The organism is Bacillus sp. FJAT-27001, from assembly GCF_019039175.1.
GTDB classification, from domain to species: Bacteria; Bacillota; Bacilli; order Bacillales; family Bacillaceae; genus Bacillus; species Bacillus velezensis.
The window spans coordinates 780,552-838,222 of the sequence record NZ_JAHOAA010000002.1; the positions used below are offsets into that span (position 1 = coordinate 780,552).

At 36.6% G+C, this 57,671-nt stretch carries 50 protein-coding genes and 3 pseudogenes (1 of these 53 only partly in view); 10 read left to right on the forward strand and 43 right to left on the reverse strand.

Annotated elements, in window-relative coordinates:
- The first annotated feature begins 291 nt into the window (after nt 1-291).
- A complete protein-coding gene (locus BGM27_RS08585; protein WP_020954199.1) occupies nt 292-624 on the forward strand; it encodes a YolD-like family protein in 333 nt (110 codons plus the stop codon).
- Nucleotides 617-1,867: a Y-family DNA polymerase gene (locus tag BGM27_RS08590; protein WP_020954198.1), complete on the forward strand. Its 1,251-nt coding sequence runs from the start codon at nt 617-619 to the stop codon at nt 1,865-1,867. Before BGM27_RS08585 ends, BGM27_RS08590 begins: the two co-directional genes overlap by 8 nt.
- 163 nt (nt 1,868-2,030) lie before the next feature.
- Here the strand turns inward: BGM27_RS08590 and BGM27_RS08595 are convergent, their stop codons facing one another.
- The 43 genes and pseudogenes from BGM27_RS08595 to BGM27_RS08805 form a co-directional block, all read right to left on the reverse strand.
- On the reverse strand, nt 2,031-3,191 hold the full coding sequence (locus tag BGM27_RS08595; protein WP_020954197.1) for a response regulator aspartate phosphatase: 1,161 nt from the start codon (nt 3,189-3,191) through the stop codon (nt 2,031-2,033).
- 151 nt (nt 3,192-3,342) lie between these two features.
- Entirely contained in the window at nt 3,343-3,621 is a 279-nt protein-coding gene (locus BGM27_RS08600) for a collagen-like protein (RefSeq protein WP_020954196.1), read from the reverse strand.
- A 339-nt stretch (nt 3,622-3,960) separates the two neighbouring features.
- Nucleotides 3,961-4,212, reverse strand: a complete 252-nt coding sequence (locus tag BGM27_RS08605; RefSeq protein WP_020954195.1) for a phage holin — start codon at nt 4,210-4,212, stop codon at nt 3,961-3,963.
- 20 nt (nt 4,213-4,232) lie between these two features.
- The gene (locus BGM27_RS08610) at nt 4,233-4,625 is read right to left on the reverse strand and encodes a hypothetical protein (RefSeq protein WP_014417852.1); all 393 of its coding nucleotides are present in this window, start codon (nt 4,623-4,625) and stop codon (nt 4,233-4,235) included.
- A gap of 114 nt (nt 4,626-4,739) precedes the next feature.
- Nucleotides 4,740-5,786, reverse strand: a complete 1,047-nt coding sequence (locus tag BGM27_RS08615; protein WP_020954194.1) for an N-acetylmuramoyl-L-alanine amidase — start codon at nt 5,784-5,786, stop codon at nt 4,740-4,742.
- Nucleotides 5,787-6,234: 448 nt separating this feature from the next.
- Entirely contained in the window at nt 6,235-8,817 is a 2,583-nt protein-coding gene (locus BGM27_RS08620; protein WP_020954193.1) for a peptidase G2 autoproteolytic cleavage domain-containing protein, read from the reverse strand.
- 13 nt (nt 8,818-8,830) lie between these two features.
- Nucleotides 8,831-9,646, reverse strand: a complete 816-nt coding sequence (locus tag BGM27_RS08625) for a hypothetical protein (RefSeq protein ID WP_020954192.1) — start codon at nt 9,644-9,646, stop codon at nt 8,831-8,833.
- A gap of 20 nt (nt 9,647-9,666) precedes the next feature.
- Nucleotides 9,667-10,548 (reverse strand): glycoside hydrolase family 113, encoded by an 882-nt coding sequence (locus BGM27_RS20880; RefSeq protein WP_483297757.1) that lies wholly within the window; start codon nt 10,546-10,548, stop codon nt 9,667-9,669.
- Nucleotides 10,549-10,758: 210 nt separating this feature from the next.
- Nucleotides 10,759-12,948: pseudogene (locus BGM27_RS08630) on the reverse strand (DUF7359 domain-containing protein); the annotation flags it as partial.
- Nucleotides 12,949-12,960: 12 nt separating this feature from the next.
- Nucleotides 12,961-13,719 carry a phage tail domain-containing protein gene (locus BGM27_RS08635; protein ID WP_020954190.1) on the reverse strand — a complete coding sequence of 253 codons (759 nt, stop codon included), beginning with the start codon at nt 13,717-13,719 and terminating at the stop codon, nt 12,961-12,963.
- A 57-nt stretch (nt 13,720-13,776) separates the two neighbouring features.
- Nucleotides 13,777-19,101 carry a phage tail tape measure protein gene (locus BGM27_RS08640; RefSeq protein WP_082187179.1) on the reverse strand — a complete coding sequence of 1,775 codons (5,325 nt, stop codon included), beginning with the start codon at nt 19,099-19,101 and terminating at the stop codon, nt 13,777-13,779.
- Between the two features lie 207 nt (nt 19,102-19,308).
- Nucleotides 19,309-20,874 (reverse strand): annotated as a pseudogene (locus tag BGM27_RS20735) (phage tail tape measure protein); the annotation flags it as partial.
- 46 nt (nt 20,875-20,920) lie between these two features.
- On the reverse strand, nt 20,921-21,547 hold the full coding sequence (locus tag BGM27_RS08650; protein WP_020954189.1) for a hypothetical protein: 627 nt from the start codon (nt 21,545-21,547) through the stop codon (nt 20,921-20,923).
- A gap of 610 nt (nt 21,548-22,157) precedes the next feature.
- Nucleotides 22,158-22,373: a hypothetical protein gene (locus tag BGM27_RS08655; protein ID WP_041482338.1), complete on the reverse strand. Its 216-nt coding sequence runs from the start codon at nt 22,371-22,373 to the stop codon at nt 22,158-22,160.
- Nucleotides 22,374-22,417: 44 nt separating this feature from the next.
- Nucleotides 22,418-23,419 (reverse strand): tyrosine-type recombinase/integrase, encoded by a 1,002-nt coding sequence (locus BGM27_RS08660; protein WP_014472041.1) that lies wholly within the window; start codon nt 23,417-23,419, stop codon nt 22,418-22,420.
- 13 nt (nt 23,420-23,432) lie between these two features.
- Nucleotides 23,433-23,849, reverse strand: a complete 417-nt coding sequence (locus BGM27_RS08665) for a hypothetical protein (RefSeq protein ID WP_020954186.1) — start codon at nt 23,847-23,849, stop codon at nt 23,433-23,435.
- Nucleotides 23,849-24,334, reverse strand: a complete 486-nt coding sequence (locus tag BGM27_RS08670) for a hypothetical protein (RefSeq protein WP_020954185.1) — start codon at nt 24,332-24,334, stop codon at nt 23,849-23,851. The genes BGM27_RS08665 and BGM27_RS08670 overlap by 1 nt, the downstream gene beginning before the upstream one ends.
- A gap of 80 nt (nt 24,335-24,414) precedes the next feature.
- Nucleotides 24,415-24,609, reverse strand: coding sequence for an XkdX family protein (locus BGM27_RS08675; protein WP_077210008.1), 195 nt, complete (start codon nt 24,607-24,609; stop codon nt 24,415-24,417).
- 1 nt (nt 24,610) lies between these two features.
- Nucleotides 24,611-24,949 (reverse strand): hypothetical protein, encoded by a 339-nt coding sequence (locus tag BGM27_RS08680; protein WP_020954184.1) that lies wholly within the window; start codon nt 24,947-24,949, stop codon nt 24,611-24,613.
- Nucleotides 24,943-26,277 carry a pyocin knob domain-containing protein gene (locus BGM27_RS08685; RefSeq protein WP_020954183.1) on the reverse strand — a complete coding sequence of 445 codons (1,335 nt, stop codon included), beginning with the start codon at nt 26,275-26,277 and terminating at the stop codon, nt 24,943-24,945. Before BGM27_RS08685 ends, BGM27_RS08680 begins: the two co-directional genes overlap by 7 nt.
- Nucleotides 26,277-26,633 carry a hypothetical protein gene (locus BGM27_RS08690; protein WP_022553073.1) on the reverse strand — a complete coding sequence of 119 codons (357 nt, stop codon included), beginning with the start codon at nt 26,631-26,633 and terminating at the stop codon, nt 26,277-26,279. Before BGM27_RS08690 ends, BGM27_RS08685 begins: the two co-directional genes overlap by 1 nt.
- Before the next feature lie 71 nt (nt 26,634-26,704).
- The gene (locus BGM27_RS08695; protein ID WP_020954181.1) at nt 26,705-27,172 is read right to left on the reverse strand and encodes a hypothetical protein; all 468 of its coding nucleotides are present in this window, start codon (nt 27,170-27,172) and stop codon (nt 26,705-26,707) included.
- Between the two features lie 20 nt (nt 27,173-27,192).
- Nucleotides 27,193-27,987, reverse strand: coding sequence for a hypothetical protein (locus BGM27_RS08700; RefSeq protein WP_020954180.1), 795 nt, complete (start codon nt 27,985-27,987; stop codon nt 27,193-27,195).
- Nucleotides 27,988-28,021: 34 nt separating this feature from the next.
- Nucleotides 28,022-28,750 carry a hypothetical protein gene (locus BGM27_RS08705; RefSeq protein ID WP_020954179.1) on the reverse strand — a complete coding sequence of 243 codons (729 nt, stop codon included), beginning with the start codon at nt 28,748-28,750 and terminating at the stop codon, nt 28,022-28,024.
- On the reverse strand, nt 28,747-29,253 hold the full coding sequence (locus BGM27_RS08710; RefSeq protein WP_041482315.1) for a hypothetical protein: 507 nt from the start codon (nt 29,251-29,253) through the stop codon (nt 28,747-28,749). Before BGM27_RS08710 ends, BGM27_RS08705 begins: the two co-directional genes overlap by 4 nt.
- Nucleotides 29,250-29,915, reverse strand: coding sequence for a hypothetical protein (locus BGM27_RS08715; RefSeq protein WP_020954178.1), 666 nt, complete (start codon nt 29,913-29,915; stop codon nt 29,250-29,252). The genes BGM27_RS08710 and BGM27_RS08715 overlap by 4 nt, the downstream gene beginning before the upstream one ends.
- A gap of 9 nt (nt 29,916-29,924) precedes the next feature.
- Complete coding sequence (locus BGM27_RS08720) at nt 29,925-30,311, reverse strand: hypothetical protein (protein ID WP_020954177.1); 387 nt, start codon at nt 30,309-30,311, stop codon at nt 29,925-29,927.
- 12 nt (nt 30,312-30,323) lie between these two features.
- Complete coding sequence (locus tag BGM27_RS08725) at nt 30,324-30,797, reverse strand: hypothetical protein (protein ID WP_020954176.1); 474 nt, start codon at nt 30,795-30,797, stop codon at nt 30,324-30,326.
- Between the two features lie 54 nt (nt 30,798-30,851).
- The gene (locus BGM27_RS08730; protein ID WP_020954175.1) at nt 30,852-31,958 is read right to left on the reverse strand and encodes a hypothetical protein; all 1,107 of its coding nucleotides are present in this window, start codon (nt 31,956-31,958) and stop codon (nt 30,852-30,854) included.
- 24 nt (nt 31,959-31,982) lie between these two features.
- Nucleotides 31,983-32,447 (reverse strand): hypothetical protein, encoded by a 465-nt coding sequence (locus tag BGM27_RS08735; protein ID WP_020954174.1) that lies wholly within the window; start codon nt 32,445-32,447, stop codon nt 31,983-31,985.
- A gap of 40 nt (nt 32,448-32,487) precedes the next feature.
- Nucleotides 32,488-33,642, reverse strand: a complete 1,155-nt coding sequence (locus BGM27_RS08740) for a hypothetical protein (RefSeq protein ID WP_020954173.1) — start codon at nt 33,640-33,642, stop codon at nt 32,488-32,490.
- A 17-nt stretch (nt 33,643-33,659) separates the two neighbouring features.
- A complete protein-coding gene (locus BGM27_RS08745; protein ID WP_020954172.1) occupies nt 33,660-35,201 on the reverse strand; it encodes a hypothetical protein in 1,542 nt (513 codons plus the stop codon).
- A gap of 18 nt (nt 35,202-35,219) precedes the next feature.
- Nucleotides 35,220-36,968, reverse strand: coding sequence for a terminase large subunit (locus tag BGM27_RS08750; RefSeq protein ID WP_041482314.1), 1,749 nt, complete (start codon nt 36,966-36,968; stop codon nt 35,220-35,222).
- Nucleotides 36,968-37,975, reverse strand: coding sequence for a hypothetical protein (locus BGM27_RS08755; RefSeq protein WP_020954171.1), 1,008 nt, complete (start codon nt 37,973-37,975; stop codon nt 36,968-36,970). The genes BGM27_RS08750 and BGM27_RS08755 overlap by 1 nt, the downstream gene beginning before the upstream one ends.
- A 108-nt stretch (nt 37,976-38,083) precedes the next feature.
- The gene (locus tag BGM27_RS08760; protein WP_417860401.1) at nt 38,084-38,557 is read right to left on the reverse strand and encodes a hypothetical protein; all 474 of its coding nucleotides are present in this window, start codon (nt 38,555-38,557) and stop codon (nt 38,084-38,086) included.
- A gap of 166 nt (nt 38,558-38,723) precedes the next feature.
- Nucleotides 38,724-39,911, reverse strand: coding sequence for a metallophosphoesterase family protein (locus tag BGM27_RS08765; RefSeq protein WP_020954169.1), 1,188 nt, complete (start codon nt 39,909-39,911; stop codon nt 38,724-38,726).
- An 11-nt stretch (nt 39,912-39,922) separates the two neighbouring features.
- Nucleotides 39,923-40,108: a YonK family protein gene (locus BGM27_RS08770; RefSeq protein ID WP_019712268.1), complete on the reverse strand. Its 186-nt coding sequence runs from the start codon at nt 40,106-40,108 to the stop codon at nt 39,923-39,925.
- 1,645 nt (nt 40,109-41,753) lie between these two features.
- The gene (locus BGM27_RS08780; protein ID WP_020954168.1) at nt 41,754-42,029 is read right to left on the reverse strand and encodes an HU family DNA-binding protein; all 276 of its coding nucleotides are present in this window, start codon (nt 42,027-42,029) and stop codon (nt 41,754-41,756) included.
- 217 nt (nt 42,030-42,246) lie between these two features.
- Nucleotides 42,247-42,870 (reverse strand): hypothetical protein, encoded by a 624-nt coding sequence (locus tag BGM27_RS08785; RefSeq protein ID WP_041482313.1) that lies wholly within the window; start codon nt 42,868-42,870, stop codon nt 42,247-42,249.
- A gap of 221 nt (nt 42,871-43,091) precedes the next feature.
- Nucleotides 43,092-43,994, reverse strand: coding sequence for an NUMOD3 domain-containing DNA-binding protein (locus BGM27_RS08790; RefSeq protein WP_020954167.1), 903 nt, complete (start codon nt 43,992-43,994; stop codon nt 43,092-43,094).
- Nucleotides 43,995-44,179: 185 nt separating this feature from the next.
- A pseudogene (locus tag BGM27_RS08795) lies at nt 44,180-46,054 on the reverse strand (RNA dependent RNA polymerase); the annotation flags it as partial.
- 40 nt (nt 46,055-46,094) lie between these two features.
- A complete protein-coding gene (locus BGM27_RS08800) occupies nt 46,095-46,274 on the reverse strand; it encodes a hypothetical protein (protein WP_020954166.1) in 180 nt (59 codons plus the stop codon).
- Nucleotides 46,275-46,393: 119 nt separating this feature from the next.
- Nucleotides 46,394-46,630: a helix-turn-helix domain-containing protein gene (locus tag BGM27_RS08805; RefSeq protein ID WP_020954165.1), complete on the reverse strand. Its 237-nt coding sequence runs from the start codon at nt 46,628-46,630 to the stop codon at nt 46,394-46,396.
- 178 nt (nt 46,631-46,808) lie between these two features.
- Between BGM27_RS08805 and BGM27_RS08810 the strand changes: the two genes are divergently transcribed.
- From BGM27_RS08810 to BGM27_RS08845, 8 genes are all read left to right on the forward strand, one after another.
- Nucleotides 46,809-47,093 carry a hypothetical protein gene (locus BGM27_RS08810; RefSeq protein ID WP_020954164.1) on the forward strand — a complete coding sequence of 95 codons (285 nt, stop codon included), beginning with the start codon at nt 46,809-46,811 and terminating at the stop codon, nt 47,091-47,093.
- Nucleotides 47,093-48,205: an FtsZ/tubulin family protein gene (locus BGM27_RS08815; protein ID WP_020954163.1), complete on the forward strand. Its 1,113-nt coding sequence runs from the start codon at nt 47,093-47,095 to the stop codon at nt 48,203-48,205. The genes BGM27_RS08810 and BGM27_RS08815 overlap by 1 nt, the downstream gene beginning before the upstream one ends.
- 992 nt (nt 48,206-49,197) lie before the next feature.
- Entirely contained in the window at nt 49,198-49,377 is a 180-nt protein-coding gene (gene yonT, locus BGM27_RS08820; protein WP_020954162.1) for a type I TA system toxin YonT, read from the forward strand.
- Nucleotides 49,378-49,892: 515 nt separating this feature from the next.
- The gene (locus BGM27_RS08825; RefSeq protein ID WP_014417888.1) at nt 49,893-50,741 is read left to right on the forward strand and encodes a GIY-YIG nuclease family protein; all 849 of its coding nucleotides are present in this window, start codon (nt 49,893-49,895) and stop codon (nt 50,739-50,741) included.
- A 19-nt stretch (nt 50,742-50,760) separates the two neighbouring features.
- Nucleotides 50,761-51,978, forward strand: coding sequence for a hypothetical protein (locus BGM27_RS08830; RefSeq protein WP_020954160.1), 1,218 nt, complete (start codon nt 50,761-50,763; stop codon nt 51,976-51,978).
- 306 nt (nt 51,979-52,284) lie between these two features.
- Nucleotides 52,285-54,153 carry an LPD29 domain-containing protein gene (locus BGM27_RS08835; RefSeq protein ID WP_020954159.1) on the forward strand — a complete coding sequence of 623 codons (1,869 nt, stop codon included), beginning with the start codon at nt 52,285-52,287 and terminating at the stop codon, nt 54,151-54,153.
- Between the two features lie 51 nt (nt 54,154-54,204).
- Nucleotides 54,205-55,806: a DNA N-6-adenine-methyltransferase gene (locus BGM27_RS08840; protein ID WP_020954158.1), complete on the forward strand. Its 1,602-nt coding sequence runs from the start codon at nt 54,205-54,207 to the stop codon at nt 55,804-55,806.
- Nucleotides 55,807-55,888: 82 nt separating this feature from the next.
- Nucleotides 55,889-57,671 carry the 5' portion of a hypothetical protein gene (locus BGM27_RS08845; RefSeq protein WP_020954157.1) on the forward strand. The gene runs 158 nt beyond the window's last position, so 1,783 of the gene's 1,941 nt are visible here — the first part of the coding sequence; it begins with the start codon at nt 55,889-55,891; its stop codon lies off the right edge, out of view.

Consider the following 57,671-nt stretch of genomic DNA (forward strand, 5'->3'; position numbering starts at 1 on the left):
ATCAGGTGTGACGCCTTCCATTCAGCTACCGAATGAAAAACAAGAGAAATCCGGAGCCGATAAAGACAAATAAAGACACACAGCTGCCAGAAAAGAATGCGGCTGTGTGTTTGTTTTTTCCTGCGGATTTCTTTTCGCTCTGGGAGATAATTCAATGTCTCAACTAGAGCAGACCATAGCATAGGTGATGAATAGTCATTTCCAACAATTACATCGAACTATTGTTCTTATTTATATTGAATAAAGAACGTTTGTTCTGTTAATATTAGATCGATAAAGGAGTGATTCAAAATGCTTAGAGATCGAGGGACGATCAAATGGACTTCCATGATGCTTCCAGAACATTTAACGAAACTAAAACAGGACTTGTTAGATGTTTCGAAAATGGAGAAGCCATCTTTAGATGAACAGCAAATTGAGGAGATTGACATCCTGGTTTCTGAAGCAATGGCGCTGAATAAAGAACTGAAGTTTAAACTCTTTAAAGAAGGAGTTGCCGAGGATTTGATCGGTACAGTTCAATATCTCAATTACGAACAACACAAATTACACGTAAAAGATCAACACGATCAAACCGTATACATCACCATGAATGACATCATAGGAGTTGCTTACAATGATTGATTACTCACAGTTTCCACGTAAAAATATACTTTGTGTAGATATGAAATCCTTTTATGCTTCGGTTTCAGCTGTAACAATGGGATTGAATCCAATGACATGTTATCTCGCTGTAGTCGGAAACACGGATAGACAGGGAAGTGTTGTCTTAGCAGCGTCTCCTGCACTTAAAAAAGATTATGGAATTAAGACTGGCTCCCGGTTATTTGAGATTCCAGATGATCCAAGAATTCACATAGTTAATCCGCAAATGAAACTTTTCATCAGAGTTTCAACTGAAATCACTAAATTGTTTTACAGGTTCGTTCCTGAAACATGTGTACACACGTACTCAATTGATGAATCTTTTTTAGATGCAGGAAAAGAAAATCCTGAAGTCATGGCAGAGGCAATTCAGAACAGTATGAAGAGAGAGTTTGGCTTAGTTTGTACTGTTGGTATTGGTGACAATATGCTGCTGAGTAAATTAGCCCTTGATTTAGAGAGCAAGAAAACAAAGACTGGGATCGCACGATGGAGGTACGAAGATGTTCCAAATAAGCTCTGGAGTGTTCATCCGTTATCTGAAATGTGGGGAATAGGAGGGAGGATGGAGAGGAATTTAAACCGGATGGGGATTTCAACTGTTGGCCAATTAGCTAAATATCCATTAGAGCTGCTTGAAAAGCGCTTCGGCATTATGGGCAATCAGCTTTATTATCATGCACATGGAATCGACCTTTCTGAAATTGGAGCTCCTTTGATGCAAGGGCAAATAAGCTACGGGAAAAGTCAGATCTTACTTAGAGACTATACGAAGAAAGAGGATATCAAGGCAGTTCTCTTGGAGATTTGTGAAGAGGTTGCACGAAGAGCACGAACACATAATAAAGTAGGGCGTACGATCAGCTTAGGAATCGGTTACAGTAAAGATGAGTTCGGCGGTGGCTTTCATAGAGCTAAAACAATTGATTTACCTACAAATATCACAATGGATATTTATCGATATTGCTTGATATTGTTTGATAAGTTCTTTACAGGAAAAACAGTGAGAAGCATTTCAGTTACGTTATCTAATATTGAAGACGATGTGAATCAACAATTGAGCCTGTTTGAAAAAGATAATGAGAAGAGAAGAAAGCTTGGATTTGTTATGGACGGGATAAGAAACAAATACGGATCTAAAGCGATCTTACGAGCTGTTTCTTATACACCTGGAGGCACAGCTTTGCATAGAGCAGGTTTGACGGGTGGACATAAATCATGAGAACAGAGAGCAACTCCCTCTGTTCTCCTTACAAAGTCATTAGTTTTTTACGTTTCGGCTCTTTCAGCAACCTTGAACGTATCATTTTGTTGTTGGAGATAGGAAGCACCCACTGTTCCGGCAACGCCGAATAATAGAACTGCACAGATAAATAGTTTAGTTTTCATATTGCTTCTCCCCTTTTGATTTGTCTTCTTGCTTCATTTGCCAAACGATAAAATTCAACTGCACCCCAAGCATCCTGTTTTCCAGTGAGAAAATCCGCTACAGAGACACCATAGCTTTCCATGTCAGGGTATATACTTCTTTCTTTGAAGAACTCGAATGTTTTCCTAACTAAGTCTAAATCATAGTCCAAGAAAAGTCCTTTAACCATTTTTAACTTTTCAAGTACCATTTCATTGTTATGCCGTTCAGCCAACTGTTTGGCCTGTTCATAAAATTTTTTTGCGTTTTCAATGTCATTTTGCCTTCCCTTTAAGAAGGAGATAACAAATAATGTTTTAGCAGCGTAATCATGATTTTCCGGCTCAATGATTTGAAGTGACTTATTAAAGTGAAAAAATGCTTTATCAAGTTCTTCCATTTGATTATAACATAATCCAATATTAAACAGTGCTGAACGCATCAAATGTCCACGATTCTTTTCACTTTTGTTTAGCTCTACTGCTTCCTGATACGCTTTGTATGCTTGCTTTAAAGCTTCATCAAACTTCATACTGTCCAATAAATTACCAAATATGACGAATTGACAGCGTACCTTTTGTACCCCGTATGTAGGGCTCCCGTCAATAGCAGGTTGCTTTTTAAATATATCGTAAGCCCTCATGGCATAATTCATTGAAAAATAAGTCTGTTTCATGTGGTAATACACTTCTGACAATTTAAAATAAAATTCAGCTTTTTCAACTTCAATATCTTCGCTCTCAATTGAATCCAAATATCTCTCAGCTTGTCTATAGTGATTAAGGGAGAATGCCAACTCCTTTTGTCTAAAATAGAACATGCCCATGAAAAAATAATAGTAATATTCGAGCATTCCTGTTAAGTTTTCATGGCCTTCATATGCTTTTAACTCACCATAATTTTTCTCAATGTCTTTTATAGCGTTAGGATACATATATGCCAACATTAGCTTATGTCTAAACTCAAGTAGGGAGTAGTATAGTAAAACATCTTGGTTTTCTTCCATAATTTTTATTTCCTGCATAACTTCTTTACGCATTTCTTCTGCTCTACCGACCCAATTCTTTTTAATAGCCACATACCAATGATTCATCTTTGTTGCTACTAAATCATAAGGAATGACCTTTTCGTTCTCCAAGTCCTAAACCCCTTTCAAATCCATTTTATTATATAGTTGCATTGGAGGAAAGAAATGTAAAGGGAATTTGAGTGAAAATTAAAAACAAATCAATAATTCGATTATGAACGAAACGAAAAAAATACCCTCCTCGTTAGAGAAGGGTATATGATCAGTTTGCTGTTGCTTTTAGAGAAGCAAGCCACTCATCTAATGTTCCAGAGAAACCTTGTTGAACGGCTAATTCATATGCTGATTTTCCATCTTTACCGGCAGCACCAGTATCACCTTTGTCTCCCTTAGCGCCAGTAGCTCCAGTGTTGCCTTTTTCACCTTTTAGTGAAGCTAACCATTCCTCTACAGTTCCTGAAAAACCATTGTCCACTGCAATATCATAAGCAGACTTCCCAGTGACAATTGAGACATTAACCATCGGATTGAAGAAACTCATTTATGCGCCCCCAAAAAATTATATGTTATCCCTGACTCAGAAATTTTGAAGCTTGTGATAGGTGAATCGTGAGCGTCCATTTGAAAGCCTTGTCCAGCTCTTAAATAGATAGGATTTCCACCATTGATTGATACGTGGCATTCCTGATCATTCGAAAAGCTGAATTTATAGAAAGAATATTTAATCGTCCAGGTTGCAGGTGGGGAAGGGATCACTTCATGGTTAGATTCTGACTTCTCAAGCATTGGACTCCCGATATACCCAGATCCTATTTGCATGACCAACAATCATTCCTTTCTTAATTAAAAATGAAAAAAAGGGGAGATGAGCTCCCCTGAGTTATTTTGGTTCTGTGTATTCCATTGCTTGATCACTATCTGAGATACCTGTAGTGGTTGGATCCACCACAATTCCCATGGCAGTTAAAAATGTCAACAGCGCATTAAATTTCTCAGTGAGATCATCACTAAACACAGAAATATCGTATCCAAAAGCTGATGTAATAGCTTGTGCGAATAAAAGAGTTGCGGAGAAGATTGCAACCAGGAATGTTTTCTTTTTAAGTCTTACTTTCCAGTTAATTTTAGTCATGAAATTCGCTCCTGTTCATTTTATTTAAGCCCAAAATGTATGAGTAACCAGGCTGCGACAATAGTCGCAATTACACTGGGCAGTACCTTAAACACAAGGTCTTTAGTAAACTGAGAGGGATCAATTTTGCGAGTAGAATCAGAGCGTTCCAATATTTCAACTCGATTGTCCAGTTTTTCATATGATTTACTCAGATTTTTTAAACTATTGCTCATTTCGTTCAGAGTGCTGAACTGTTCTCTCGATTGTGCTTGAGAATCCTTATTAATTTCGACTTGCTGCTCAACAAGCGTAGCAATACGACCAATAACATTTGTTCTTTCTTCAAGAGAGTCAATTTTGTTATCAGTGTGCTTAGCTTTTTCTTCAAGTGCACTTAATCTTGAAATGGTGCTTTGCTCAAAGTTATCCATTTGTCACCAACCTTTGATAAAATAGAAAGGTGACATTACATCACCTCCTAAAATAAGAGGATAATCATTGATATACCTCGATCAACAATCATCCTCAAAGATAATTAAATATATTTAGATTTTTGACCCAAACTGACCTGAGATGTAGCCGCGTTTACCTTTATAGATCACTTCCCAGTAACCCTTAGCATTGTTTGAACCTTTCACTGAGCCAGAAATGCTGATGGTATCACCTAGCTTTACAGTGCCGAGGTTCTTTGCTTTGTTTTTATCGGGTCTGTCCATAACGATTGCAGCGCTTTGTACACCGACAATTTTAATTTTGCCTACAGATTTGATACCACTGCTTTTAGGCTTAGAAGTGGATTTAGGCTTTGGGGTTGATTGTCCGAGCTCAGCATCACTTTTAATGTATTTCACATTTACATAGCCGCTGTATGTAGCACCTTTAGAATTGGTATATTTAATGTAACCCCAACCGTTTTGAGTTGATCCTTTTTGATATTGGACATTGGAGCCTTTAGGAAGGGTAAGGACAATAGAGGAGTTTGCATTGCGTTGGGTTCTCACATTAAGACTGTCTGCGATAACTGTGTTCTTAACATAAGAACCATTTGTTTTAACGACTTTTGTTGGCTTTGAAGATGAGGAAGAAGTATTTCCGCCGAGTGCTTTCAATTCAGCAGCAATAGAAGCTTTAACAGCATTCCAACGTCCTTCATCAAGAACTCGATGTGGGCAATATTTGCCAGACCAGTCTTGATGCTTTTTAACTCGATCCACACCCCAACCACGTTCTTTAAGGAGTTGTGCAATAAACTTAATAGCCAACGCTTCAGCTTTTTTATAGCGTTCTCCGCCTGATTTAGAGTAGCAAACTTCTACACCGATAGAAGTCCGGTTTCCTGAATTCACACCTGATCCATCACCTGTATGCCATGCATTACGATTTGTAGGAATCCCTTGAACAACCTCTTTGTCATCTACAGCAAAGTGAAAAGAAACTTCATTATTGTTACCGATCATATAACTAACTTCATTTTGCGCTGGTGCGTTGTTGTATGTATTGTGAAAAGTGATGAATGAAGCAGATAATGCATATGGACATTTGATTCCGTATTTCTCTGGGGATACTAGCATTTGTCTCGCTTGAATAGCCATATTAAACATCTCTCCTAAATTAAATTTGAGCACAAAAAAGAGAGAAGGGAAACAAATTCCGATCTCTCTCGATTGCATGTATATAAGCTGTTACTCTCTTATTGTTAAGTCTTTTTTAATAGTCTTAACTCATTAAACATCGATCTGAAATTACCATTGAATATGGGAGCCTCTAACGCTTGCACAATGATCCAGAATGTTCTATTCTCTTTGAAGGAATCGTCTTTTCTTAGAAATTTAAATCTAACCAAGTAATATGCATGAACTATTAAAAAGGCTGGGCACATGACCAAAAGATGGAAGATTGAGACTATGACAATCACCTCCATTTGATAAACTTACATATTCTCACGTATGCTCTTGATATCTCTGTTTTTGAATGCTGCAAATTGAATAAAATTTATATTTTAACTAGAACATAACCACCTCCTTTAAAGAGGGCATTGAATTAAACTGTCGGTGTTATTAAGCAGACAGCAACACCGTATCCTCTTTCTTTTGTGTAAGGCGTTGTTATTTTCATTACCGGATAACCTGAAGCATCAGAGGATTTTGATCCTTTGCCGGCTTTGGGTACAATTCTGTCGCCGTCTTGAACTGTTTCATCAATGCGAACGAAAATTTGTCCAAACATACCGACTATATTCCATTCAGGACGCTCAGATCGTGGAACATATTCTTCATTGGCATTGAAGTTGGGATTTTCTTTTGGTAGCCTTCTTATTTCTGTTCTTTGCATACCTTCCGAATCCACAAATGTCACATCCCTATCTTCATAAATAAGACCGCCGAATTCATTTTTGAGGTATCTTCCTTGCCAATTAAACAAAGACTCTCCGAGCACAATGCCAGCTGTTTCAGATATAACCCCTAATACCTTGTCACCGAGATTCGCTTTTTTAATTTTGTCCCCATCAAGTGTGACCATATATCCGGTAGGAATTGCTCTTCCATCTGCAGATTCGAAGTACTCCGCATAATCAGCAAATGTGGAAGCACCTTTAACCTGACCGGTTAAGGCAATATTTCCTCTCATCGCATCATGTTCTATCTTAATGTTCGAGGTGGAAGGGGCATCTGATGTTCCATATCCCCATATAGTGGTATAACCTTTTCTATTTGCTACAGATTGTGATCCAATAACAACCCTAGAAGATCCTGATCCTTCAATGGAAGAATTATTTGATGCAACAACCAATGAACGACTTCCTTCTGCAGTTGTTTTAGATCCTCCAGAGGACGCAATAACTGCATTACGTGGCCCTTCTGCTTTAGAACCGCCAGTTGTTGCAATAACGGCAGAAGCGTCACCAGTTGCTTGTCCGCCACCTGAAGATGCCATTACGACGCTAGTATTTGTTTTAGCGTAGCCGGAAGTCGTCGCAATCCGTGTACCACCTTTGAAATTATTCGGGATAAATGCGTAGGTTTTCCCGGCAATTTTACTGGGAGTAGCGTATTGTTCGCACATCGCAGCGTTAATATTGGCTTGTGAGTTAGTGCAATAAACACCTATTGAACCTGCTTTGTTTGTTCCCGTCATGTTAACGTTATTGATATTGACTGAGCCAACTTTACTTCCAACAGCAATACCCACTAGTGCAGATTGGTTAATGGTTACATTCGAGATGTTTACATTGTCTGATTTTTGGGCTCCACCGATTACATAGATATCGTTACTTGCTGTTGTAAACCCTGAAACAGTGATGTTGCTTAGGTTGATATTTCTGCTCTTATATTGAGTAGAGATTACTATAGTATTCTTATAATCATACGTCGGATCACCAATTGCATTGAAGTTTGATACATTTACATTTCTATAAGCGGAAATAACAAGTGCACGGGGATTTAACCCTTTATAAAGGTCGCTGAAGATAGGATGTTGGGCAGTGCAGTTAACGACATTAATGTCAAATGCACTTGTAGAGGGTTTTTCGGAGGCTAGGTGAAAGCCAATATGCCTAAAATCAAATGCGCGGATATCATTTTCGGAATAGCAGTTAATTAAATTTACGTTTCTTGCTGCAGGCGCTCTGTTGTGAGCTTTGACTTCAAAACCCCTGCAATTTTTTCGGCTGTAACAGTTCACAAGCCATACGTTTTTAGAGCCGTCATCAATTTCAAAACCGTTTGAATTTGAAGCTCCTTTGCTGTGTGCGGATCCATTAGCGTCATAGGCGTAACAGTTAGTGAAGAAGACGTAATCAGAATAGTGCGTTGTGAAGCCGTCGTCACCATAATTAGTTGCAGTACAATTTTCAATCCAAACATATTTGCTACCATTTGGCTGATAATGATCTGCTCCATCAGAAGAAGAGTTCCAAACAGGGGAGCTTACATCAAAACCGTGTACACCTGGATTACGAGCATTGACGTTTCTAACCCGAACAAATTTAGAGTTAACAATGCCCACACAGTTCGCATTTGTTCCGTTTGTAATGGTGTTATCATTTTTATCTAAATTCCAGTCGAGGTCTAAGTATTCAATTAAGATAAATTCGTTTCCATTTGTGTAGTCACTATTGGTTAATACACAAGATGTTCCAGTAGCAGTTGGGTGAAGTTTGATAACAGACCCTGATCCAACACCATAAAGTCTGACATAAGAGGGGATGTGCAATCCTTGAACCATGTAAATCCCTGCCGGAACAAAAACCTCTCGTTTCCCACTTGCAAAGGCAGTTTTGAAAGCTTCAGTGTCATCAGTAACACCATCACCCTTAGCTCCAAAATCCTGAACATTGACACTTCGTCTGATAAATTCATTTAGGACTTTATCAACAATTGTTGCACCGGATGCAGGGATTTTTGAAATGTCTCCAATAGTGTTTGTGATATCTGTTAAGCCAGAATCGACTGTACTTATTACGTTTTTAATATCCTTAGAAGCTTTATCAAAAGCCTCTTGAATATCGTCTGCAGTATATCTAATATTATTTGATTTTAACCCGATAGCATCAATGGGTATCCATTGCTCTGTTTCTTCGTCCATATAACCCATTGTGTTTACGGGAATTAAATTGTCGTTCAATATATACTCCTCCTTATCCTTTTCTAATCCAAACCATACTTCCGTCAGGGGGTTCTACAGAAGGTTTTATCCTCATCTTTTTGGGAGCATTGTTCGTTCTCAACCATACTGACCTGATGTTGTAAGGCTCTACATAGCTAGAAACAATGTTGAAACCATCATACTTATCTGAGACGCTAATATTTATCCAGTCAAAACCATCCCATCGATATTCAATGCCTGTTTCTTTTACAGTGACAGTCCAACCAATTTGAGGGGAAGGATAAGTGCTTAATAAATCCTGATAGGTGTACACAAACGGCAAGTAAATCTTCCTAGTGTTCTCAACTACATACTCATAATCTGATGTTGCTTGTCTGCACCAATTTGTTATTTCAACACATCGCTTGGTGACACGTTCACATTCAGCAATACGTTCGTTGATACGAATAATGGCATCTTCAGCATCATCAATTAAGCCTTGAAGTGTTTCAATGACCATATTTCCTTGCCGTTTAATCCAAATTCTTGAGGCAGGGAAGAAAGATGCACCTTCTCCTTGATATGTAAAAGTAAGTGATTTGCCTTCATTTGAACCATTGAAAAAGACAACTCCCATAAGGTAATCAACCTTAAAGTAGTTGTCTTCTAATTCACCATCTTCAATTTCTCGCCATTCTTTACTGTCACCACTAACCTCGACTCTGTACTCACGGTTAGGTACTTCTGTAAGTAAGACTCGACCATTGTAAACAGTTAAAGTTTCACTGTAGCTTAAATAAGGGTCATCGATTGAGCCCTTCCTTTTTTGAGAAAGGGTGGGGTCGTTATAGAGCTGAGGAAAATCCAAACTAAATTCACCGTCCTTTCTTATTGTGTAATTGATTTGAGCAATTCTTCTAAGTGCGCGACTCTCTCTTCTAAACTCTGCAGTCTGCCCTTAGTACCACCTAATGTTTGTCCTCTAATAATGGATTCAGCTTTCTTGCCAATTACGTTGTAAACAGACTTCTCATCTGAAATCGCATATACAGAATATCCTTGCCACCAATCTTGAGCTTGAAAAACTCTAACCCAAGCTTCAAACCAATTCGCCTGAATTGATTCATTGTATTCTCCTAGGTCTCCGAATGCGTTATGGGGCTGTTCAGGAGAGTTACTGTAAGGTGGGATGCCAAGTTCACCAAAGAAGATCGGCCTATTCCATTTATCGTAAAATGCTTTGATTTCCTTGAATATATTCTGTCCTCGTCCATATAACGGTACGCTATAAATAGCATCAATTAACTGATCGACAGTTGGATTACGGTTATCAGTCAATTCAAAATAAGCAGCTATTGCAATAATATCGACTAGTCCAAATATAGGATTGTTCAGCTTTTTGTTATACGCAACAATCGTTTCAGGAGCCCACTCAGCGGTTACCCAATAATTTGTCCGGTAGAGTATCTTGCCAGAAAATAAACTCCTAAGCCCTGTAATAACTGATTTCCACTTTTCTGTTGAATCTTCCATATGAACTAAGTTTGAAGCTATGTATAAACCGTCTAATTTAAATTGCTCGCATTTTTTGGCGAAGTCTTGAAGGATGTTGTTCCATGCTGTGAACCATTGGTTTAGATCAGAAGGGATCCAATCGGTTTCAGCTACGGTTCCATTTGCGATGAAGGGGTAAGGTTCTAAAATAATGTTATATCCATCATTTTTGAGTTTAGGGATCATATCCCACGCTTCGTTATAAGTGTAGTCCACAACAGTCGGATTTGAATCTGAAGCATCTACTGCATTAATAAGGATAGGAATAGTGATTGTATTTAAGTTTAAAACAGTTGAGTCATAACTGACATCGGCATAATATTTACGACCAAATGCAGAAACATTTCCGCCTTTCCATTTCAGGGGATTGACCAAAAGGTTATTGAGCTCAATGTTTTGGACACGACTATCATAGTCGGAGAGTTTAGTGTCAACTTGTGCTGCTGTGGTTTCAACTAACTCAGCAGTTTTCTGGTCACTGGAAACCCATTTTTCGCCGTCATAAGAGGAAACAACACCGGTAACCGTATTAGTCCATAAATCGTTTGCTTCTGGCTCTTCGGGTTCAGTTGAGGAGACAGTGTATTTCGAGCCATTAAGCTTACCTTTGACTTCTACAGTAGAAGAGGGGAGGTAGGGGTTTTCTGAGGGGAATTTAGGCTGTACAATATCAGATAATATTCGACCGCTACTATCAATAGATGTCTCTACTGTGCGATAGGCTTGGACTCCAAATGTATAGTGCTTATTTGAAACTTGACCGGTTAATGTTGCAATTCGTTTATCATAACTAACTGATAAATATTGTTCAGCTGACATCTTTGAACCAAAAAGATAGGTATCATCTGATGTGTCAGAGTAGCAATGGATAAGAAAACCATCGATATTGCATTTATCCTCATTGGAGTCTGGAAAATCCCATTCGATTGATACATCTACAGATCCATTATCATTTACAACATGAGTTATAGCAGTCCCATCATTACGGATAGTTGGGTTTGCAACGGGTGCAGATATACGATCATTCCGTGCATTGTAATTGGTCAGTAGGGTATCATAATCAATCTTTTTCTTATTGAATTCAGTTGATGCTTTCTTGGCAGTATACAATGAGCGTGCAAAGTCTTGTTCTATCGTAGTAGCTCTTTTTCCATTCGAAAGTGTTACTTGTATACTTTGCTGCTCAAAATCAAAATTCATTCCTGTAAGTGTTGCTTTGACATCAGTTCTAAAATCGTCATTAACTAATCTGATTATATCTCCCAGGTAAATTCTATCCCAAAAGTACTTTTCTTTGTTGACAGTAAATAGGTTCACAATGTTTGTTCTGATGTCTACCGGGGGTGTATTTTTCTCCCCAAGTTCCTCAAGACCTTTTTCATACAGCTCTGTTTCATCAAAAATGTTGTCATTAGACCAATCTTCTTGACGGATAAAATAAGACAACTTTTTCATTAGCTTTTCACCGAGAAACTTATCCATAGACAGACGATCTTTTAACACTGCTATTTCTTCAGTTATCTTGGAAATCTGATTGGCAGTGGTGGATATTTCAGCTTTCTTTGATGTAACTTCTAGCTGCTTGGCATCTCTTTGCTTGATAAGGTCTTTCGTGTCATCTCCAGCTTTTTTTGCTACTGTGATCTTATCTAAGATTTGTTGTAATTCGATTTTTTCTAGGGTGAAGAGGGTATTCTCTTGTTTCGTTTTTGTTGCTTCCAGATCTTTTTTCTGATTTAAAAGGAGGTAAAAAGAAGAGCCTTCTTTATTTACAAGTTCATTGTAATCTAAAATTGCATGGCACAAATCATCATCCATGTAATCACTATGCTTAATTACATTTCTCTTTTCATCACGTTCAAAAGGGTAGAGGAAATAAGAGAAATCATCCAAGTAACTCTGTCCAGTAGGATTGACTGAATTAATAACAATTCCATCTTTACCGGTAATGTCTAATCGTGTTACAACTTCATCAATATCAATGGTATCTTCCATATCAATCATGAACCTTTTAGGAGAGAATTGGACACCTTTATACTTGGACACAGTTTCTTTTTTATAAAATGATACTGTGTTGTTCACAGTATCAAATATAGGCACAGCCTCAAAAGTTTCTCCAATGTTCTTTAAAAACTCATATCGGGTAGAGGTAACATCAAATGAGCGGCGCTTTTCATTAAAAGAGGGGTCAATAAAGTCTACAGTAAAGCAAGTTCCTTTAAGACAATCTGTGGCAACTTCCAACAGATTTTTAGAGATGCCTTCATATGATTTGATTTTGCTTTTATGAAGAATGTAGGGAAGACCTTGAGCTCTAACTTGTATTGTTTGTTCCTCATTTTCTGACTTTGTCAATCCGGTTATTACAAACCATTCAACTCTGTTTAAGAATTCTGCCTTAATGAGATACCAGCCTTTTATGAGTTCTGCCACATGGTTTGGCTTCATCTTGAAATTATATCTTGCTTTAAGTGGGATATTAAAAGTTAGATCGTGGAGTTCATCAAAATTCAAATTTAGAGAGGCGTTAGAGAAATCTACTATATTAGCGACTTTCTTTTTATTTGGTTTTGCTAAAGAAAGTTTGAGATGGCCTGGTTTAAAATCGTAAATCAATAAAACATCCCCTTACAAATACTTATATCTGTATATGAACCGGATATAACATTCGCCCGTTATTTTAACTCTGTTTATCCCTCTTGTTAAAAAAACATACTGTTCATTGACTTGATCATAACACTCATACCCAGTAACACTGGAGGTGATCAGCTCTTTGTTGGCATCTACATTAATAACTTCCTGATGTTTAATTGATGTGAATTTTAGAGGTTCTTTATAAGCTGTCAAGTTTTCAATTGTGATGTCTCCATCACCAATTTTTTTGAATTCGAGAGAGAGTGGGATATCTAAATCCCCTATATTTTTAATTTCTATATTATTAGAGCCTGATGATATGTCATGCCAATGGGTAGTTGTTTCTCGTCCATACCTATAAGGAAATACTTTCATTGTCAGCTTCACATATCCATCATTAGAGCAGTTGTGTACTAAATCTGTTGCGTTCACTGGCAAAGCAAAATAAATGATATCTAAATTACTACTGAATGAAAGAGGCTTGTAATCATCTACATTTAGCCAACGTGCAACTCTTCGAATATTTTCTTCATCTAAATGATCTTCTATGTAAAAGTTTAAAGGGATTTCATATGGTTCACGTTTAACACTGTCTACATATGGCTCAGAAGCTGATCGTGTATATGTTTCATTTACTGTTCTATTCGCTATGAATGTCTCTTCCAGTAGTCCGCCCTCTGTGTTTACATTCACTGCCCCAATTTCATAAGAGGGGATATCATCGAACATGAAATATTGACTTTCTCTAATCATAAAATTCCACCCTTACCAATCAAAAAGCAAGCTGAAGAGCCTGCATTATACAGACTCTTACATGCTTCCATTTAATTTTATAACTTCTTTCTTGATGGTTTCGAACATTGTCCTAGCTCCTGTTTCACCACCTGTGAGCTTTTCAATATTGAAATTGTTTGTTAGATTCACTGTTTTATCACCAGTAGAATTAACTGTAGGAGGGAGGTTAGTGGTTTTAACATTTGGTATCAAACTATTAGATAGGCTCGATTGGCTAATATTCGGAATTATTGATGGAATAGCGGTGATTCCTTTGTTAATCAAGGCTGCTAATTTTCCACCTTGCCCCCATTTAGGTGTTTCATTATTCAAATCGTTATCAGACAGATTGCGAACATGCTTTACAGTTTCAAGCATGTTCTTGGTGTCAGTCTTATTCAGAATAAGCTCTTTATCATGAAGAATAGCAAGCTTGCCAGAACCTAAACCTGTTCCTGTGTATCCTCCTGTTTCAAATGAGGATATTTTTTTGCCTGTTGTATTACCTTTAGTCACAGTATTAAGGGCATTAGAAGCTTCTTTAAGCTTATCGATAAGGTTATTAGAGATGCTTTTCCCGATGGACTCCATATTGCTGTTAATGAACTTAGAGAATTCATTCAGTTGCTTAGCAATATCAGTAATCTTCCCATCCATTAGCTTTTTCTCAAGTTCCTTAAATCCACGCTCATCATTGACGAGATCATCATATTTCTTGTTAATTGAATCTTCGTCTTTTTGAAGCTGATCTTGCAACGCTTCTTTTCGTTTGCTACTTTCACGATCTTTAAGAAACTCATCTAAATCTAACTGTTCCTTTTGTAGCTGCTCAGTCAATTCCTTAACCTTTGACTTACCAAACTCTGAGTCATCAAGAGAATACTGATTAATTTGGTCAGTGAGTTTTTGGATACTGTCTTGCTTCTCTTTTAACTGTCTTTGAAATTTAGCTTCATCATCAGTTTTATCAATCTCATCAATCAAGTCTTGCGTAGCTTTTTGGTGCGCTTTTAATTCAATGTCACGCATCTTTTCGTACATCTCTTTATAGATGGAGACAACTTCATCAGCAAGAGATTTGTACACATCTTTGATTGATTTCTTTGTGTTATAAAGCTCAAGATTGTAATCCTTCTGCTTGTCTTTCCAGTTCTCGATCTCTTCAGTAATTTGTTTCTGAATATCCGGGAACCCTTTAGCAGCTTTCTTTTGTGCTTCCAACTGTTTGATATACTTTTTCGCTTCATTCTGTTGCTGCTGAATAAGCTTAATCTGTTGGCTATAATATTTAACCTTGTCTTTATCTTCCTCGGTCATGGATATTTTGTTGCTAACATCTTTAAGCTTGGATTCAGTTTTCTTGGTTGATTTCTCAATACCGTTAAGTGTTTGATCAACCTCAGACTGAATGAGCTGTCCTCGAAGTTCTCTTACTTCTTCTTGAAAATTGATGAGATCAATCTTAGCCTGTTTTAATTCCTCAGCAAGCTGTGCTCTTTGAGCACCATTTAAAGTTTTGTTTGTTTTGATTTCTTTTTCAATAAAAGAAACCTTCTGACCCTGAATCTTTTGCTGTTCAGTTAAAGCTTTTTTCTGATCGTTTGTATACTTGCGGAATTCTTTACTGTCGCTCAGATAATGACTAGCGAGGGCTTTGTCTTTAGCGATTCTTACATCAAAATCACCAATACGCTTGTCATATTCATCAAGTTTCGACTGAACGATTTCATATCTGAGTTCTTGTATCTGATCGTTTACTGAGTCAATGTCGCCTTGGAGGGAGAGGAGGTCGGATTTAGCTTGTGCGATTGCTTGCTGTCGTTCTGCTTCAGCTTGAGATGCATCTGAAATAGATGTACCGACACCTTTTAAATACTTCTCAGGGTCAATAGTCTTTCCGTTTTCCTCAATTTGAAGATGAAGGTGATTTCCTGTTGAATTACCCGTACTGCCAACTTTACCGATGGTCTGGCCAGCTTTAACAGTTTGACCGGCTTTAACAGAAGGGGTATCAAGCATATGCATATACTTAGCAACTTTCCCATCATCCTGCTGAATGACAACCCAGTTACCGGCAGTTTTACTATAACCAGCAATTTGAACTTTTCCACTCTGAACCGATTTAATTGCGGTTCCAGCTTTCGCTGCAAAGTCGATACCTTTATGTGGAGTTGATCGGTAAGAGCCATCTTGTGCACCATACTTAGAACTTATTCTAAAAGCGCTGTTCTTCGTGTAGTAGCTTGCAATGGATGAATTAGCAGAAGTCATTGACTTAGTGTAATTAGACATGATCTTCTGAACATAATTCTGCGTTTCTTTGAAAGGAGGGATGCCACCATATTTAATTACATTACCAGGCCCTGCGTTATAAGCAGCAAGTGCTTTCTCAACATTGCCACCAAATTTGCTTAGTTGTTGGGCTAGATATTTCGTACCACCCATAATGTTCTGATACGGATCATAAACATTGTTTACACCTAAGCTTTTAGCAGTTGAAGGCATCAACTGCATTAATCCGGCTGCGCCTGCTCCAGAACGAACTCTTGCATTGAATCCAGATTCTTGCTGGATTACAGCTGCAATTAGAGCTGGATCAACACCGTATTTGCTTGCGGCAGAATTAATGTAGCTGGAGTATTTACCGGAGTAAGACCCGCCACCGGAAGAATAAGAACTACCAGAAGATGAACCAGAGGAGAGGGAAGAGGTAACTATACCGTATTGTGCAATGTTCCCTGACTTAATTTGATCCTTGAGGAGTTTGGCTTGCTCCTGCATAAGCTTTTTCTTTTGTTGAAGAGCTTTAATTTCTTTCTGCAGGGCATTCCGATAACTTTGAGAATACTTTGGATAGTCGTTTACTTGCTTATTGTACTTTTCGACTTCGGCATTAACTTTCTCCAGAGCTTCCTTGTATTTGTCAGCCACATACATAGATGTTTTAATTTCCTCAGAGGCTTTATCACTTGAAGAAGACAGGTCATCAAGAGATGTTCCTGTTTCAGATAGGGAAGTTGAAGCCAAATCGGCTAGTTTATCAAGCTCTTTAAGCTGATCGGTGATATCGGTAACTTGTTTCAGATCCTCTTGATTCTTTGGAAGGAATTGCAGCGATCCGCTGTTTCCTTTTTTTAATTCATCATAGATCTTTTGTTTGTTACTCTCCAGCTCTGATTTCATGTTATAAGCATCTTGCACAGTCTTGATAGCCTTAACTTCAGACTTATACATGTTAATCTTTTTATTTAATGCGTTAGCCTGATTAATTAAATCTTGTCTTACAGATTGTTGCATATCATTGTAAGCTTTGAGTTTTGTATCCCGAAGCTTAACAACTGCATTTCTGTTGATTTTTACAACACCATTTTCAACTGAAATTGCATCAGCAAGATCATGTTCCTTCTGAATAAGTTTCATGGCTTCTGTTGCAGATATGCTTTTACCTTCAGACATTTTTTCAAGGAGGTTATTTAAAGGGGAGATGCTGTCAGACATAGTGTCATAAGCTTCATTTTGAATGGCAGATATAGCAGCATCATTTTGCTTCGATTCAACTAAATCATCGATGATTCCTTTAATTGCTTCAAAATCACCTTTAGCTTCTTTGAGCTTGTCAGATAAATTACCGACTTGCTCACCTAATGCATCTACACCTTCACCATTTTCATCCCAGGTTACTTTTGCAGTTTGTGCAGAATCATTTGTAGAGTCAATGGCAGTTTTAAGGTCATCATAAGATAAAGCCAAACCATTAGCTTTATCTTTACCACTCATATATTGATTAACAAGCTGTTCTAAGCTTTTAGAGGCGGAATCAAAATTATTTTTATTGCCCGATTGCAGAGCTTTTTGAATATTTTCCATGTATTTCGAAACATTTATTGAAAATGACTCAAGTTCATCTGCATTCATTTTGCTGAAGTCGATTTTATCGAATGCGTTAGATATTTCCCTTGAAAGATTCGGATTTATCTTTATTGAGTTAAAGGCATCAATTGTCTGTTGCACTTGCTCTCTAATTTTAGCCTGTGAGCTGGATAGCTCTTGCTCAGTACGTAGTGCATCTTGTTCAGCTTTAATACCTTGATTTTTTTTGTCATTTTCAGAAGAGAAAATATCCCAACTCTTGCCGTTTTTATAATAATCGGCAACCTGCTTATACTGTTTAATCTTATCATTGAGTTTATCAATGTCTTTTAAGCTATCCTTAAAGTTACTATTAGCACCTGTTTGAATGTCTTTTTTGTTTAAATTAGTAAGGTCTTCAGTGTACTTTATAGCATCCTTTAGTGCTTGGTTTTTCTTTATGATTGCTTGCCCTTGAGAATCATACCCGGCGATCAAATTCGGGAACGTTTGCGCCAATTGCTGCGTTACTTGTAGGTATTCTTGCTCCTGATTGGCTGATAAATCCCCGCCATCTTTAGCCTTTTGCAGTTCTTTGTATTGGCTAATCAGTTTATCAGTTTCATCTTTATTGGTTGTAATTGCTTCAATGCTAGTAGTTTTAGCTTGTTCAAAGTCTTCTCTAGCTTGTTTTAAATCAGAATAAGAGGAAATGAGTTTCTCAATAACGACGCCCAGTCCAACCATGGCTGCCATAGGAAGAAAACTTCCTGCTAAGAAAGCTCCAGTGGTCATCGCCACTCTTTTAAGTCCAACTAGGGATGCATTAAATGCAGTTACAGCTCTATTCCAAACAACTGTTTTGGCAGAGGCGGCAGTTACTCCAACAGTTACAGCATTAAAGTTGAGTACTAAATTTTTAAGGGCTGCGCCCATTGCCATTCCTGAGGTAAGTGCACTTGTACGTAAAGAAGTGTTAAAAAGCATAACTGCAGCTGTAGCAGCTCCTATAACTTGAGGAAGGAGACCGACTGTTTTAGTGATTTGAGCACTTATTTGCATTAAACCTTTAAGTGCATCTGCAAAAACAACAATACTATCTGATATGAAAGCTTCACTTGAGGCAACTGACATCTCTGTAAATGCATTTGACAACCTATTTAATCTTGCCTGTAAACTGTCAGCGTATTTCTGCTGTTCACTCCAAGCGCTTCCTGCGGAATTAGCCGCAGTAGTCGCTGCGTTTTGTGATATGGAAAAGTTGTTCATTAAGGCATTAAATCTAGAAAGCTGATAAATGCCCGCTACACCTATCGAGGTGTTTTGTTTTTGAGCATCGCTGAGGTTATTCCATTTGTCTGCTAACTCATTAATTAATTCAGTAGCAGATTTCGCCTCACCACTAGCTGTTTTCACAGAAATGCCAATCTGTTCTAAGGCTTTAATTGAGCTATCATTATTCCCGATACGTGCGAAAATGGTTTTAAGTGAGTTCAATTCTGTTACTTTCACCTTAAAGGCTACTGACCACTATATGTGGCGGTATGATACTTCAATCATACTCTCTATGTTTCCATAGAAGTTCAGACTGTCGCTTCGCAATTTAGCGTCTCTTCGCTCAGTCGTTCAGGCTGCAATAACGCTTGCCCCTTGTCGTCCTCGTCTTAACGTTAGGAGTTCCAAGTCAATCAGAAGAGATTTAAAGTCAGCAATCACTTTACCGACTATATTTCCACTTTCACGGGTGGTACTTGCAATTGCTGTAGTGTAACCAATTAGATCGTTTAATTCAACGCCAAAAGTAGAGGCGGTGCTTCCTGCTTTTCGAATAGAATTCGCCAGGTCAAGAGTGGTTACAGCATAGTTGTTATCGACTTCATTAAGCTTATCTGCGATTGAAATAGAATCATTCGCAGCAATATTGAAGTTTAACATTGCGGCAGTTAAGGTGTTAACAGTATCATCAGGAGTTAAATCAGAGACGTTTTGTAGAACCTGAGCGGTTTTAGTAAGCGTAGACAGTTCACTTTCATCGAAACCCATACGCCCGAAATCGCCAGTCATTTGGAGTATGTCAGTGATCTTGTTTGAAAGGGTGTCGCCTAGGTTTATTGATTCCTCGAGTAGCTCATTGTACTTATAATCAGGCTCATTCATTACACGTCTGATGTTTGTCATTAGAGTATCAATTTCAACAGCCTGGGAGACCATTTCCTTAAGCCCAGATATAGCACCGTAGAATAAAGAACCGGAGATCAAATATGTCGACATACTTTTGAAAGCTTGAGTTAACTCTGTGCCAAAAGAGGAGGCTTGACTAGACGCTGTTTGAGCATTTGAAGCCAATTCCCTGAATTGCATGTTCAAGCTTTGAATTTGAGATCTGACATTACTTCCGCCGACGCTTGAGTTAAGACTATTAACTGCATTCAGATATTCTTGGATAGCTTGTCTATTTCCAGCACCCATCGTATCGCCATAACGCGTATTAAGGTTTTGTACGTTTACTTGTGCTTGGCGTTGATAAAGCTCAATAGTTTTTCTGAGCTCATTATTTTTCGCCACAGCAGCAGACTTATCATCGAGCATTTTGATTCTGTTTTGTAATGCTTCAATTTGTTGTGCTGTTTGAGCAGTATTTAATTTCCGTCCAAGGGAAGAGAGGGTGGTGTCAGTTACAATTCCTTGCTGTCTAAGTTTTTCTAAATCCAGTTTTAATTGTTCAATTGCTTTTCGTTGCTGATCATAATTCGTTGTTACTTTAGATGTAGTAGCGTTTGTTTTTGGATCAGTTGTATAGGTAATATCGTCAAAGCCATTGCGGTTCTTTTGAGTAACCCTTGTCGTTTGTCCTTGAGCATTCTTTTGTTCTGTTTTCTTCTGTACCTGACCAAGTTTTTCAGTCGCTTGAGCAAGCCTGTTAACTTCTTGCGTTTGTTCACGTAGTGATTGATTACGATTGTCGATGAATTTCTTTTCACGCTGAATGATTTCGCCATTTTTCTTATACTGCTGCGTAAGCTTTTCAACAGTACCATCAGCATTTCTGGTAATCGTTGTGGTTTCTTTAACTGTTTGATTGAAGGATTTGAGATGTTTTTGATAAGTTTCAACTGCAGAGGAGAAATCGTTGAGAGTCTTTAAAGCAGAGGCATCAATATTGGTCTTTAAATTAAGGGAATTTAGCTTTTTCTCTAAAGATTTAATTTGCTGATTTAACTGTTCGACAGTTTTTGAAGAAGTATCAGCTTTGGGTGTGAGTATGATCTTTAAATCTTGACTCAAATATAGGTCACATCCTTTCGAATAGGGCATATAAAAAAGCCACTCATTATTGAGCGACTTTGTTTGCTTTCCGTATTGCAATCTCCATAATCCCTTGCCATACTTCAGCATTTGATAAAGCATCTTTAACTTTTGGATCATCCTGTTTAAACCCTTTAACATTCTCTAGGCCAAATTCATCTTTACTCGGCAGGAAATCAAATCTGTAAATAGGGGAGGAGAAATCATCGAGTTTTAATTTCAAATCAATTTTTTTGAAGTATTTTGTTTCTGTCTTATTGGAAGATAACCCACCAACTAAAGCTCCAATGCTTCCTGCTGCTAATCCACCAACAACAGCGCCGGTTATTTGACTTCCTTTGGATACTTTTGTAACTGTACAATCATCAATTGAAACCTCGGCTTCAATGATTTTTTCAAAGGGAATAATTTTTTCTTCCAGTGTTCCATATTGATTGAATTTGTGGATCATAAACTTATCATCCGGTTCAACCAATGTAAGCTTTGCATTTTTATCGGGATTAATAATTGACTTGTAATTAGAAGGAAAGTTCCCGATGCTCTCAATCTCGGTTGCCCTTTTTTTATCCATTTCTTTTTGCTTATCTGAAGCGCAAACCCCGATAATAATGAAAGCGCCAATCACTAAAATTAGAATGATAGCCCAGTTCATCCAACCACCACCAGTATTATTTTCCTACATTATATCATGGTTTCCAAAAGGTTAGAACCAGCAATGGGAAGGATCACTTTCCTTTTTCAGACTTAATCTGCTCGAGTAACTCTTTAAAATATGTAGCAGTAATAACAATATCCCTATCCTTTCGTACATTGAAAAGGAGGAGAAGGCAAATGGCTATTGCGATTAGAATATACCAAAGCAAATTAAAACTAAACATAATTCTGAGAGATAGTAAGCATGTTCCTATGAGGACACTTCCAACTGTCCACATTTTTGTGTGATCATAGGACGCTTCAATTCGAGTCATACGGGAAATAGCTAAAGTTAAATCTGATGGATTAAGTGATTTTAGGATTTGCAATTTGCGTTTTTGTTCTGAGTAGGGTTCGCCTGAGTGGGGGAATTCCTTTTGTATATATTTGATTAGGTCACGACTATCCATCTGTACTAAATTGTGTTTAAGTATGGTCTTATTCATATTTTTCACCTCTCCATATTATCGTCAAATATGGAAATAAGTTTAAGGTTTTATCCATAAGCAAAATCCCTCAATTGAAGGATTTTGATTCTGCATAAAAGAGGGATTTCATAAAGAGTGTCGCTAAAGCAAATCAATTGATATGTCTCCCAACAAGCTTTTCTTAATCTTTCCGTATTCAAGTTTACCGGTGCTTGCATTGTAAACAAGAACTTTACCGTCACTGATCTTGGATTCATCAATCTGTTTAGACCCGAATTGATTCTTATCTGCTTTAGTATCAAGCAGCCTAGTTAATTCAGCAACAGCTTCGTTCAATTCATTAATTTGCTGTTGCATATTCTCAATTGAACTTTGGTGAGGATTGAAGAGACTCATAATGTTTACGAGAAGATTTGATTCTTTTCTTCTTTAAAATCACGAAGGTCGTAATGCTTAATTGTTGTAGACACGTCATTATGCTGTGCAACATATTTACTCACGAGCTCAATCTTAATTTTCTTGACTTCAAGAAGGTAAGTAATACAGGAGGCCTTAAAGAGGTGAGGGTTAATGCGGCGACCGAGGATATCAGAAAGAACATCAGAACAAAAATAGTCAGCCCACCCCTCTGACATTTGTCTTGGTTGGCCACCGTACTGTGTAGTAAATAAATATTCATGGTCATATCCCCGTTGTTCATGCCAAAGCTTCAAATATTCCAGAGCTTCTGTGTTAATCATGTAGTCGAGGGGTTTTCCTTCGCCTTTTCCTTTTCCAAGAACTTTGTGAGCCATGACATAAGATTGACCTTCAGGTATCTCATAATTCAGGATTTCGGTTTTAAACTGAATAATTTCAGCTCTTCTGGCACCTACATTAAAGGCAGTAGCTAACCAAGCCATTCCCAAATAGTTTTTATCTTCTTCAAGCACTTTCATCATTGTTCTGTATTCATCGTAAGTAACCTTTACTTTCTCATACGTGGTTGTTTTAGGGATGGCAGGAAGACCTCTTGTGAAGTTTCTGAATGATTTGTAATTATCGTCATCTTCAGCAACAACATTTTCAATGTAGTTATTTAAAGAAGATACTCCAGCCTTTTTTAAAGCTATTCCACTTGAAGACATCCCTCTATTTTTCAGGAAGCTTTGATATCTGATGAAATCCCTTTTGGATATTTTGTAAAGCTTCTTCCCATTCAAAGAATTATGCACCCACCAGAAGAACTGGCGAAGAGAGGAGTTGTATTGCTTCCTAGTTTTATCTCGGAATGAGTGGGCATCAAGAAATTCTTGTGTTAAGCTTCTATGCTCGTCATCAACCTGACCCCACATTTCATCTGTGACTTCGGGCAACTTTTCGGCTCTAGAGCGCATCATGTTTTGTTTTATTTCTCTGGCCATTAATACACCACCGTTATTCTGTTTTAATACCACTTGTATTTAAATCTTTTTTTATAGCAGCAACTAATCTTCCATCTTTTAACGATTCAGCGGTATTCTTCATAAATGGGCGAGGTTTTCCGTAACCATAACCGTATTTATCTGGATACGTGTATCCTTGACCAGTCTCAACAACCGTGGCAACATCCTTACCGTTGTCTTTACGGGTATTGTCTAATGAGAGTCCGTTAGATTCGTTTTGAATGACAAAGGAGTCCTTCAAAAGAGAAGTACGTTCATATACAAGGGGGTCATAGGTGTCATACACATCAGATTGCACATGCTCTTGACCTGTTTTAATCATCGTATTTTTTGTGCTTGATTGTTTTTGAACGGCTTGCTTCGCGGCAAATTCAATTAGTGCTGCTATTTCCTTTATCTTTTTGGCCATTATTCAGCCTCTTGTTCATTTTCAATCTCTTCGACCTTGTTAATGACAAGGTCAATTATTTCTTCTTGAGACATATTTGAAAGTTTATCTAAATTATCTTGAATCATCTTTGCTGCTTCACCAAGTTTCTTTATGCTTTCTTCAGGGAAGCTACTTAGAATCAATGGGAAAAATTCAGAGTCAGTAAGGTTGTGAAACCATTTGATCTTATTCTTAATATCATTTGGAATGCCTAAATCCGTAAATTCTTTAATTAGTGAAAAAGCTATCCAATCGAAATAATTGATCTTCTTAAAATCAATCCCTTTTTCTTCAGCTCGTTCGGGGTCTTTAATTATCTCAATAAACATTTTGGATATGCGAGAAGGGGCAAAGTGTGGGTAAATAAAGACATGTACGTCATCAGTGAGTTGTACTTTTTCTTTCTTATCGTATTTGCTCACACTTTCTTCAATTAATCCAAAATTTAATTTTTTCGATGCCATCTCATTTCCTCCTTATATATCCTGAACTCATTAAAAAAGACACCTCAAAAGGGGAGAGGTGTCTAAATAAAACTTGTATTTTATTCCGTGTCTGCTTCTTTGTAGTCTTCGCCAGTGATTTCTTTGTACTCCTCCAAAGTGACTAAACCATTCTTTACGCCTAATTGTAGCTCTTCTTTTGTCACATCGTTGAATTCCTGGTAGGCTTCTTTGACTTGCTCGACGGTTGCCCATTTCCGACTCAGGGCCTTAACCCAATAGTTATATGTAGTTATTTTATGAACCTCCTTTTAGATCATCAATATCTTTTAATATTGCATCTATTGTTTTGTTAACTTGTAACAAGCTTATACGGAGTTGGGACAGTGTTTGTCCTAAAATGTCAATATCGCTAGGCTCAGGAATATCTGGCTTAACGCTATCCTTGTATTCTTCAGTTGCTGATTCAATCCATTTATTTTTCTTGGGATCATATTTGGGTAAGATTATTGTGGGGTCTGGGACAGCAGTTGTACTATTTGGAGGAAGAGCATCGCCTTCAATGAAGTCTTCTCCAGCGTACATAAAGTTCTCATCGTAATAAAGAACATGCATAATATTTTCACCTACTACCATAAAGGAATTCCTATATTAAATGAAACTCTGGAAACACTGTTAATGTCATTAGCGTACAATCCATCAAAACGTAAATCTCCATCTGTTGTGAAGGCAAATCTCGCTGTTCCATATGATCCAATTGTGGGTACTACAAAATCCACCAGCTGTGTTGGCTTGGTTGAGAATTTAGCAACTGCAGTTCCAATGGCCGGCAATGTTCCGAAAGATCCTCTTAGCCATAGCACGTTATTTACACTTGAGAATTTGAAAGGGTAAGTGGAGTATTGTGTAGCTCCATTAATAAGTGTGACTGGGTTCCAAGAACCTGATGTACCACTCCATCTGGCTTTGTCATCTAAAGTAACGTGAATATCAGTTTTTGCTTCGTGGGCATCGGTGTAGGCTTTCGCTGAGTTGAGTGCGGAAGTGGCTCTGGTTTGTGCTCCGTCAGTCGTTTCATGTGTTTGCCAAGAAGTCCACGTTGAATCGCTTTTTCTAAAACGGAAATAAGTATGTGTTCCGTAATACGATTCTAATGCGAATTGTGCAATTGTAGTTCCATAGTTCATAACAACTAAATAGACATTGGATAAGTTGGCAGGGGAGTGAAGTCCCTGGTTGGCGATTAAATAAAATCCAGTGTTAATCAAATCGTTGTACTCCGTTTTTTCGGAGCTACCCTTGTAGAATATTTTTCCATCATCAGCAGTGAGCTTGAAAAGTTGAGTAGCGTCCCATCTATCCCGATCAGATTTGTTGATATGGACATTAGTGTCATTCAGATGATTATCAAAGTCACTTTTAGTAGCTTGTTTTACATTGTCTACATTCCCAAGTCCAATCTGTTCAGCAGTAACCTTGTGTGGGTTTGATTGATTGTCAGTATGTTCAGCTAAAAAAGACTTTGACCTTTCATCGGAACTGTTCCAATAACTGCGCTCATCCTTTGTGATATGTCTATCCTGGTCTGCATCGTGAGCATCAAAATCCACCTTCGATGCCTGTTGAATATTATCAACCTTAGACAACCCAACTTGACTTTTTGTAACTGCATGGGGATTTTTCTTATCCTCAAGATGGCCATCAAAAGCTACCTTTGTGGCTTGCTCTTCATTGAGCACATTTGATAATCCGACTTGCTCTTTAGTTACATGGTGCGGGTTTTCTGTGTTCTGAGTATGCGACTTTAACTCTGAATTTTGCTTTTCCATGAAATCATCGACTTTGTCAGATAAACGCTTTTCATGATCAGACATATGAGCTTCAGTTCTGTAAAATTGATCTTTAAGATTATTGATTTGTATATTGTTTTGTTTGAGCTGACCTACAAATTTACTGCTGCTCATTAACTCACCGCAATTCCTTTAACCGTAACATCTCCATTTACGGAAATGACCTCAACCATGAATTTGAAAAGCCCCGCAATATCGAAATCCCAGTTTTCATTTGTATTCAATGTGCCCGTACCTAATTGAAAATCAGTTTTGTTTGTTCCAGCAATTTCTGTCTTTTCACCATTTTCATCTACGGCAAAGAATTTTATTTCTCTTGAAGTTGAGGAACCAGAGATCTTAACAGTAATATCCCGATAATGTGATACTACAAATTCTTCACCTTCAGACGGGGCAGTTGTTGCTTCGTGGAATGTAAAGGTTGCTTTATCTGGAATGGTTTTTAAAATATTTTCATCGGTTTCTGTCAACAACTCCACCTCCTAAGTCTGTTTAAAAACTGACTTTTATTTAAAAAGGAGAGGGGAAGGATCCCCTCAAATTATTTAGCTTCAAATACTCTTACATCCCTGTCAGTACCGTCATTGATCACATAGACATAAAGTGTTTTGCCAGCAGCAACAGGCACCGAAAAAGGTTTGTCACCGGCTGTCAATGGGATACCTGTATCAGCGGTTACAGTAGAGTTTCCAATGTAAACCGTGCCTTCTGCGGGAGGATAAATAGTAAGTGCTGTTCTGTCAGTGATACCTGCGGTAACTTTTTGAGCTGTTGAAGTAACAGTGAATTTATCCGTTTTAAAAGAGGAGAAACCGGGATCTCTTTCATTCAAGGTCACGGAAGGGGATTGTACTTGGATGCCTTTGATAGCATCTAAACCAGCTTGAGGGAAGTCAACTTGTAGAGGCTTTTCTTGTGATTTGAGATGAATGTCAGTTACTAAGCCACCGTTTCCATCATCTCTAGCTGAAGATTTTACACCATCGAAATCATTAAGTTTTGCTGCCATTAAAAATCACTCCTGTAAAATTAATTGCCAACGTCTACGGATTTAGTTTGTGTTTCTGTATCAGATCCAGGATCTGGGTCTTTGACAAAGTTAATTTCTCTACTCGCTTCAATAACAACAGCCATCTCATCAGTGTCAGTATCCGCCAGTGCTTCAAATTTAATTTCTGGTGCTAATGCATTACCGTTTTCGAGCGACATTTCAAATTCGCCAGAAGGAGATACGTTAGGGAATTGAATGTAGATATCACTGTAAACCTCTTCAGTGTCAGGATTATAGGCAATTGTACGGTATTCAACTTCATATCGCTCAGAGAATTTGCTCGCTTTAATAGGGAGGCGTCTACCGATTTTGTTGATCTGGTACACTGCAGTTAATTTCTCTTTAGTGCCAGCAAATCCAGTAGGAATTAAATAAGATCCATCTGTTGACACAGGTGTCTTGTACGTAACACCTCTTTTGTTGAAGAAGGTTACATCACTTACCGGTTTACCTTTAAGTGTAACCGCATTTTTGTCATCAACAATTAGACCATGTTCACGGTCGAAAACCTGAACTTTTGCTTCTTCTTCAATTGTTTCACCTTGTGTCATTGCTAACCACTCTAAGTCGAAATATGCATTCTTGACAGTAAGATTGATTTCTTTTTCAGACTTCAAGATATAAAGTGGTTTATTTCCGATACCACCACGAAGTTTTTCTTCGGAGATGGTTTGGGAGAATGAAGCTGTTTGTGCTTCTGCTGTGAATACAAGCTGACCATCAGATTTTCTTCTGAAATAAACATCAGCTGTATCTTGAATAACTGTTTTCATCTATAGATTTCCTCCTTAAAATAAAAAAGAACAGCTATTTGCTGCCCTTAGAAAGACCTTTGGTCTCATTTATAAATTTATCCCGGCTTATGTAATGTTTCTCTTCCTCAAATAAGTCAATGTGTTTATCCCAGTTCACAATGTTCTTGCCTGCTTCTGGTGAAACTGTAGCAAATAGGGTAGAAGTGTCATATTGCTTGAATTGAGCAATCCGGTGATAAGTCATATAAAGTTGAAACAGGGTCATGTCATTAATGTCTTTATAAAGGTAGCCTGTATAAGTCGACACTGTGCTAATGATATCTGCCATATCAACTGAATCACCATCTTGACTCTTGACTCTTTTGCTTCGCTCATTAGCTTTTTGAATTTCAGGATTGGAGCTTATTTTTTCTTCCTTCAAACAACACATTTTTAATACAAGTTCTCTAATGGAATCGAAGTTGTCTGGAGTAAGCTTATCCAGTATTTCTTCTCCATTGAACATTTTAGAAAACACTGTGCTATAGGCTTCTTGAAAATTAGGAAGGGTACCCGAAATTTCATAAAGAGTCATTTTCTTTAATTCAGCAACAAGCTCATCAAGTTCCCCGAAACGATTAACATCTTCTTTGCTATAAACGTAAATAATCTCTTTTTTGGACATTTTGATTAGCCTTAAATAATTGGCTAACTGACCATACTCTTTAACTTTAATGAATCTACATTCACCAAGTTCTGTAGAGATAGGTTCTCCGGTAATGAAAAACTCCATATCAATCATTTCATAGCTCCGAAAGTGAATATTAATTTGTATCCCAAATACCCTTCAGGTGCATTCGATATGAGCAGTCTTGTGTATTTAACATTTTTACCGATACCAGCAAAATTTTGATTGAAGAGCATGTCACAAATACGATCAGTAATTTTCAGGTTCCTGAATTCAGTCTCTTCATAGGTGTTAATGTGTGTATAAACATCAATCATCAAATCTTGATCTAGCAGCATCGCACTTTGGATTGAGGGTTTAGGGATTCCATTGCCAAGATAAACACAAAGCCTGCAAATTGGTTGATCGGTTAAATCATCAGTTTTGGGAGCACGTTTAATTATGGAGCTTAATATCGATGGGGAATCATCAACTGGATCATAATAATTTTCCAACGTCTGAACGTCAGGGAGAGAAGAGGAGAGAGGGTCATCTTTATAATATAAAAGACGATTCAATTCTGTATCATTCATAATGGTTCTGAATACAGTTGTCATATGTTCGACCATCATACTCATTCACTATCACCTCCAACTTTCTTTTTGGCTATAAGTCTAATTGTTCCGGTGTCTCCATAGACCTTGGAATAGTCTATATCATCAACACGGAATTCCTCACCATAAAAAGAAAGAAAAAGACCCTTCTTTAATTTTTCATGTTTTAAAAAGGGGATGGTGACATGTGCTTGCCCTTCAGGAATATTTATAGCCAATTCTGATCCAATTGTTGAGGTTGTCCGTTCTAAAACACACGGGATGTCAACCTTCTCACCAGGCACTTTAATCTTTATCGGTCTCCCTGTAACTTCATCGATCTTTCCGGAATCAATTAGTTTGTCAGAAGATGTTAGACTAATTGATGAATTACAAAGCCGCATAGTAGCACTGTCATTCATTTTGTTATCGGTAGGGCGTGAATTAACTAACCAGTAACTACCGTCATACAAAATCAAGTCACCACGATTTAATAAACCTAAAACTGTAAGGACTTTTTTTGTTTCACTGTCCTGAGTGGTTTGAATTATTACCTGTGCAGGCTTGCCATTCAATTTAATATCGTAAGTTTCAGGTGAATTTGCTAAGATTTCTTTGAAAATTTCATACTTGTTTGAATTAAACTCTTCATTTTCCCAGCCACTCAAATAATTTGAAGAAGAGGTAAGATACCAATCTACAGACACCGAACCACCTCAATCAAAATTATTCACTTTTAGTTTGCTCATTTTTTTTTCAATCTCATCGACAAGATCTTCATAGGATCTATTAACCTGAGCTTTAGTATTAGATAAACCTGTCAATTGAATATCTCTTCCTACAATGTTGTTTAATTTTAAGGCTCTGTCTCGATATCTTCCTAAATAATCTTTGTACATGAGTCTTCCTAAAATTTGAATTTGAGCAGGGGAGAGGGGTTCTTTAAAATCTTTTGTTTCTTTATCAAAACCCAGTTCAGTTAAATCTGTTTCATATTCACCAATAGCGTTCTTGAAAAACTGATACTCAAGTCCATCTGGTAATATTTCATTTGACTGAAACTTTGAATGGAAAACGTTTATGATTTCATCATAGGTAGTCAAGATTTAACCCCCTTATGATTGAGTATCAAATTTAAATCCAGTGTATTCTTCAATGAACTTAATCTTAGCGTAGTCATTAATCTTTTCTTTTTTAGCCACATCAAACAGCTGAGCTTTTTCAGACTCAAGTAAAATTTCTTTTTGAACATTTTCTTCGAAGGCTTTTTGTGTTTTATACCCCAAGATTTGTTTAATCCGTTCTACAGTAACAACTTCTTGCTTATCGTCTTTATCATCAGTCTCAAAACCTAAGTGTACACGGGTTTCTTTGTCATCAATATAGATTTTGGCATGAGTACCTTGACCGTCAGTTCCAGTGAATAGCGAGGTATTGTCATAGACTTGGGATTGCACTTCTCCAGCTGTAATCTGTCTAATCCCATTGGCTGGCAATCTGAAGTCTCCGTGAGTGTCAATCTTTCGGAAATATAAATCCCATGGACATAGGTTTTTAATTGTGATCTTTTTATCTAAATTAAAAGACATGTAATCCCTCCAAAAATAAAAGGAGGGACACAGCCCTCCTAGATTTTAAATTGTTTAAATTTGTGGTAATTCATATTTTGTGTCTCTGATGAGACCAATTTGATGTTCTTGTCCTTTTGCTACACCAGCCCCAATTTCCATATCAAAACGAGTAATCTCTGTTCCAGTAATAATGTCGTTACCATTCATTGAAGTAAGTCCGCCTTTTTGGAATACTTGAAGAGGGGATTTTTTACCTTGAGGAACGAAGAAAAGAAGTCCTTCAGGAAGATATGTTTTGAAGTTGTCGCCGGCTTTATTTAATTCAGTAAGATTATAAGCGTTAGGTAATTCTACAACAGAAGAACCTTTATAAGTGTTAAGCAATCCTGTTCTTCGGATCTCATCCATCACAGATTGAGGGAGCTTAGTGCTTGAAGCATCTCCGGCTACAGCCTGAAACCCTGCAAAGTCATTTAACTGAGAAACAACAGAAAAGTCACCAACAATAGAAGGTTGTCCAAATCGGCGAATCTTTGTGATAATATCGTCTACAGATGATTTGGTGATACCTTCAGTTTCAGCAAAGTATTTAACGCCTGTTGCATTTTTAATTGCATTGAACATTTCATTTACAACATAGTACATTGCTTTGTTCATCATATCTGTTTGAACTTGCTCCATGCCTTCTGCTACTTTATCGAGGTTTCCACTTTGAATCTCACGATAGTTAACAGCATAGCCAGAAGAAATGGTTTGAGTTCCAATTGGATATTCGCTCCAAGTTGTAGTAGCGAACGGTACGTCACCGCGGGAAGCTTGGAATTGGCTTCGGATGGATTCATGCGCGTATGTTGTCATCATTGGTTGCTGATCATAGCCAATAGTTCTAAATGTGCCCATAAAATCAAATAGCTTAATTGCTGAAATAAGCTTAGGCTCAATGGCATAACGCACAATTGTGTTGATCTCGGCTTTAGCTACAGGGTTGCCCATAAGAGCTTTGGAAGCTAGTTCCTTCACATGGGTCATAGCAGCATTGGCTTTTGCTCCAAACTTGGAAAGATCTTGACCCGTTGCAGCTGCAGAAAAGATTTCTACAATAGGGGACTTAGCATTCAATTTAGCATTTGCATAATGGTTTGAGTCTTTTTGAACATTGTTTAATTCAACTGTAAACATTAATAATTACCTCCAGAATATTAATTAAGCCTGTACTGTTAGGTACAAACCTTTTCCGCCAAATGTATTTTTCTCTAAGACTTTTAGAGATACTTTAAACTCCGCAACGTCATCGCCAGCTTTAACCCATTTACCTGTTTTGTCCGCAGCAGGAACCAATACGTCATCTTTAACAAGCGCATCATAATCAACTACCACGTCTGAGCTGAGTTCAATTGGCAGTCCTTTTAAGTCTGCTAAATTAAATGCAAGGACATATTCACCTTTTAGAACTTTGAAGTCTTCTTTATTGCGAATTTCAGGTTTATCAATAATGTTTCCAACCACATACACATCTCCTTTTGCAGTTGAAGATGCACCTGGAGGGAATGCGTTACCAGAAGAATCGTTAGGAATTACGACTAGACCAGGGACTAAATCGACACTAGCCTTGCAGCGTGGATTATTTCGTACTTGTTTATAAGCACCAATTGTTCCGAATTTGAACATTGAGTATTCCTCCTAAATTTTATAAAAGTGTTATTTTATCTTAATAAAGATCATCAATAGTCACTGAACTTTGTTGCCCAGAATCACGAACTTCTGAATAAATATCGAAATTTGTGCTATTAGTCTCAGAGGCTTGCTTCTTTGAGCGTTCAGCGATGAAGGATCGAGCGATTGCTGAGTTGATTTCAGAAATAATTTCGTTTTTAAGCTCGACAGAAGGGGACTTAGAGAACATTTCAATTTTCTCTTTTGCGACATCCTTTTCTTCAGGAGAATATTCCTTTAAAGCTTGGTTAAGCTCTCCTTGCATCTTTTCGGCTACCGCCTTGTTTTTGAATTCCTTTAAAGAATTAAGCTCTTCATCTGCCTTGGCTTTTTCATCCTTAGCTTTTTGCGCTTCTTTTTCTTTTGCATCAGCCTTAGCTTTTTCATCCTTTGCAGCTTTAACAGCGGCATTCAGTTCTTCAGTTTTTTGCTTTAAATCCTCAGTGAGTTTCTCAACTTTTTGATTTAACTCTCCAATTTCTTTATTCTTATTATCAAGTTTGTTGTTTAACTCAAGGACTACTTCTTCTTGAGATTTTGGCATTAAATTATCCTCCTTTTTGTTACTGTTTAATTCAAGTAAAATGGCAGCGTCGTCTGCAGGATCGATACCTAAAATTGCATCACCTGTAAAGTCAAACTTCATAGGTATACGCCCTTGCTCTTTCCAGCCACCTTCATATTCAATTGCATCTGAGCCTTCTACAGCTGCTATTTCAACCGAGGTCTCAGGGAAATCACCATCAAACATTTTTGATTTTAACCATTGAACAAATTTAGGATAGCGCTGGTTGTATAGGAAGCCTTCAGCTATTAACACTCTTTTTGGCTCGCCATTAACATCTATAGTGTCAATGTAAGCATTAGTAGTCGTACCAACCACTGCGCTGTTTTCAAAGAGAGGGGTGCCGTCCTTGACTTCTGTTAAACCGTGTCCGAATGGCTCACTGTTTTCATCATCCAAGAATTCTGCGCAAATTGGCATTAACTTGATTGATTCAAGGTTAGCGTTTATGTATTTCTCCAGCCAGGTAATACCGTTCTTGTTAAACTGAGTATTGTTTTCATGAATTTCAAGAACGACCCACTTGATGTATGTTTGACCACTGGTTTTTTTCTGATTATTAATTTCTAAAATCGTGCTTTTCAAATATTAATCACCTCCTCTCAAGAGCCAGAAGGCGTTCCGTTACTGTTATTTGTCTTCGATTTAATCGTGTTTTCATTTTTGGGATTATCGATCTCAGGCGCGCCAGCTGACTTATCGTTATTCTTACTCATTGTGAAAGAGGTCGCATGAACAGGGAATTTTTCATCAAAACCTTCGTCTTTTTCATATTCCATTAGGGATAAGTAAGCATCAGGATTCCATCCAGTAGCGGCTATCCAAGCAATAAGGCTACCTCGACCACTTGTATAAAGGTCTTTCATGTTTTGGACTTTTTCTTTCCTGTTAACGTGTGTAAGAGGGAGGTAGTAAACCTCAATATAAGAGCGAGGATCTTTGATGATATTGGCGTTTATCACCTTGTTAAACTCACTTTGAATTTGTTCTAACCAGGAGAATATTTGGGAAGAAACCATCTCGATATTGGTTTGTTGAGAAGAGTAGTTACCGTCTTGACCATTGAGAGCAGATCCAGCAAATCCTAAATTTGTAGTGATTCGTTTAATGAGCTCGTCTTCACCTTTAACCTTCAAGAAATCTACATTAGTTTCCAACTTGTCTAATTTTGTTCCAGAGGCCAAAGAGAAGAACTTAACACCTTTAACGCTTCCTTTAGCAACTAACGCTTTTTTTATATTCTCATGTTGCTGCTCCTGTTGCTTTTGAGATAAGGCTGATTTGCCTTTTTGATCACCTTCAGGGAAAGTCTGATAAATTAAAGTGCTGTTGAGCTCATCTAAAATGTTTCGTTTAGTGTCAACAAAGTATTCATCATAAACCATATCAATAAATGCGGATAAACCGATTGGGCGTCCCCATTGATCTTCAATGTCGCTACTTCCTTTAACAGCAATAGTCTTATTGTTATCAAGAACTAACCATTTTCGATTTTGGTCTTTCTTATAAGCCCTATAGCCTTGTCTGATTTCTTCTGGCCATCGCCTAAGCTTGAGCGATCTCCCGTTACTTGTGAACTTGTCAAAATAGGAGACATCAAAGGCTAACTGATAAGAGGAATTTTTCCTGCCGATAATTTTGCAATAATCGAGGGGAAGGGGGAGGACGGAACAATTAAAGTCATCAATAGCATTTGATTCACTTATTGATCCGATCTCATTGTCACTTAGAGTGGTGGGAAAAGAATCATTGGCTACAGAATCAAAATAATAAAAACCAGTGCCATATTTGCTGAGTTTTCCTAATGCATCCCTGACAACACTTTTGTCGCTGATTTTCCTTAAAGCCAGATTGAACTTTTGTTTGTTCAATTTGAAATCAGCTACTTTACTTGCTCCCAAAATAACTCTGTCTAAAGTAGGGAGGGCTACCATGTAGTCAATAACGTTTCTATACACACCATTTGCGTTATAAAGCAATTTAGAGGCATCCCTAATCTGTTTATTGTAAACGTTGTGGTCTTTCAGCCATGATTTAACTTTGTCGTAAGAAATGCCGTTAAATAAATCATTAAAGAACAACGAATCAAGCGGCGCTAAATTTGTATTAAATTCATATGATGACTGTGGTTCAGGTGTAGTCATTATTCACCTCCTCATTTTCTAATTAAAAAAGAATCCAAATGAATACTCATCATCGGATTCTTCCTTTTCTAAAAATAAAGCTATGTAATACAGCGCATAAGCAATTGCACTGTACCTATCCTTATCAATTCTTTTTACAACTTGCTCAACAGTGAAAGAATTCTGTGTCTTTTTAATTCTGAGGTTTGCAACTTCGTCAATGAATAATTGAGTTTGAATACATGCTGCTTCAATCATTACATCATCAGATATGCTTTTTTGGTTCTTGATGTCATCATAGGACTTTAGCAACTTCAATTTTCCGGACTCTACATAATCCAGGAATTGAGTAATAATGTCTTGGTTAATACCTTGGGATTTTAGGTTGTAAACGATTTCCGGCGAATTTGGGACATCTGGCTTTTGATCAGTGTTTATTGTAGCCCAGCATCCAAGTTCTTCATTGGTCTCCGGATCCGTAACATCCTCTAATAACCGGTCGATTAAACCGCCACCGACTCCGTTTCCATCGACAATAACAGCTTTAACTCTCGAGAGGGAAGTATCTTGATTTCCTCCATAGTTTTTGAAAACTCTTTTTACCATGATTGATTGTTCTTTAAAACTCAATCCGTTTGGCGGCTCTATGATATTGACTACTTGAACTTGTCTAATGAGGTTGTTGCTGTTTCTGATAATCTTCAAAACGACGATAGCTGTTTTATTGTTTGATTCAGCTGCAGAGCGGGCTACGTCAACCCCGATTACATATTCATGTAGCAAGAAGTTCTTATTTTTATCTCTAGGACAAGAAAGTTCGGGGTGGGTAATTGTCCTAGCTTTGATCAATTTACTGATATTAATTAAAGCACCGTCACTTGCGCCAATCCAATCACAAAGATAGTTCTGACGGAATCGAGTTACATTCCCTTGTCTTGCTTTATTAATAACAGACATTTTTTGACGGCCAAAGTGAATAGGAATGCGCCAATCTGATCCGAATACAAAGGATCCTTTAAGATCACCAGTTTCCTTAACCATCGTAAGGATTTTTTCGTACTCATCTGAGTTTTTGTATCCAGATGTAGAGAATCGGTTAATCTGACCATTTAATTCAGCGGGATCAATTTCGCCAGTCATGGTTGTACGAGGGATGTTAAAAATCGGCTCGATAGCATCATCGTATAAATCTTTATCAATCAAGGCAGATTCCTCTAAGGAGCCACGTCTTCTACGTAAACCCTTAGAGGATTGGGCGTTTGCCAGGTTATCGATGATCGCCCCGTTTTGAAATTCAACTCGCCCACTGTCTTTTGAAAAGTTTTCACTCTTGATTTCATCTTTAATGGAAGGGTAAAACCTTAAAATTTCCTCGTGCTTTTCTTTCCATATTTTTACCGCCGATTCCTTTGTGGAAGCGGTAATGGCTAATGTTACATTAGGGAAGCAAATAGCTGTATGGTAAGCAACCATGATCTGGGTAAGCGTTTTTGATCCGCCACGTGGAATACAGAAGTAGTTCTGTGGGAAGCGACTGAGTGTTCTCATCATAACTCTTTGGTATAAATCCAGCTCAATTCCGCCGACTTCGGGTTTCAACATATCGTAAAAAATGTCTGGATAAAAACGAATAAATGAGGTGAACTCAGCCCACTTGGAGATATTCTTGCCAATGAGGTTTGAATTGTCATCGGGATTCAGAGGGGTTTCAAAAGCTGCGTCGTAAATATCTGTTCTGTCTTTTGTGTGCTTCTTGTTTTTCGAGGTGAAGTTTTTATAACTAGCCATTAATCTTCATCACCTGTGTCATAAAGAGGTTCTTTGTACACATTCTCCAAGTCTCTGAAAACATTGTTGCGAGCACTCTTTAGTTTATCAATTTCTTCAGGCGACAATCCTTTTGATTTGAAGTCCTCTTCAAGCATTTCATCATAAAAGTGGTAAATGTCTTTGTAATCGACTTTTTCCTTATCTTCGAGCCTTCTGTAATAATTTATAATCGCCCAAATGATTAGATCAGCGTCATCATATGGTTGGGCTGCTAAACGAGGGAGAAGGGGGATAATGCCCAATTCTGTTTCAACGGCTTCAAATAATTGAGAAAGTACATCGACTCCACCACTGATATCGCTCTTACTTAACTGAGATACATTAATTTTTGCATCTGTAGCTGCCTTTGAAGCTAATGAACCCCATTCTTTAGCTTCTTTTACATCACCTTTAGCAGTTGCTAGCTCCTCTTTTACACGAAAACGAATATATGAAAGCAAGCCTTCAGTATGAAGTGTGGTTTTTTCGCCGTAATTTCGAATGAGTTTATTGTATTTTCTTTCAAACTGACGGTACTCATCGGGTGTGTAACCAATTCCCCATTTATCAATCAGGTCATCTGAAATTTCAGGTTGGCTAACACCAGAATTGTTTGTAGGCGTAGATTCCTCTATAAGTGGATTCTCTGGTTGTCTTTCAAAAACACTGTCTTTATAACCAGTACCGTTAAATTGCTTCAAGGAATTAGCCATTGTCATATAAGCGCTAAATGTATCTGTTTTTCTCTTTTCAGCTTGTTCCCAATACAACGGATCAAATTTAACATCAATCTGTTGTAAGACTGTATATATTGATTCAATATTGTTGTAATCAATGTTTTTCTTCAAGCAAGTCTTACAAATAGGGACTTTTCCAGTCTTCTCATACAGACTGCTTCGTGAATTATAGAACCCTGACTCTTTGTCCTTTTCTTTTTGACAAGCAGCACAGATCAATTTTTCCTTTTCTTTAGCTTTTCTAGGCATTCATACACCTCCAATATAATTTTAAAAAACACGTTTTATAAAACGCCCAGCAAAAGAGAAGTAGGGGAGACTTCAATCATCACTGGGCGCTCTTAAAATGTGTTTTAATTACATAGATAATTTATAATCATATCTCATTCCCCTAGTAGAGGTCGTCTTCTTCAAAAAAGTTATCTCAATTTCCTCTGCAATTATCTGAGCTTGATCTCGACTTGCATTGCATCTTACAACAGTTGATTCAGGTACAATATATGCTTTGAAAAATTCAAAAAGCAAACTGGGCTCACCAAGAATCAATAGCTTAGGTTTATCTTTCTGACTGTTTAAGGTGGTACCACCTTTAGATGACCCAAATGCTGGTGAATAATTAACTACTCCTTGTGAAGTAGTAACGGACGGTTCTTTTATACTAATTCCAGGCATTGAACATGTTCCGATAGTTGCTTTTTGCGCAAGACCCATTTTTTCATGCAATTTATCTAAGACAGTTCTAATCTCAAAATCACATTTATAGCCAGATTCTCTTAATTTAATAAGCTGTTCAAAATGCCTGTTTAAATATTTAAAGTCTTCATTCGTCATTTTCATTCCTCATCATCCTCATCTGTATAAAATTAAAGTTTTATATCAATTAACAATCAAATTTACTAGAGTGCTCTTGCTTTCAGGGGACAGGTTGTCCCACTGTTCTACTAATATTTCAATAAATTCATTGGCAGACATAGGATCATTCCTTTAACTTTTTATTTTAAAAGCGAATTATGTATGTAGCCTCAATACCTGCATCATCAAAAACCATAAATTTTTGAGAAGGTTTTGTGCCAAACCGACCTTGCATAGCATAATCATCCGCACCGACAAGCGCTCCATTTACTACAACTGTTGTGCTGCCGTACTCTTTTTCATAATTGTGATGAATATGACCGCCGAATATGTAAGAAGGGATGTAGCCAAGTAATTGAGGTAATCGTGTTACACACTGATCAACACGATCGTAGTGGCCGTGCACAAACACGACTTCCTGATTGTTGATTTTAGCGGGGATGAATCCGTCTTGCTCAGGTTCAATTGAGATGTTCTTTATATTCTTCAATCTGGCTTCAAGATACCAATTAATGAGGTATTCAAAGTTTTCTTTGATCCCCACATCATTCTTAGAAGGGGAGAGACGACCGTGATTTCCTGCCACGTTGTAGAACTTAACCTCTTGAAACTCACTTGCCAACATCGCTAAAACCTCAGCAAGCGTTTCTGATACATATTTAATTTGTTCTACAGCATCTTCATTAGCTTGAACTCTTGTAGACACATGAATAAGCCCTCCGATTAGATCGCCGAGATTTGCTACATGTAGTGTGGATATATGATTCTGTTTACCGTACTCAATCACTTTGTTGGTGAGATGTTCCACACGCTCATTAAAAATTTCTTTATTGAATTTATTAATACGGTTGTCGATTTCCATTCCGAAGTGCCAATCACTGAATAGCGCGAGTCCATGTTTTTCATCAATAGCAGGTGATGGGAAAGTAAAGCGAAGGGGTCTTTTTGACTCTAGAGATGCAATAGCTTGTACGACATCATCTTTAATTTGTTCAAACCGTGCTTGATTGGCAATGAATTTCCGATATTCTCTTTTTTGATCTCGTGCTTTGATTGTTTGTTTTTCGGATTCAATGCGAATTTCTTCATGTTTTTGTTGAACTTCTTTGTTCATATTCTTTGAGATAAAGTAATCGTGCCAGCGCTCAAATTGTTTAAAGTCTTTACGCCATTTGCTTTCATCATAGTTGGTTCCCTGATCTTTATTTAATAGTGCAGCAATTGTTTTTGTGTCAATGTGATAAGTGTCTTTGTTCTTGAAAAGCCTAATATGATAATCAGTGAACGATTCGTCTTTTTCTCGCTGTAAAACAGTATCTAAAATAGCTGTCATTCAGTCACCGCCTACTCATTGATTTGTGGAAGTTCGTCTTCTTCGGTAATAGAAATTTTCACTTTCCGACCATCAAATGATTTTAAAATTGAATTCAGATCATAACGCTCGATGTCTGTTTTTGTTTCTTCTTCAATAATCCCATCAATGTAAGTATAGTTACCTTTTAAATTTACTGTATGAACTTTCTTAGCCAAATTAAATTCCTCCAATATGTGTTTTATTTACGTTCAATAAGCTCCTTCGGAAGCCCGATGATCCGAAGCATCGGTAACGTCCGAAAAGGGGATATAAAGGAGATGAAAAGATAAGTCGGATAGGCGTTGGGGAAACGCCCGAAGGAGATTATTGATTACTTGCGTACCGGAAGGCTCGGAAGCACATTCCGGCTGATCGGTAAAGTAAAATGCAAGCACAAAAAGACCTTCTAACGATTTAGATGACCTTGTTCTGATTACATTCTAACCCCGTTTCACCTACGTAAGTAGCTCACGTTGGGACGCAAGCCTTCGGTTAGACAGGGAATACGCTGATTACGGGTTCAGCGACTGAAACCTTTGTAGTCGACAAACTATAAGTAAGCCGAAAATAACAAAAGACGTCATAATGACGTCTTCAGGAACTCCTTGTACATCATGGTACATGAGCATAAAAACCGGTAATCGCTGTGCGAAAACCGGATTCTCCTTCTACACCTGGCAGATGAGCTATGACAACAAATAATACACACTTTATGGGACGTGTTTAAAGTTCCTATTGCCAACATCTTATATATCAAGTTTTTATGTTGCTTGCCAACTGCTCAGCAGAGTCTGAGAGCCAAGGGAAAAATAATTTGAGAAGGAAAGACCCTAATAAGCCTTCTCAATGGCATTTTTAATGCTCTTGTCGGGTTACACGCCTTATTGAGAAACAAAGCGTCTCAAACGCTCGCCATTTATTTTGCACAGTTTTCTCTGACCCGTGTAAGGAGGTATGTGCATGGGAATAAGCCTCCATTCAGAACATTGAAGGAGATGAAGTGAAATTGAAAAGGCAAGACCGAAAATAATCCTTTTCTGTGAAATGGGAGCGGTGATCAATCGCCCAAAAACCATCTCACTTATTTTACGAGCATAGAAGACTCGCTAACCCGGAAAAATTTTTGATGACCGCATAATAAGCATCAAAGCTTACAAGGGCATTATTTAAAGGGAAGGGAGACGCATCTGCCTTACCTAAGTGCAAGCCGAAGCAGTGCACCGCAATTAATATTCAGGCTATATGCCTCCCATAATAAGACCCTGATGGGATTCAGTCGCAATTTGCAATAATGCGTTAAGTCTTATCGGCATATTTAGCCCGATAATAGCCATTTACCTGTCTCTTTTAGATACAGAGATTCGAGTTAACCTCGAACCCTCATAAATGACCATTATCCGACTAACTACAATGACCAGTTGTAGCTGTAAAGTCGAATTTAATGCTTTTGTTCGTATGAAAGAGAGAATAGACATGTTTAGAAAAAGCTTCATCCACGATGGGGCAATACCCCGCTAATATCCACTTATCCGAAATCCTGGCATTCCAAGTCCTCAAACAAATGAATATTAGCGGAGAACTGATATCCCACATATCAGTAAACAGCTTATTATTGACGACACCCCCATGCCATCAATAAAAGAACTCTAATTAACCAGGAGATGAATGCGGGCGAGGATTTGCACCTCGCATACAAACTTTGTTGTTTGGGTGTACACCCTGCTCCCTTTGTTTGCGTAACGGGCTTATCCGCGTCTACCTATTCCGCCACCACATTCATAGGTTAAAGAGGGGAGAGATACCAGTCCTTCACTTTATATATTAAGCTTTCACTGCGTCTTTTAGAGCTTTAGCAGCCTTGAATGCAGGTGCCTTTGTAGCTGGAATATCAATTTCCTCACCCGATTTTGGATTTCTCCCTTTACGAGCTGCACGTTCACGAACCTCAAATGTTCCAACTCCAGGAATCTTGATTGATTCACCTTTTGTAAGTGTTTCAACGATTACATTAAATACTGCTTCTACTTTAGGCGTAGCTTCTTTCTTAGTAACTCCTAATTTTTCTGCAACTTCTCCAACAAATTCTGTTTTGTTCATGTTTTAATTCCTCCTAGTGATTTTGCTTATTTTTGTGTTAAAGTATAATTACGGTAACGTTTGTGCTTCTTTTGAAAAATGGGAGACGTACTCACCCTTATATGTGGAAATTAGCTTTCTTTCTCCCTTATGGCGATTATCTTTTTTAAAAGATTAATGCTCCAAACGCTTGTGGCACAAGAGAAACAAGAGCGTTGGAATAAATAAGAGTGCAAACTCAAGCGGAATTTCTCTTTTTTCTCAGTCTATCCAAGTACTGTTTATGTTTTTTTTGGCACGTTTCACACCTTATTTGTCTTTGCTTAGGATTTTTAACTATCTTTCTACACTCGATGCATACAATTTCGTTGTAAACATTCCTTCTAATATTAGATAAAATTGTTTCACCAAAGCATTCCCATAATGTTGTTTTAAACTTGCTTTTCTTCATATAAAGGTGTTTGACTAAAACATCAACTATGTATTTCTCATTGCAGTGTATTTCCATTAAACGATCTTTAATGATCTTATAGACATAAAGCTTTTGCCCCTGTTTAACTCCTTCATCACTGTTCATTAACCACTTTTTGTTGCGATCTAGCCTGGTATATTCTTTAATTATTGCTTGATCTAATCTAGCATTCTTATTATTCAATAATGTACGGTAATCAAAGCAACCTGCTACAGATTTAAAATTAATTCTTTCAGAAGGAATAACTTTTTCTAACCTGTTAACTGTACTCAAATTCAGTTTTTCAACGCTATGTTCTTCTTTATCCTTCGCATTGATAAAGAAGTGGGGCACTTTATTTTTTATGTAATCTTTAATTTTTTCATCAACATGATCAGGACGGGTGGGCATGAATAAGGTTTTTGCGAACTTTGATACCCTCGGTTTCCCGATATTTTATTAGGGAATAGACCATATCATCATCTGTGCTAGACAGATGGTCAGCGCTTCATAATAAGGAATTTCACCTTATTATTACTCCATAAAGGATGGTCGTTGCACCTTCATTTACAAGTGCTTCCCAGCATGATGTAAACGCTTGGCACAGGGTTTTCATATAATACATTCTACATTCATTTTACATTTTTATAGGTTCTTCCTTGTTTAATTCCATAGACAACATTGGGTTTTATGTTACACATTTTTGCAACATGGGGTGCTGATAACCCTTTTTTAAGAAGTTCTCTTATGCAAAATACTTCTTTTGAAGTAAGAGTGCTTTTCTTCTTGCTTTTGTATTTAAGAATAAAGTCGTCCCACCCAGTAACATGAATATGATTCCATACTTTACACTCTAATATTGATTTAACGATGGGGTAGGAAACACACATTGACTTTGATACTTCGAACATCTTTTCTCCATTAATCAATCGAACTTTTATCTCGTATGCTTTCGTTTCATTTATTTTTGAGGATTTATTTTTTGACCCTAAATGAGACTGACGCATCTTTAATCTAGATTCTGGCGAATGCCTTTTATTCATTCTAGATTGTAAAAGCTTTTCCTTATGCTGCGGAGAGAGCTTTCTGCCAATTCTCGCTTTACTCATTTTGGCTTTAGTCTCATCACTAAGCTTTCTTCCGGTGTTATTAATCCTATTCTTTTCCCCAATAATTCTTTTGGTGGAGTCAGACATCTTACAATTACTCTTGCCCTCTCCGCCGGTGGTCATGTTAAAGCCATTTAAATAGGCACCTAGTTCGTTTATGTAGTGAGTTTCTAATTCGTTCATATCTGAGTTTGGATCAACTGTTTGCAATACATGAAATTGGAAATCGTTTTCTCCATATTTATTCCAGGTATTCTGCAAATGTCGATTACAGTGCGAATTGTTTTTCAGCTTCCAAGTGTGATGCCAGTAACGCTTAATAAATTTCATCTTAGTTTTCCCCACATATATTAAGCCGGTGCTTATCTGCTCAATCTTATATATCCCGCTCAAATATTTATGCTCATCCTCATTTATAAACTTCACTTTGTCACCCCCTTGTTTTAAATATCATTGTTCAAAAATGTAAAATGTATTAATTAGAATTCCCCTGTTAGCACACTCATTGACGATCATTTCCTATCGCTACTTTTCGCTGAATGTACACCCTAGATTTCTAGGTTCACTGACTTTTCATCCGCATATCGCTATGCGACGCGACTATAAATTTAATCGATAGTAAAGTTATTTTCCATGCATAACCATTTGATTACGTCCAGATTTATATTGTCACTGTTCCATATCTTAGTGATGTTGTTGCTGTATTCCCCGATATTGATCCCATAAGCAAGAGTAAGTGCTTCATATATGTTCCTGCTATTAATCTCTTGTTTCTGGGCTACAGACATTTCATAATACAACGGAGCGATGTTCTCCATATTACGCTTGGCAATATTGACGATTAACTCATCAGAGATAATTAAAGCCTTATCCCCGTCATTGTCGAATTGCAGCAGTTTAGATATGGGATCATGAATACTGGTGTAAACACCTGGAGTAATGAACCACTTTTCATATTCCTCAGCTTTTTTGTTCCACCTAACACCATGCTCTCTGTATAAGTGAGGGGAGCGGAGGATATCAATATACCCTTCACCATATAAAGAACAATGAACATCACTTCCTGAGAGAAGCCCTTTTGGATTCTGGATGTTCAGAAATAATTTTTCGCAAAAAGCATACAGATCAGGGCATAAGTATGTATAACGAGCACCATCAACAAGCAATTTTCCTGATTTGGCATCTTTAATCATGCTTTTCTTTTTATTTTTAATAATTTCTTTCGTGTGATCATCGTTAAGAAGTTCTGGATATAGAAGTAAAGCGTCCTGAAGAGCTGTCCGATGTTTCTTTTTCTCCGTAGCTCCAAGAACTCTTAACATGGTTTCCTTGTCAGTTCCCAATGTGGTAATCTCTTTTACAGTCTTTGAGCTCATTTGAATTAATTCTTCATCTGAGATATCTGTAAGTGTCTGGAGCATTTGATAAGTGAGTTTACCTTCAATAGAAGGGTCTTCTTCGTTGAGTTTTGCCCCTAAGCATCCATATTTTTTATAATTGCCTTGATATTCTTCCCACGATGAATAATACTTCCACATTTTAAACTGGCTTTTAGTGAAGATAATTTGAACATCATCTTTCACTACGTCCCATTCCTTGCCGTATATATCATTTACTTTAAAAGCTTTGTTTTCCTCAGCAAATTTACGAAAATCAAAAGGGACTAATAAACCCTTTACCCACGGGAGCCTTACCATGAAGCTTTTACGACTAAGAGTGGGAAGTATCATTCCGCAGCCATCTGTATGCTCAATGGGAATGTTCATTGTTTTTCGTGTGATCTTGTAGGTGTCTCGATCAATGTAGTCAACGAGACTCGACACATCAGTTTCTAAGTCGTTGACTACAATGGCTTTATCAATATCAATCTCCCAAGGGCTACTGGCGCTGTTAGATAAGGCCATATAACTATTCCATTTATTAATGCTACTACCACCAAGGGAGTTTATCTTTTCAATACTTAAGCCGCATGTCAAAGCATCCTGATACTTATCGTAGGTGCTTTTTTTAATGAAACATGACTTCTTTGTACGAATTTGACCGGCGCTGCTCGTGAAATAAACGTATTTTTCATTGTTATGTAAGAATCCTTGATCTATAATGTCCTTCAATACTTCAAAATGATAAGTCTGGACAACCATGATTTCCTCTGAAAGGCTGTTTTCTTTAATCCCTAACGTTCGGGTCAACACTGAATCAAATAAAGAAATCACTTTATTATCCCTTAAGCTGTCAGTTCGAAGTGTTCTTATGTTATTATGTTCTTCGAATGCGGAATAGAGGCATTCTTTAAGGTATGTAATTCTTTGTGATATGTATTTCTTATGTTTATTATTTACATTGTCTAATGTCTTAAGATAATCTCTGTATCTATAAGACTTCAAAATCTTATTATGTAATGAATTTTCTTTGTCATTATAAAATGCTGATGTGTCCACGCTGTATATGTGAACTTGCTTAGACAATCCGTCTTTTTTTCTTTTCAATCAATCCCCTCCACTTATTTTATTTTTACTCTGAAAGCACTTAATAATCGCTATTAAGATATTGATTTACTAAACTTCGATATGTAAAGCTTTGCTTATTAATCTTTCCGTACCATTTGTAATCCTGATAAAGGTATTCTTCTTCGGGTGTTGCTGTCCCATCGACTACTTTTCCCTCAATAAACCCCATTAAATGACTAAATAAATACTGCTTTTTCATCTTACACCTCCATACTATTTTATTTTTACTCTTAAAATGTTTAAAATAAAGACCACTTCATGTGGTTGTGTCTTTATTATATATTTTATTTTTACTCTTGTAAACATAAAAATCCAAAGTTAATTGGATTTAATTTCGATTAATTCAAAAAGATCGTCAACTTTACAATTTAGAATATGTGCCATTAATAAAAGATTGTATGTACTAGGGAGGACGGTTGCAAATCCCTCGCTGTCATTTTTACACCATCTAGATATACTTGCTCTTTCAGCTTTTATTTGCTCTGCTAACCAGCCTTTTTCGATACCTTTGCTGCTTAGAAATGAATCCAACTTACTTTTAACCCTATATTCCATTTAAATCATCCTTTTGCTGTTTGAATAAATTTTATAAAATGACTGGTTTACATACAAGCAGAGTGTGATTATTTGCATTAAGATACAAAAATATTTGCATTTAAATACAAATAAACAATATAATAATCGTAGATCAACCAAGATACTTCAAGATCACAAGATATTAAGGAGGGGTCACATGGATACTTATTTTGATTCAGTAATTGACAACTTAACTCGAAATGATTTGTATATTCTAGGCTTATTGAGCGATGAAGGGGCTGATTTAAAGTTTAAATCAATTAGGAAGAAAACCATTCAAGCTAAAACTCAGTTAACTGATGCTACCTTTAGAAAGAGCATAGATCGTTTAGAGGCCTTGCAGTTTATTAATATAGTTAAAAACAGTAAAGAGCATACAGTTTTAATTACTCAATATGGACAAGAAGCTTTGAGATATCAATTAGAAGGGGAGAGGGTTTAATGTTTGGCTTTATTGGAATTGGTCAGGCCGGTGGAAGTGTAGCAGATGAAGCGATGAAGAGAGGATTTCATTCTGTCGCAATAAATTATTCACTTTCAGACCTTAATTCATTGATCAATATTCAAGATAAGCTTCATCTGGTCGGAACCGAAGGAGTAGGTAAAGACAGAAGCGTAGCAGCGAAACATATGAAAAATAACTGGGAGTCCTCTATTGAGTTTATAAAGAACACAATGGAAAAACCTTCAGTACAAGTTATTTTTGTTGTTTTCTCTGCAGCTGGTGGAACCGGTTCAGGGGTAGCTCCTATATTATTAGAATTGTTAAACGAATGTCTTACCCATAAAACAATAGTTGCTGTACCAATCCTTCCTGACAACAATGAAGTATTGGTTAACCAGATGAATTCACTGGAGCTACTTGATGACTTATCTATGCCAGATACATGTGTTTTACCTTTGGATAATCAAATGGTTTTGAGTAAATATGATGGAAAGATTTCAGAGAGCGGGCTTTACAAGGAAACAAACAAGATGTTCCTTGATTTAATTGAAGTCTTACTCAATTACACAGAAAGAGGGTCAAAAATCAGCACTTTAGACAGGAAGGATTTAAATCAGCTTTTTGATACCCCAGGAATCATGACTATTGCTCAAACAGACCTCACCGAATTTACAAATGAGGGCAAGTATTTTGATAAGCTGCATGAAGATATACAAAAATCATGGAACAATTCGATATTCACTCCAGTTGAGTTTACAAATGTAATGAGAGCTGGAGTTATTCTGGATGTTCATGAATTCTTAACAGAGCATATTTCGTATAATGAGCTGTTTAATGTCTTTGATAACAAGATGCCCTTAGACTTATTTAAAGGACATTATGATAAGGGGAATAGGGCGATAACGATTCTTAGTGGATTAACCTGGATCAATGAGCGGATGAAGCAGTTAGATGATTTAATTGAAAATGGGAACACTGAGATTAAAGAAACAACTGTTTATAAAGCTAAGAATCGACGTAGAGAAGATTTATTCAAACCGAGGAAACCAGAGAACGGAGAATCGAAAAAGACCTCGTATATGGAGGCACTGAAGAAACTAAAGCGTTAATTTTAAAGGGAGGCTGCCTATTATGGCGGCTTTTTTATTTTGATTTTTTATGACCCCCCTCGGTGATCGTGAGCTGAAAAAGTGCTTATCGTAAATGAAGGTCGGAAAGGGTTATTTAGTTGATATAGCATTGTTTTAGAGCTGTCAAAGGGGATAATAGGTGTTTTGTGATCGTAAAACGTAGACAGGAGAGAGGAAAAGTGGTTGTTGAGTTAAAAATCTGATGAAAAAGGGGAGAATGAGGGGTGAAAAAACATTAATATTATAGGCTTTTACGATTGAGATTACGATGCGAAAACAGGCTGAAAAATGGGAAAGTGAAAAAATAAGTTGGGTGAGGAAATGGAAGTGCTAGGGGTACATTTGTTCCTGTTTTTTGGCCTTTAGATGTTAATATACCCCCTATATATTGGTATTTAATTCCCTATATAAGATACGTTATGTAGGGTTTTTATGATTTGGCTGATAAATTTGCACAACTAACACAATTCCAAATGAAAAACAATATTTATTTTTGAAAAAATAATTAAGCATTCAATTTAAAAGTGAATACCCATTCATTAAAATAAATCGTGTGTGTAACGAAAGGGAATGAATCGAAGTGTTATCTATCCTATATAATTTTTCATCTAATCCACACACCTATTTTATATTCACTCTAATCATATTCCTTCATCTCGTTACATCCACCATTACATATCCTCATCTTGCCTAATCATCTCCATCCAATTCCTTCACCACACATCATCATATACCCATCCCATAACACACTAACCATAACATCATCAGAAGCATTCTAATACACCTAGAATCAATTTTAAATTGATTATAATATCATTGGTATCCAATCCACATACACGCCTTATATAGTCTATAAACACCCATAAATAATAGTCCAAAATAATTTAAAAAATCCATATTTAGAGTAAAAATAAAATGACTTTGTAGGGAAAGTGTGCTATAATAGAGTTATAGGAAAGGAGGTGTACATAGTGCTTGAGAAAGTGGGTATAGCAATTGCTTTCCTTATTCCTATCACGGTTTTAATCATCAACTGTTTAACGATAGCTGAGAAGATTCAAAACCTGATGAAGAATAAGAAAAGCAAAAATAAAAAGCGTACACGCAAGCGCCTCCGTAGCAAGAGACAACGCAAACGTATACGCAGATAACACGCTAAAGGGGATTAATTCCCCTTTAGTCACTACCCATATTATAACATGGACAAGCACTTTGTAAACATGAAGCGATGCTCATTGTGGTTTACGAACATTACATTTGTTGTTTTATTCTTATTGTTCCTGTTCATCAAAGATTATTTCAGCAGCGGAATACAGTCGCTTATTATGGCTATCTTCATAGTAACGTGTATCATTGTCATTTTGTTATGGATCGCTTACTTTGTATACGCCAAAAGAAGGTAAACAAATCTAACTGACATCACAATTAATGGTGCTTATTAGTGGTGAGCGGGACAGAAAAATGGATTGACACAAATGAACCTGAAGAAATTGCATCTATGTTGCCAAAATAAAAAGTGATCAACAGTGCAATAATGATTCATTTTCTAGGCTGGAAGGACACTTTAATGATCTTGAAGAGAGAACTAACAATTGAATTTAAGACGTAAGAAGGAGCGGTATATTGTTTATCGTTCCTTTTTAAAAAGAAATTATAAGGAGGTAAAATGAAAGGAATATATCAGATAACAAATAAGCATAACGGAAAAAAATATATAGGAAGTAGCATAAATGTATTCAAACGTTGGGAACAACATATAAATGATCTACATTATGGGGTTCACCATTCTCATATCCTTCAGAAAGATTGGGATAAACATAGCTTAAATGATTTCACATTCGAAATATTGGAGCATGTAGAAAAGAAAAAGGATTTATTAAAAATAGAGCAAATGTGGCTAGATGGAGAGGACACAGACGGTCTGTATAATGTTCTAAGCTCCACTACAATGCGGAGCATTTCAGCTCCTTCTAGTTTCGTAGAAGATGTGTTTTATTGTAAAAACCTTTCAGAGAGAACTCTGCATCTCTTAAAGAAAAACTTAATAATCCACGAGAAAAAAGGTAAGTTGCTTCATAGCGGAAATAATAGATATGACTACAGTAAAACTTGGTTCAATAAAAACTCTGGTGGTGCTGTGCAACAATTAAAATTGAATATGAATAATTATTTTTATAATCAAACAAAATCAACTAGTCAAGAGCGTTGCTGGACAACATTCACACAATATGCGAGACAATTAGAATTCAAAGGAAACAAGAAAAGATTTGTACCTCTCAATGGTCAAGAGCTAAAGGAAAAGAAAAGTTATCTGTGCTTTGCAGCCAATTGTTTCCCAAACTCGTTTTTGATTGCGAAATATAACGAGTTGTCATCTCTAGATGAAGATACATACGCTTTATCTTTGATTTTAAAATGGATAATAAACTGTGGCAATATCAATAAGCCTTTAACAGTGTTCATTCCTTCGATGAGAATGGAAAAGCTGCTTTCACAATGGATATATAATATTTAAGGGGGAAGTCTGTATATTTATGAATAAAATTAAAATAGTTGATTCGGTTATGGGGAGCGGTAAAACATCTGCAGCGATTAACAAAATGAATTCTGCCAGTAAAGAAGAAACCTTTATATTCATCACACCTTATTTAAATGAAGTTGAGCGCATAAAGAAAAGCATAAAGTCCAAACAATTTTTCGAACCTAAAGTAAAGAAGAAAGGTGATAAAACACAATATAAGTTTGAATCCTTTCACGAACTCTTATCACAGAATAAAAACATTGTGGCAACTCATAACCTTTTTAAAAACGCAAACGACGAGACAAAAGAACTTATACTTGCAGGCAATTACACACTGATATTAGATGAAGTCATGGAAGTAGTGGAACAATTACAGGTGAAGAAACATGATCTAACAACACTGTTTGATTCCAATTTGATTTATGTTGAAGACGGTTTTGTCAAATGGAATGAAGAAAAAAAAGACTATGAAACACGATACGATGATATTCGAGATATGGCGTTAAATAACAACCTAATGTATTTCAAAGACAATATATTGATTTGGAACTTTCCTGCCGACGTATTCCAGTTATTCAAGGAGGTTTACATACTTACATATATGTTTGATGCTCAAATACAAAAGTATTACTACGATCTGAACAACATTAAGTATCAAAAGTACATTTCAGCTTACATGGATGGGCAGTATAGGTTCATTGATCACAGTACTGATTATGAAAGGAGCTTTAAGAAAGAGTTAAGAAACAAAATAAAAATATATGAAGGTAATCTAAACACAATAGGACAACTGGAGTTTTCACTGTCTTCTAATTGGTATAAAAATAAATCACCTTACACAATCAAAAAGGTGAAGAACAATGTATTCAATTACTTTAATAATATTGTTAAGTCGTCAAGTGATGAAGCTATGTGGACGACTTATTCAGACCATAAGAACAGAATAAAGGGCAATGGGTATACAAAAGGCTTTGTTTCATGTAATGCACGTGCTACAAACGAGTTTAAGCATAAGAAACACTTAGCATATACAATAAACAGATATACGAATACTGTTCTGTATAATTATTTTAAAGAAAAGTACAGTATTACAATAGACCAGGACGCATTTGCATTGTCTGAGTTAGTGCAATGGGTATGGAGGTCTGCTATTAGGGATGGAGAAGAAATAACTTTGTACATACCTTCTTTGAGAATGAGGAAGCTGCTCACAAACTGGCTCGATACCTGATAAAGAGGACAAACCTCTTAAACTTAAAAAATAAGCCAGTCATATCAAGGGTTTTAGAGCCTAAGTCTTAAGGAGAACCATAAAAATAATTAAATAAAAAATAATAAATTCGTCCGTAAAGAAAGTGCCTTTACGGCCGTCTCGTTTCAGCAAGCTGAACCTCGATAATATGTTTTTCTCTTTTTAGAATAAAAATAAAATAACTATTGAATATTTAAAGTGATCATGTTAAAATTAAATCAAGTCAAAGGATTACATACATTTAGAGTAAAAATAAAATGATTATAAAGGATGGAGAGATTGAAAATGACAGCTGTTTTAAGAATTAACGAAGAGTTAAACGGAATTGAACTTTATTTTGATAGTAAACCAGAACAAGAGGTTTTAACTCATCTTAAATCAAACGGTTTTCGATACTCTGGATTCAAAAAATGTTGGTGGAGCAAGCGGACAGAAAAATCAATGCAGGTCGCTAATGGTGTTACTAAACAAGAAATCTCATCATCTAAAACAATCACAAAAACCAAAAAGAAAGCTAAGGGTGTAAAAATGAGTCTGTGGGATGCAACACAATGGAATGAGTTAGAAGTAAATAAGGAACAAGAAGTGAAAGAAATGGCAAAGGAAATAAGAAAGCATTTGAGACAACGTTTCCCACAATGCAAATTCTCTGTTACTACTGGGGGAAGCTATTTACATAGCACTATTAACATCAAAATTAAATCAAGTCCTTATGAAAAAGGGTCAGCTTATTTGACTGCGATTTATGATTATTGCAACAGTCTTTTAAACAATTATCGCCATTGCTACAGCCCAGCAGATCCATACACTGATTACGCAGGTAGCTACAACTTTTATGGTCATGTTTCATTAGATTGGGAATATACAGTGACAGAACAAACAGAAGAAATTAAAGAAGATATGACTCTGTTTGATTCAAAGATGGAAGAATTCAAAGAAGTCGAGAAAGCGAGAAAAGAAAAAGAACTGCAGGAATATTTAAAAGAACAAGAAATCAAAAATGCTGAATATAAGAGACGGCAAGAAGAAAAGAAACAAGCCGAAAATATCTATAGCAGCATTGTAGTAAAACAACTGAATGAAGATCAAGAGTATTTTGTTATTGATGCACAGTTTGCCAACTTAAACAAAAATCAAACACTTGATCAATACAAAGACGAGGTTGCTAAAGGTGACTACAGACTTGAAAATGTGAAAATTACAAAAGAAGTACATTTCAATACTGAAGAAGCTTTAAACAACTTTTCTAACTTGCTTTTAAATGATTTTGATTTTCTTGCGGAAACAGGGGGCAGCTTTACGGAAGACAACAGAATCAACTCAATGATTGATTATTACAATATGGACGATCTAGAAAAGAACACAGTCAGATGGAATTTATATGGCGTAGGAGTGTACTACGGCGGGAAATTGCAATTTATTGTAGACGCTCAAGGTTATTCTTATGCAAGATACGTTGGTTTAGTAGGCAATGCAAAAATTGAAAAGTCAATTTCTCATAAGCAAGCGTTAAAAGAAGAAGAATTGCAGGAGTTAAAATATCAAGCGAGAAAAATAGAGGATCTTTCTAGCTCAGTCATTGAAGAATTAAATATATTTGCAACCTGGAACAATGAAGACTGGGACAAATATAAAACTTCACTCAAAGAAAAATTGAAATTGAATAATTTAAATTTAAGTAAAAATGTTATCCAACAAGCAGATACAGAAAAATTAAAAATTGCTTTATACAGAATTCACCATGAAGTTGACAGCATTCAAGAACAATTTAAAAATGCTGATCTTGAAAAAGGTGAAAAATATACTCTGTTTTACATATCTGATCTTGGATCTTTAATTACTGAAAGAATAACGTATGACAGTTACCGGCCAACTAAATATGCCCAATATGATAATGCAGTCAAGTTGACATACCGGCCTGAAAATAAAAGAAAATTATATTGTTGTCACTTCTATTCAGAATTATTGATGTTCAAAGGGTGGCACTCGCTGCCCGAAACAGTATTGAATAATGTAGAGGTTAAACCAGATGGAATGAAAATAATTCACAGTAAGTACCACTCTTGCGACAAAAGACAATTCGATGAGGTTTTAGGTTATTTAAATAAAAAAAGCTTCAAACCAATAATTAACACATATAAGCCTAATCTATAAACTAATGAGGGGATGGGAAAACATCTCATTCCCTAAAAAGGGGAGCTCAAAATGTTTAAAGATAATCCGGATTTTTATCCGACACCACCACAGTTAATCCGAAAAATGACATCTAAAGTAGAATGGAAGTACATTAACTCCGTTCTGGAGCCCTCAGCAGGCAAAGGGAATTTAGTAGAAGCTATTCACAATCAATTTAAAAACACCAGCAACTATAGAAGGAATTCGAAATATGACATTGATACAATTGAACAAGATGAAAACTTACGACACATACTTAAAGGCAAAGATTACAGAGTGATTGCAGATGATTTTCTGACGCTTAGCACTTACAAGAAGTATGATTTGATTTTTATGAATCCACCTTTTAGTAGCGGTGTTAAACATTTATTAAAGGCGATTGAATTAATTGAAAAGCAACAAAGATCCGGCCAAATTGTTTGCTTACTAAATGCCGAAACATTAAAAAATCCGTATTCAAATGACAGGAAATTTCTTATACGTAAGCTAGAGGAAATAAATGCAGAAGTCGAATACATTCAAAACGGTTTCCAGGGTTCGGAGCGAAGCACAGAAGTTGAAACAGCTCTAATTTATATAAGCATTGAAAAACAAGAATATGACAGTGTTCTAATAGAAGAATTGAAAAAAGATGAGTCCCATAAAATTAGTGCCGATTATAAAGCAACACAGTTGGTGAATGCAGACTTTATAAAAGGGATTGTAGAACAATTCAATTATGAAATTAAAGCGGGTTTAAAGTTAATCAATGAATACAACAGTTTAAAACCATTAATGCTGCATAGTTTCAATGATGACAGTGCTCCGATATTGAAGCTGCAAATTGATAAGAATACCGAAGAAATTGACATAGAGAATACATATATAAAACAAATTAGGGCGAAGTATTGGAATACGTTATTTAACAATGATCAGTTTATGGGTCTCTTTACAAGCAACCTGAAACAAAAGTACTTGCAGCACGTTGAGGAATTAAAAGATTATGACTTTTCTTTGTTCAATATCTATACATTGAGAATTCAGATGAGCAAAGAGATGACACAGGGCGTAGAAGATACAATACTTAATCTTTTTGAAGAATTTAGCCACAAGCATTACTATGATGAATCATCAAAAAATGTGCACTTATATAATGGATGGAAAACAAATAAATCATACAAAATTAACAAAAAAATAATTATCCCATTGAATGTGTATAGCTGGTTAGATGGTCGGTATAACCCAACAGACTACAAGGTCTTAGAAAAGTTGAAAGATATCGAAAAAGTTTTCAATTACCTTGACAATGGGTTAACAGAAGACATAAACATAGATGAAACTTTAAAGCTAGCTGAGCATTACGGCGAAACGAAAAAAATAGAATTAAAGTACTTTTATGTAACTTTCTATAAAAAAGGAACATGTCACATCGAGTTTAAAGATATGGAAATTCTAAAGAAATTTAATATCTTTGGCAGCCAAAAGAAAAATTGGCTTCCTCCTTCATATGGCAAGGTAAAATATCAGGATATGACGGCAGAAGAAAAAGACGTAATCAATGATTTTGAGGGTGAGCAATCTTACAGTGCTACGGTAAACAACGCTTCTTATTATATCCTGGATACATCGAAGCTTCTCATGCTCACATCATAAAGGCTTGACTGCGTAATTTTTAGAGTGAAAATAAAATATAAACAAAATAAAATGCATATTCTAAACAGAAGGGAGAGATTTAATGAATATTGAAAAAGCGTTTCAGCTATGGATTGATATAACAGGAATAAGCCCTAATAAAACTGAAGTTACTTTAAGAGACATGAATATCCAAAGTGCTAATAAAGTCTTGGAGAGATCCTTAAAATATGACCTAAGCTATGTAACTACTCTGATGTTGATGAACACTTATTTAAAGGATTTCACCAAAGAGAGAAAATTATCCTTGAATGAGATATTGGAGAATTATTCTATCTTTAATACTTTATTATCCAAACTGGAAGAATTCAAAAGCCTGCTTAACTCTGATGAAGTAACAACTATCAAAGAGGAGTTCAAACGGCGCCTATTAGAAAGTCTTTCACACTATGGAATTGATCAGAGGGTATATAAATCAATGATAGGTGACGAAGATAGTCTAGCAGAGTTACGCTATAGCGCATATAACGCAATAAATGAGCTAGAAATTGTGCAATTCACACAGGGGACAGCAACTTCAAAAAAACCACGGATATATAAGGATATTTTTGTTTTTAAGGATATTAACACCTTATTGAAGTGGATGATGACAGTTGATTCGGGAATCGTAGTTGCAATGATACAGAACATGCAAGACTTAGGCGATTCTTATTTTGTATTCGCTGTAAGAAATGGAGGTACACTTTCAATACTTACAGATCGTGAAAAACAACGTCATCCACTTCGCTCACAGCTATCGAGAACAAGATCAAAAGGAAGGGCTTTCTATGAAAGAATTGTGGAATACCACTTTCCATATTCGATACTTGATATTGAGTTTGGAGACAACCATCGAGCATATATTTCGTCCGAAAACAGACTTGTTACACAATATGAAGGAACTTCAATAAAACCTATTAAAGACTTAGATGATGATGAAATTGTATGGCTTATCATGATGTTTGATTTAATAAAGAAAAAGTTTTTTGAAGAAGACTATAAATCATCAGAGCTTTCCTATACGCCACTTATGATAAAGGAAACAGATTTTCTCTTAGAAGAAGCGCAGAAAAATGAAATTGCAGTTTCTTCATATACCCATCTGAACTTACCTAAAATAACTGGACAAACTATGCAGACCGAAAATTTAAAAAATGTTTTCGAATTTGAACCAACTGGTAGCAATGATTGGATGATTGAGCGATACGATGTGCCTGAACACACTTTTGATGTTGTTGATAATAAAGACTCTGTGCCGCTTTTATCAAATGAAGATAATCGAACTGAGGGACTATCTCTTTCGCTTAAAAAAATGAATGCATCTACTTTTGGCAGTAAGCAAGAATTAGAAAAGGAGCGTCTTTATTTAGCTCGTTATAATCAAGCGCAGGTAATAAGTGAGAAGCTGACTCAAGAGTATTACGAAAGAAAAGCTGAAGTTAAGCAATGGTTTGCTCAGGCTATTAAAGGGAATTTACCTAATCTTCTTAAATCTATGATCTATAGAAAATTCATTGTTAATAAAGACAAAGAAGAAGCGAGAACACTAAACGGAGATTGGGAGAAACCTGAATCTAACGGAAATATTCTCAATGTTTCTTTACTTTCAGAGAATAGTTATAACGGGCAATACTGCAATATTTATGGTTATGGAACAGACCTTTATAGAGATGATTTTAAATGTGTTGTTAGTAATAAAACGGCTTCCATAGTTGGACATTTTCATCCAAGAACAGCAGGACATATAGCTGATCTTTGCGGATGTGAAGTTCATGAGTTGCACGAACTACTACAAGGTTTTAAGAAGGGCAAAAGCTATTTTGGGAACCCAATTTTGAATAGTGTTG

Bases quoted from the DNA above. Each gene is read 5' to 3' on its own strand.
- BGM27_RS08725 (WP_020954176.1), bottom strand. From the start codon at position 30,797: ATGTCTTTTAATTTAGATAAAAAGATCACAATTAAAAACCTATGTCCA.
- BGM27_RS08815 (WP_020954163.1), top strand. From the start codon at position 47,093: ATGTTTGGCTTTATTGGAATTGGTCAGGCCGGTGGAAGTGTAGCAGAT.
- BGM27_RS08605 (WP_020954195.1), bottom strand. From the start codon at position 4,212: ATGACTAAAATTAACTGGAAAGTAAGACTTAAAAAGAAAACATTCCTG.
- BGM27_RS08745 (WP_020954172.1), bottom strand. From the start codon at position 35,201: ATGACTACACCTGAACCACAGTCATCATATGAATTTAATACAAATTTA.
- BGM27_RS08785 (WP_041482313.1), bottom strand. From the start codon at position 42,870: ATGCCCACCCGTCCTGATCATGTTGATGAAAAAATTAAAGATTACATA.
- BGM27_RS08655 (WP_041482338.1), bottom strand. From the start codon at position 22,373: ATGCAACAGCAAATTAATGAATTGAACGAAGCTGTTGCTGAATTAACT.
- BGM27_RS08735 (WP_020954174.1), bottom strand. From the start codon at position 32,447: ATGTTCAAATTCGGAACAATTGGTGCTTATAAACAAGTACGAAATAAT.
- BGM27_RS08660 (WP_014472041.1), bottom strand. From the start codon at position 23,419: ATGGCCAGAGAAATAAAACAAAACATGATGCGCTCTAGAGCCGAAAAG.
- BGM27_RS08670 (WP_020954185.1), bottom strand. From the start codon at position 24,334: ATGGCATCGAAAAAATTAAATTTTGGATTAATTGAAGAAAGTGTGAGC.
- BGM27_RS08585 (WP_020954199.1), top strand. From the start codon at position 292: ATGCTTAGAGATCGAGGGACGATCAAATGGACTTCCATGATGCTTCCA.
- BGM27_RS08610 (WP_014417852.1), bottom strand. From the start codon at position 4,625: ATGGATAACTTTGAGCAAAGCACCATTTCAAGATTAAGTGCACTTGAA.
- BGM27_RS08810 (WP_020954164.1), top strand. From the start codon at position 46,809: ATGGATACTTATTTTGATTCAGTAATTGACAACTTAACTCGAAATGAT.
- BGM27_RS08765 (WP_020954169.1), bottom strand. From the start codon at position 39,911: ATGACAGCTATTTTAGATACTGTTTTACAGCGAGAAAAAGACGAATCG.
- BGM27_RS08710 (WP_041482315.1), bottom strand. From the start codon at position 29,253: ATGAGTATGATGGTCGAACATATGACAACTGTATTCAGAACCATTATG.
- BGM27_RS08705 (WP_020954179.1), bottom strand. From the start codon at position 28,750: ATGATTGATATGGAGTTTTTCATTACCGGAGAACCTATCTCTACAGAA.
- BGM27_RS08650 (WP_020954189.1), bottom strand. From the start codon at position 21,547: ATGAACTGGGCTATCATTCTAATTTTAGTGATTGGCGCTTTCATTATT.
- BGM27_RS08600 (WP_020954196.1), bottom strand. From the start codon at position 3,621: ATGAGTTTCTTCAATCCGATGGTTAATGTCTCAATTGTCACTGGGAAG.
- BGM27_RS08805 (WP_020954165.1), bottom strand. From the start codon at position 46,630: ATGGAATATAGGGTTAAAAGTAAGTTGGATTCATTTCTAAGCAGCAAA.
- BGM27_RS08665 (WP_020954186.1), bottom strand. From the start codon at position 23,849: ATGGCCAAAAAGATAAAGGAAATAGCAGCACTAATTGAATTTGCCGCG.
- BGM27_RS08755 (WP_020954171.1), bottom strand. From the start codon at position 37,975: ATGCCTAGAAAAGCTAAAGAAAAGGAAAAATTGATCTGTGCTGCTTGT.
- BGM27_RS08760 (WP_417860401.1), bottom strand. From the start codon at position 38,557: ATGACGAATGAAGACTTTAAATATTTAAACAGGCATTTTGAACAGCTT.
- BGM27_RS08830 (WP_020954160.1), top strand. From the start codon at position 50,761: ATGAATAAAATTAAAATAGTTGATTCGGTTATGGGGAGCGGTAAAACA.
- BGM27_RS08835 (WP_020954159.1), top strand. From the start codon at position 52,285: ATGACAGCTGTTTTAAGAATTAACGAAGAGTTAAACGGAATTGAACTT.
- BGM27_RS08590 (WP_020954198.1), top strand. From the start codon at position 617: ATGATTGATTACTCACAGTTTCCACGTAAAAATATACTTTGTGTAGAT.
- BGM27_RS08780 (WP_020954168.1), bottom strand. From the start codon at position 42,029: ATGAACAAAACAGAATTTGTTGGAGAAGTTGCAGAAAAATTAGGAGTT.
- BGM27_RS08685 (WP_020954183.1), bottom strand. From the start codon at position 26,277: ATGAGCAGCAGTAAATTTGTAGGTCAGCTCAAACAAAACAATATACAA.
- BGM27_RS08750 (WP_041482314.1), bottom strand. From the start codon at position 36,968: ATGGCTAGTTATAAAAACTTCACCTCGAAAAACAAGAAGCACACAAAA.
- BGM27_RS08635 (WP_020954190.1), bottom strand. From the start codon at position 13,719: ATGATTAGAGAAAGTCAATATTTCATGTTCGATGATATCCCCTCTTAT.
- BGM27_RS08700 (WP_020954180.1), bottom strand. From the start codon at position 27,987: ATGAAAACAGTTATTCAAGATACAGCTGATGTTTATTTCAGAAGAAAA.
- BGM27_RS08695 (WP_020954181.1), bottom strand. From the start codon at position 27,172: ATGGCAGCAAAACTTAATGATTTCGATGGTGTAAAATCTTCAGCTAGA.
- BGM27_RS08615 (WP_020954194.1), bottom strand. From the start codon at position 5,786: ATGGCTATTCAAGCGAGACAAATGCTAGTATCCCCAGAGAAATACGGA.
- BGM27_RS08680 (WP_020954184.1), bottom strand. From the start codon at position 24,949: ATGGTAGTAGGTGAAAATATTATGCATGTTCTTTATTACGATGAGAAC.
- BGM27_RS08730 (WP_020954175.1), bottom strand. From the start codon at position 31,958: ATGTTTACAGTTGAATTAAACAATGTTCAAAAAGACTCAAACCATTAT.
- BGM27_RS08825 (WP_014417888.1), top strand. From the start codon at position 49,893: ATGAAAGGAATATATCAGATAACAAATAAGCATAACGGAAAAAAATAT.
- BGM27_RS08840 (WP_020954158.1), top strand. From the start codon at position 54,205: ATGTTTAAAGATAATCCGGATTTTTATCCGACACCACCACAGTTAATC.
- BGM27_RS08800 (WP_020954166.1), bottom strand. From the start codon at position 46,274: ATGAAAAAGCAGTATTTATTTAGTCATTTAATGGGGTTTATTGAGGGA.